The organism is Stenotrophomonas sp. FW305-3-2-15-E-LB1, assembly GCF_058787375.1.
Map to the genome: position 1 here is coordinate 54,916 of NZ_JBYSZR010000013.1, position 56,861 is coordinate 111,776.

Sequence of the window (56,861 nt, forward strand, 5' to 3'; positions counted from 1 at the left end):
CCCACCCGCCCGGCCCAATCACATGACCAAGCTTCAACGAACCACCACCGCAGAGGGGGCTCAGCCCGTTGGCCGGAAACCTCAGTACCCCGCCGCCTGCCCATCCTTGCGGCTCTCCGAAGCACCGTAGTACACCCCGCTCTCCGGATCACGCATGATCGCCTGGTAGCCGCCATACGGGCCGTCGGCAAACACGATGCGATGCCCCTTGCGCATCAGCGCGCGCACCGTCTCGTACGGGAAGCCGGTTTCCAGGTTCACTTCGCCACCGTCACTCATCGCCGTCGCCTGCCCGGTCGGTTCGGTCGAGCCCTCGTGCTGGATGCGTGGCGCATCGCCGGCTTCCTGCAGGTTCATGCCGAAGTCCACCAGGTTCATCACGATCTGCGCGTGGCCCTGCGGCTGCATCGCGCCACCCATCACGCCGAAGCTGGCGTAGGGCTTGCCGTCCTTGGTGATGAAGCCCGGGATGATGGTCTGGAACGGGCGCTTGCCCGGTGCGTAGCCATTGGGGTGGTTCTTCTGCAGCACGAACATCTCGCCGCGGTCCTGCAGGATGAAGCCCAGCCCCGGCGGTGCCATGCCACTGCCCATGCCGCGGTAGTTGGACTGGATCAGCGACACCATCATGCCGTCGGCGTCGGCCACGGTCATGTAGATCGTGTCACCCTCCTCCAGCTGCTTGGGCGTGCCCGGCTGCACTTCCTTCAGCGCCTTGTCCATCGAGATCAGCGCGCGGCGCTGCGCGGCATATTCCTTGGAAATCAGCTTCTGCACCGGTGCCGGCTGGAAGGCCATGTCGGCGTAGAAGCGCGCGCGGTCGGCGAAGGCCAGCTTCTTGGCTTCGACGAACAGGTGCACGTGCTCGGGCGAGCCGAACGGAATCTTCGAGAAATCGTAGCCTTCCAGTACGTTGAGGATCTGCAGCGCGGCGATGCCCTGGCTGTTCGGCGGCAGCTCCCACACGTCATAGCCACGGTAGTTGCTGCTGACCGGTTCGACCCACTCGCCATGGTGGTCGGCCATGTCCTGGTAGCTCAGGTAGCCGCCGTTGGCCTTGAAGTAGTCGCCGATGGTGTGGGCGATGGCGCCCTTGTAGAAGGCATCGCGGCCGCCGTCGGCAATCTGCTGCAGGGTGTTGGCCAGGTTCGGGTTCTTCCACATCTCGCCCTTGCGCGGGGCGTGGCCGTTGATCGTGAACTGCTCCTTGAAGCCGGGGTACTGCGAGAGCTTGGGTACCGAGCGGTCCCAGTAGTAGGCGATGACCTCGGCCACCGGGTGCCCCTCGCGGGCATAGCGGATGGCCGGGGCCAGGTTGTCGGCCATCGGCTTGCGGCCGAAGCGCTCGTGCAGGGCAAACCAGCCATCGACCGCGCCGGGTACCGACACCGGCAGCGGGCCGGTGGCGGGGATGTCCTTCAGGCCGCGACGCTGGAACTCGGCCAGGGTCAGCGACTTCGGCGAGCGGCCCGAGCCGTTGTAGCCGTACAGCTTCTGGGTCTTCGGATCCCAGACGATGGCGAACAGATCACCGCCGACGCCGTTGCCGGTCGGCTCCATCAGGCCCAGGGTGGCATTGGCGGCGATGGCGGCATCGACGGCCGAGCCACCGGCCTTCATCACGTCCAGCGCGACCTGGGTGGCCAGCGGCTGCGAGGTCGCGGCCATGGCGTGCGGGGCGATGACCTCCGAGCGGGTGGCGAAGGTGTGGCCGGTGATGCGATCGGCGGCGGAAGCCAGGGTCGGCAGGGTCGCCAGCAGGGCGGCGGCAAGCAGGGAACGGGCAAGGCGTCGGGACACGGTCGGGTTCCGATGGAAGGGTGGTCCCCCGATCTTCGCCGTTGCGGCCTTCACGCGGTATCGGGCAGAGGTCATGGAAGGCAGCGGCAATCCGCCGGGCATGGCCCGGCGCTACCTGCACGGGATCCGGTAGCGCCGGGCCGTGCCCGGCGAGCGCAGCGGTGAAAGACCCTCATTTCCGCGCAAAAAGACCCCCTGAAAAGAGTGAATTCCGGTTCACCGAAACACTTTCGCTGGAAACCATCCTTGTGCCACAAGCGATTGCGCCGGATGCAGCGGAAACCAAAAAAATATCCGTTGCCAGGGTTGACACTGCCGAATCGCCCATGTTTCTCTCGATCACATGTTGCACCACACCACGCCACCGCGAACCCGCGTTGAAGCCGCCGACACCGGCGCCGCCTCGCTGCGTTCGATTCTCGTGCTCGTACTTATTACCCAACCAACAGGTGCGGGACGAGCCAGCGTGTAAGCAACAGACACACCGGAACTCGACAAAAACCCGCACCCGCCCCGGTGCGGGTTTTTTCATTTCAAGACCTGGTTTCAGACGCAACCACCATGAACACCGCCCACTGCAAAACCCGGACCTGCCACCCCACGACGCCTCGTGGTGGCTGTGCCCGTGCGACGCACGGCGCCTCCCCCACCGTTTTCCCCTGACCGGCCGGTACGTCGCTTCGACTGCCGGCCGTCTTTTTTCTTCCCACGCAAGGAACCTCCCCCATGAGCACCAACGAACTGCCCCAGACCAAGATCGCCGTCATCGGCTACGGCAGCCAGGGCCGCGCCCACGCACTGAACCTGCGCGAATCCGGCTTCGACGTGGTGGTAGGCCTGCGTCCGGGCGGCCCGACCGAAGCCAAGGCCCAGGCCGATGGCTTCAACGTGGTGGCACCGGCCGAAGCGGTGAAAGACGCTGACCTGGTCGCCGTGCTGACCCCGGACATGGTGCAGAAGAAGCTGTACAACGAGGTGCTGGCGCCGAACATGAAGCAGGGTGCCTGCCTGCTGTTCGCCCACGGCCTGAACGTGCATTACGGCATGATCGAACCGCGCGCCGACCTGGACGTGGTGCTGGTGGCGCCGAAGGGCCCGGGCGCGCTGGTCCGCCGCGAATACGAGATCGGCCGCGGCGTGCCGTGCATCTGGGCGATCCACCAGGACGTCAGCGGCAATGCCGAACAGCATGCAAAGGCCTATGCGGCCGGCCTGGGCGGCGCCCGCGCCAACCTGATCCAGACCACCTTCAAGGAAGAAACCGAAACCGATCTGTTCGGCGAACAGGCGGTGCTGTGCGGCGGTGCCTCGGCACTGGTGCAGGCCGGCTTCGAGACCCTGGTGGAAGCCGGCTACCAGCCGGAAATCGCCTACTACGAAGTGCTGCACGAACTGAAGCTGATAGTGGACCTGTTCTACGAAGGCGGCATCTCGCGCATGCTGGAATTCGTCTCCGAGACCGCCCAGTACGGCGACTACGTCAGCGGCCCGCGCGTGATCGACGCCGGCACCAAGGAGCGCATGAAGGAAGTCCTGAAGGACATCCAGGACGGCACCTTCACCAAGAACTGGGTGGCCGAGTACGAAGCGGGCCTGCCGAACTACAACAAGTACAAGCAGGCCGACCTGGAGCACCCGATCGAGAAGGTAGGCAAGGAACTGCGCGCCAAGATGGTCTGGTTGCAAGGACAGGCCGCGTAACCACGCGGCCTCCCCCACCCGCTTTGCAAGGTTCCCCCATGAACTCTCCCACACACCGCAGCGCGCCGCCCAACGGCGCGCGCTGGCTGACCCAGGCGCTGGAGGCCGAGGGCGTCCGTACGCTGTTCGGCTACCCCGGCGGCACCATCATGCCGTTCTACGACGCGCTGGTGGATTCGTCGCTGAAGCACATCCTGGTGCGCCACGAACAGGGTGCGGCGCTGGCGGCCAATGGCTTCGCCCGCGCCAGCGGCCAGGTCGGCGTCTGCGTGGCCACTTCCGGCCCCGGCGCGTCGAACCTGGTCACCGGCATCGCTGATGCGATGCTGGACTCGGTGCCGATGGTCTGCATCACCGGCCAGGTCGGCACCCCGCTGCTGGGTACCGATGCCTTCCAGGAACTGGATGTGTTCGGCCTGACCCTGCCGATCGTCAAGCACAGCTGGCTGGTGCGCAGCGTCGACGACCTGCCGCGCGTGGTTGCCGATGCCTTCCGCATCGCCCGCGAGGGCCGCCCCGGCCCGGTCCTGATCGACCTGCCCAAGGACGTGCAGCTGGCCGATGCCAGCCACCTGCCGGCGCACGTGCCGGCCAGTGTCGAACCGCCTGCGGCGGCGGCCGATGCAGCGATCGCTGAAGCCATCGCCGCACTGGCGGCGGCCGAAAAGCCGGTCGTCTACGCCGGCGGTGGCATTGCCCTGGGCGAAGCCGTGCAGGACCTGCGCGACTTCGTCGAGGCCAGCGCCATCCCCACCGTGATGACCCTGCGTGGCCTGGGCGCGCTGCCCCCGCAGCACCCGCAGTCGCTGGGCATGCTGGGCATGCACGGCACCCGCGCAGCCAACATGGCCGTGCAGGAAAGCGACCTGCTGCTGGTGCTGGGTGCGCGCTTCGATGACCGTGCCACCGGCAAGCTGGCCGAGTTCGCCCCGTTCGCCCGCGTGGTCCACATCGACGCCGACGCTTACGAGATCTCCAAGCTGCGCAGCGCCGATGTCGCGGTGCCGGGCAATGTCAGCCATGCCATCCGCGCCCTGCGTGCGGCCTTCCCCTCCCCCAAGGCCCACCAGGACGCATGGCGCAAGCGCTGTGCCCAGCACCGCGACCGCTTCGCCGCCCGCTACGACGCACCGGGCCAGCACATCTATGCCCCGGCGCTGCTGAAGCGGCTGAGCGAAGTGGCGCCGGCCGATGCGGTCATCGCCTGCGATGTCGGCCAGCACCAGATGTGGGTGGCCCAGCATTGCCGCTTCAACCACCCGCGCAACCACCTGACCAGTGGCGCGCTGGGCACCATGGGCTTCGGCCTGCCGGCGGCGATGGGCGCGCAGTTCGCCTGCCCCGACCGCACCGTGGTGCTGGTGTCCGGCGATGGCAGCTTCATGATGAACGTGCAGGAGCTGGCCACCATCGCCCGCTGCCGCCTGCCGGTGAAGATCGTGCTGCTGGACAACAGTTCGCTGGGCATGGTGCGGCAGTGGCAGGAACTGTTCTTCGCCGAGCGCTACAGCGAGATCGACCTGTCCGACAACCCGGACTTCGTGGCCCTGGCCAAGGTGTTCGGCATTGCGGCCACCCGCATCGACAACCGCGACGACGTGGAAGGCGGCCTGGCTGCACTGCTGGCCGAGCCCGGCCCGGCCCTGCTGCACGTGGCCATCGACGCGCGCGCCAACGTATGGCCGCTGGTGCCGCCCAACACTGCCAACAGCACCATGCTGGAAAGCAACCCCGCCCACGTCCGCCAGGAGACCCCCAATGCAATACCGGCTTGACCTGGTGCTGCACCCGGCCGAAGGCGCGCTGCTGCGCGTGATCGGCATGGCCGAACGCCGCGGTTTCGCCCCGCGCGCGATCAGCGGCGCGCCGGTGGCCGCCGATGACGGACGCTGGCACCTGCAGCTGGTGGTCGATGGCCAGCGGCCGCCGGAAACGCTGTGCCGGCAGATGGAAAAAATCTACGACTGCGTGTCGGTACAGCTGACACCCGTGGAAGGAGCTGCATGATGAACACCCGTACCGTATCGACCACGGTGCCGGCACGGAGGCGTCTTCTTCGTCGCCCGTGCCCGCACGCGGCGGTCTGCTGCACCCCGCTGGTGGCCCATGCCGGCCGCTGATGCCAGCAAGGAAAGCGATGTCGGCGACGTAAGCGTCGCCGACGTCCTGGCTGCGCAGGCCCGCCTGCGCCGCTTCCTGCCGCCCACCCCGCTGCACCATGCCGAGCGCTTCGGCACCTGGCTGAAGCTGGAGAACCTGCAGCGCACCGGTTCCTACAAGGTGCGCGGCGCATTGAACGCCCTGCTGGCGGGCCGTGAACGCGGCGACACCCGGCCGGTGATCTGCGCCTCCGCCGGCAACCACGCCCAGGGCGTGGCCTGGGCCGCCTACCGCCTGGACGTGCCGGCCATCACCGTGATGCCGCACGGCGCACCGGCGACCAAGATCGCCGGCGTTGCCCACTGGGGCGCCACCGTGCGCCAGCATGGCCACAGCTACGACGAGGCCTTCGCCTTCGCCGTCGAGCTGGCGCAGCGCCATGGCTACCGCTTCCTGTCCGCCTTCGACGATGCCGACGTGATCGCCGGCCAGGGCACGGTCGGCATCGAGCTGGCGCCGCACGCACCGGACGTGGTGATCGTGCCGATCGGCGGCGGCGGCCTGGCCTCCGGCGTGGCGCTGGCGCTGAAATCGCAGGGCGTGCGCATCATCGGCGCACAGGTCGAGGGCGTCGATTCGATGGCCCGCGCGATCCACGGTGATGTCAACGAGATCGCACCGGTGCCGTCGCTGGCCGACGGCGTGCGGGTGAAGGTGCCGGGATACCTGACCCGCCGCCTGTGCGCCTCGCTGCTGGACGACGTGGTGATCGTGCGCGAGGCCGAGCTGCGCGAGACCCTGGTCCGCCTGGCGCTGGAAGAACACATCATCGCCGAGGGCGCAGGCGCGCTGGCCCTGGCTGCGGGCCGCCGCGTGGCCGGCCGCCGCAAGTGCGCGGTGGTGTCCGGCGGCAACATCGATGCCGGCGTACTGGCCGGCCTGCTCACCGACATCCGCCCCCGGCCGCCGCGCAAACCGCGCCGGCGCCGCAGTGAAACCCCTCGCTCGCCCAGCAAGGCCAGCGCCCCCGCCTCCCCCACCTCTTCCCCTTCCAACCTGAAAGCCGTCGCGCCCGCTGTCGAGGAGATTTCCCTGTGACCACCATCGAACGAATTACCACCCCGCGCATCCGCATCTTCGACACCACCCTGCGTGACGGCGAGCAGTCCCCCGGCTGCAGCATGAGCCCGCCGCAGAAGCTGGTGATGGCGCGTGCGCTGGACGAACTGGGCGTGGACATCATCGAGACCGGCTTCCCGGCCAGCTCGCAGTCCGACCGCGAAGCGATGGCCCTGATCGGCCGTGAGCTGCGCCGCCCCGGCCTGACCCTGGCCGTGCTGTCGCGCTGCCTGCAGGCCGACATCGAAACCTCCGCACGTGCACTGGAAGCCGCAGCCAACCCGCGCCTGCACCTGTTCCTGTCGACCAGCCCGCTGCACCGCGAGCACAAGCTGCGCATGACCCGCGAGCAAGTACTGGAATCGGTACGCAAGCACGTCACCCTGGCCCGCACCTATGTGGACGATGTCGAGTTCTCGGCCGAGGATGCCACCCGTACCGAGCTGGACTATCTGATCGAGGTTTCGCGCGCGGCGATCGCGGCCGGTGCCACCACCATCAACCTGCCCGACACCGTCGGCTTCACCACGCCGGAAGAAATCCGCGCGATGTTCCAGCAGGTCATCGCCGGCGTGGCCGACGTGCCGAACGCGGCCAACGTGATCTTCAGCGCGCACTGCCACAACGACCTGGGCCTGGCCGTGGCCAACTCGCTGGCGGCCGTCGAGGGTGGCGCGCGCCAGGTCGAGTGCACCATCAACGGCATCGGCGAACGCGCCGGCAACTGCTCGCTGGAAGAAATCGCCATGGTGCTGAAGGTGCGCCAGGCCTTCTACGAGCAGGACACCGCGATCAACACCCCGCGCATCGTCGGCACCTCGCAGCTGCTGCAGCGCCTGGTCGGCATGCCGGTCCAGCGCAACAAGGCCATCGTCGGCGCCAACGCCTTCGCCCATGAATCGGGCATCCACCAGCACGGCATGCTGCGCCACCGCGGCACCTACGAAATCATGCGTCCGGAAGACGTGGGCTGGGAAGATTCGCAGATGGTGCTGGGCCGCCACAGTGGCCGCGCCGCCGTCGAATCGCGCCTGCGTGCGCTGGGCTTCTGGCTGGAAGAAGACGAACTGAAGCTGGTCTTCGAGCAGTTCAAGGCGATGTGCGAGCAGCAGCGCGTGGTCACCGATGCCGACCTGCAGACCTTGATGCAGGGCGGCGCCAACAACCAGGGCTACCGCCTGGCCTCGATGACCATCAGCGACGTCGGCAGCCGCGCCAACGCCCTGGTCGAACTGTCCGACCCGGAAGGCAACCGCGTGGCCGAGACCGCACAGGGCGATGGCCCGGTCGACGCCCTGTTCGGCGCGCTGTCCTCGGCCACCGGCGTGCAGCTGCAGCTGGACAGCTACCAGGTGCACAGCGTCGGCATCGGCGCCGATGCACGCGGCGAAGCCAACCTGAGCGTGCGCCACGAAGGCGTGGAGTACGACGGCACCGGCACCAGCAAGGACATCATCGAAGCCTCCGCCCTGGCCTGGCTGGACGTGGCCAACCGCCTGCTGCGCCAGCGCCAGGCGGCTACCAGCAGCACCGAAACCCCGACCGCCGCCACTGCCTGAGGAACCTGACATGAGCGCCTTCGACACCGCCACCACGGCCGCCGGCCAGCAGTGGAACGCGCAGGACTATGCGATCGATGCCGGTTTCGTGCCGCTGCTCGGCGGTGCGGTGTCGCGCCTGCTCGACCCGCGCACCGGTGAACGCATCCTCGACCTGGGCTGTGGCGATGGCGTGCTCAGCACCGAACTGGCCCTGAGCGGTGCCCGCATCCACGGCGTGGATGCCTCGCCGGAACTGGTCAATGCCGCCCGCGCGCGCGGCGTCGATGCGCAGGTGATGGATGGCCACGCGCTGACCTTCAACGCGGAGTTCGATGCGGTGTTCAGCAATGCCGCGCTGCATTGGATGGGCAACCCGGACCGCGTGCTGGAAGGCGTGCGCCGTGCCCTGCGTCCCGGTGGCCGCTTCGTCGCCGAGTTCGGCGGCCATGGCAACGTAGCCACGATCATCGCTGCGGTGCAGGCAGCACGCGTGGCCCACGGCCACGGCGCCAGCGCGTTCCAGTGGTATTTCCCCACCGCCGATGCCTACGCCGACCGCCTGCGCCAGCATGGCTTCCAGGTGCAGCTGATCGAAACCACGCCGCGCCCGACCGCGCTGCCCACCGGCGTCGCCGGCTGGCTGCGGGTGTTCGCCGCGCCTCTGCTGGACGACCTGCCGGCCGCCGCCCGCGCCACGGTGCGCGAAGCGGCTGCGGCCCTGCTCGACGACCTGCCGCGCAACGCAGCCGGGCAGCCGCTGGCCGACTATGTGCGCCTGCGCGTGCTCGCCCGCCGTCGCTGACTTGACCGTTCCGCTTTCTTTATTGATGTTCGTTCTTTCGTACTTCTGCCAGGCATACGCATGACTTCCGCACCCCGCACCCTGTACGACAAACTGTGGGACGCCCACGTGGTGGTTCCCGAATCCGACAGCGCCCCCGCCGTGCTGTACATCGACCTGCACCTGATCCACGAGGTCACCTCGCCGCAGGCCTTCACCGAGCTGCGTTCGCGCGGCCTGGCGCCGCGCCGCCCGGATCGCACCAAGGCAACGATGGACCATTCCACCCCGACCCTGCCGGCCGGTGCCGACGGCAAGCTGCCCTACGCCAGCGCCGCCTCCGAAGCGCAGGTCGCCACCCTGGCGCGCAACTGCGCCGAGTACGGCATCGAACTGTTCGACATGGCCTCGGACAACCGCGGCATCGTCCACGTCATCGCCCCGGAGCAGGGATTCACCCAGCCCGGCATGACCATCGTCTGCGGTGACAGCCACACCTCCACCCACGGTGCGTTCGGTTCGCTGGCCTTCGGCATCGGCACCAGCGAAGTCGGCCACGTGCTGGCCACCCAGTGCCTGCTGCAGCGCAAAGCGAAAACCTTCGCGATCACCGTTGATGGCCCGCTGGCGCCCGGCGTCGGCGCCAAGGACGTGGTCCTGCACATCATCGGCGTGATCGGCGTCAACGGTGGCACCGGCCACGTCATCGAATTCCGCGGCAGCACCATCGAAGCGATGGACATGGAACAGCGCATGACCCTGTGCAACATGTCGATCGAAGCCGGTGCGCGTGCCGGCATGGTCGCCCCGGACCAGGTCACGTTCGACTTCGTGGCCGCTACCCCGCGCGGCCCCAAGGGCGCCGACTTCGACGCCGCGGTGGCCCGCTGGCAGCAGCTGCGCAGTGATGAAGGCGCACGCTTCGACAGCGAAGTGCGCATCGATGCCGCCGACATCCGCCCGACCCTGACCTGGGGCACGCACCCGGGCACCGCCATCGCCGTGGACACGCCCATTCCCGCAGCCAACGATGCCGCCGCACAGAAGGGCCTGGACTACATGCACTTCCAGGCCGGCAAGGCCCTGGCCGGGACCCCGGTGGACGTGGTGTTCGTCGGCTCGTGCACCAACGGCCGCCTGAGCGACATGCGCGAAGTGGCGCAGGTGCTGCGTGGCCGCCACGTCGCCGAGGGCGTGCGCATGCTGGTGGTGCCGGGCTCGGAAATCGTCAAGCGCCAGGCCGAGGCCGAAGGCATCCATGAGATCGTGCGCGCGGCCGGTGCCGAATGGCGCGAGCCGGGCTGCTCGATGTGCATCGCCATGAACGGTGACCTGGTCGCCCCCGGCCAGCTGGCCGTGAGCACCAGCAACCGCAACTTCGAGGGCCGCCAGGGCCCCGGGTCGCGCACCCTGCTGGCCTCGCCGATGAGTGCGGCGTGGGCGGCGGTGAAGGGCCAGGTGGCCGACACCCGCGAACTGTTCGCACAGGAGGTGGCGTGATGGCCGGTTTCCGTACCCTGACCTCGTCCAGCGTGGTGCTGGCGCAGACCAACATCGACACCGACCAGATCATTCCGGCGCGGTTCCTGTCCACCACCGAACGTGCCGGGCTGGGCCGCAACGCGTTCAATGACTGGCGCTGGCAGGCCGACGGCTCGCCGGTGCCCGGCTTCGCCTTCAACCAGCCGCACAACGCTGGCCGCAGCATCCTGCTGGCCGGCCGCAACTTCGGCTGTGGCTCCTCGCGCGAACACGCGCCGTGGGCGCTGACCGACCTGGGCCTGCGTGCCATCGTCAGCAGCGAGATCGCCGACATCTTCCGCGGCAACGCGCTGAAGAACGGCCTGCTGCCGATCGTGCTGGACGAGGCTGACGTGCAGGCGCTGATGCAGCGCCCGGACGATGAACTGACCATCGACGTCGCCGCGCGCGAGCTGCGCACGCCCGACGGCCGCGTCTATTCCTTCCCGCTGGACGGCTTCTCGCAGACCTGCCTGCTAGAAGGCGTGGACCAGTTGGGGTATCTGTTGGGCCGTGTCCCTGAAATCGAACGTTACGAGAGTGAGCATGCACGCTGAAATTGTTGTCCTGCCCGGTGATGGCATCGGCCCGGAAGTGGCCGCCGCTGCGGTTGCCGTCCTGAAGGCCGTCGCCGAACGCTTCAACCACAGCTTCTCCTTCAGTGAGCACGACATCGGTGGCATCGCCATCGACCGCCATGGCGAACCGCTGCCGGCCACTACCCTGGCCGCCTGCCAGGCCGCCAACGCGGTGCTGCTGGGCGCGGTAGGTGGCCCGAAGTGGTCCGACCCGAACGCCAAGGTGCGTCCGGAACAGGGCCTGCTGGCGATCCGCAAGGCGTTGGGCCTGTACGCCAACCTGCGCCCGGTGCGCACCCATGAAGCCGCGCTGCACGCCTCGCCGATCAAGGCCGAGCTGCTGCAGGGCGTGGACTTCGTGGTGGTGCGCGAGCTGACCGGCGGCATCTACTTCGGCGACAAGACCCGCGACGCCGACAGTGCCAGCGACCTGTGCCGCTATACCGTGGCCGAGATCGAGCGCGTGCTGCGCAGCGCCTTCCGCCTGGCCCAGCAGCGCCGCGGCAAGGTCACTTCTGTGGACAAGGCCAACGTGCTGGAGACCTCGCGCCTGTGGCGTGACATGGCCGCGCGCATCGGCCGCGAGGAGTTCCCGGACGTGGCGCTGGAACACCAGCTGGTCGACTCGATGGCCATGCACCTGCTGGCCAAGCCGCGCGAGTACGATGTGATCGTCACCGAGAACATGTTCGGCGACATCCTCACCGACGAAGCCTCGATGCTGGCCGGTTCGCTGGGCCTGCTGCCGTCGGCTTCGCTGGGCGAGCCGGGCGCGGTGGGCATCTACGAACCCATCCACGGATCGGCACCGGACATCGCCGGCAAGGGCATCGCCAATCCCTACGCGACGATCTTCAGCGCCGCCATGCTGCTGCGCCACTCGCTGGGCCTGGACGCCGAAGCCGCTGCGGTGGAAGCCGCCGTGCATGCGGTGCTGGATGACAGCGTGTTCACCGCCGACCTCGCGGCCAAGGGCCAGGCGGTCAGCACCGCTGCCGCCACCGACGCGGTGCTCGCCAAGCTGAAGTGATGTCTGGAGTAGCCACCCATGGGGTGGCTCTACTGTAGAGCCGAGCCATGCTCGGCTGATGCAACCTTCATGCCGACCGCGCAGCCGCCGCCCCGCACAGGCCTCAATCCAAGGAATGTCTTTGAAGCATCGTTCCCCCGACGAGTTCCTCGCCGACGTTGCCCGCCGTGACCCGCACCAGCCCGAGTTCCTGCAGGCGGTGAAGGAAGTGGTCCACAGCCTGTGGCCGTTCCTGCAGGACAATCCGCGCTACCTGCAGCAGGGCCTGCTGGAACGCCTGGTCGAGCCGGAGCGGCTGATCCAGTTCCGCGTGGCCTGGAGCGATGACGCCGGCCAGGCCCATGTGAACCGCGCCTGGCGCGTGCAGCACAGCTCGGCCATCGGCCCGTTCAAGGGCGGCATGCGTTTCCACCCGTCGGTGAATCTGTCGATCCTGAAGTTCCTGGCCTTCGAACAGACCTTCAAGAACGCGTTGACCACGCTGCCGATGGGCGGCGGCAAGGGCGGCTCGGACTTCGACCCCAAGGGCCGCAGCGATGCCGAAGTGATGCGCTTCTGCCAGGCGCTGATGCTGGAACTGCATCGCCACCTGGGCCCGGACACCGACGTACCCGCCGGCGACATCGGCGTGGGTGCGCGTGAGGTCGGCTACATGGCCGGCATGATGAAGAAGCTGAGCAACGAGGCCGCCTGCGTGTTCACCGGCAAGGGCCTGTCCTATGGCGGCAGCCTGATGCGCCCGGAGGCGACCGGCTACGGCACGGTCTACTTCGTCGAACAGATGCTGCACCACGCCCGCCGCGAAACCCACGGCGCACGCGTGCTGGTATCCGGCTCCGGCAACGTGGCCCAGTACGCCGCCCTGAAGGCGACCGAGCTGGGCGCGAAGGTGCTGACCTTCTCCGATTCGGGCGGCACGCTGTACGCGCGCGACGGCTTCGACGAGCAGGCCCTGCAGGAGCTGATGGCACTGAAGAACGAGCGCCGCGGCCGCCTGCAGGAACTGGCCGCTGATACCCGCTTCGAGTTCCTCGCCGGCAAGCGCCCCTGGCATGTGCCGGCCGACATCGCCCTGCCCTGCGCCACCCAGAACGAGCTGGATGAGGACGACGCCCGCACGCTCGTGCACAACGGCGTGCAGTGCGTGGCCGAGGGCGCCAACATGCCCTCCACGCTGGAAGCGGTGGACGTGTTCCTGAAGGCCGGCACGCTGTACGCACCGGGCAAGGCCAGCAATGCCGGTGGTGTGGCGACGTCGGGCCTGGAGATGAGCCAGAACGCGCAGCGGCTGTCCTGGCACCACGCCGACGTGGACGAGCGCCTGCACGCGATCATGAAGGACATCCACGCCAGCTGCGTGCGCCACGGCAAGCGCGCGGACGGCAGCGTCAACTATGTGGACGGCGCCAACATCGCCGGCTTCGTGAAGGTCGCCGACGCGATGCTCGCGCAGGGGTTGTATTGACCCCTGCCGGTGCAGCCACCCATGGGGTGGCTCTACTGTAGATCCACGCCATGCGTGGATGATGCATGATGCCGGAACTGGATCCATCCTCTGTTGCCAAGGAACCCGGCCGTGCTCACTCCCGATCTGTTGACCGGCATTGCAGGAAGTCTCGGCCTCCTGCTCTGCGCCATTGCCGCCTGGATGCTGCACCGCCGGGTGCGTACGCGCAGCAGCGCAGCATTCGCGTGGCTGAGCACGGCGATGTGTGTGTGGCCGTTCATGGCCTCGCCAGCCTTTGCGGTGGTGGTCTATTACGCCGGCAACCCACTGCCCCAGGCGTGGGCAAATGCACTGGGTCTGGCCATTGATGTGTTCATTCCCATGCTGCTGACCGTTACGACCGCCGTGTTGTTCCTGCTGGCAGTGCGGGGTATCGCGTACCGGAACTCACCCGCGCCTTGAATCATCCACCCCACGGGGTGGCTCTACTGACGAACGACGCCCAGTAGATCCACGCCATGCGTGGATGAGGTCGGATCCTTTCCACAGGAAAGGCTCCGACCCCGCCAACCGCAGTCGAGCATGGCTCGACTCTACAGGGGTCGGGATCCGACCCCGGCATCGTCACTTCCCCGCTTCATCCGGCTTGACCCGGAACCACGCGGCATACAGCGCCGGCAGGAACACCAGGGTCAGCACGGTACCGACAATCAGGCCACCCATGATCGAGATCGCCATCGAGCCATAGAACGCGCTGCGTGACAGCGGGATCATCGCCAGCACCGCTGCCAGTGCGGTCAGCACGATCGGGCGGAAACGCCGCACCGTGGCGTCGATGATCGAATGCCAGCGGTCATGCCCGGCATCGATGTCCTGCTGGATCTGGTCGATCAGGATCACCGAGTTGCGCATGATCATGCCGGCCAGCGCGATCGTGCCCAGCAGCGCCACGAAGCCGAACGGCGCGCGGAACAGCAGCAGGAACAGGGTCGCACCGATGATGCCCAGCGGCGCGGTCACCAGCACCATCGCCGCCCGCGAGAAGCTGCGCAGCTGCAGCATCAGCAGGGTCGCCACCACGATCAGGAACAGCGGCATGCCGGCCTTGATCGAATCCTGGCCACGTGCCGAATCCTCCACCGTGCCGCCGGTTTCCAGCAGGTAGCCACTGGGCAGCTGCGTACGGATGCCATCCAGCGTCGGCAGGATCTGCTGCACCACGTCCAGCGGCTGCATGCCATCGCCAATGTCGGCACGCACGGTCACCGTCGGCAGGCGGTTGCGGTGCCAGATGATGCCGTCCTCGAAGCCATACTCCATCGTGGCCACCTGGGACAGCGTGATGCTGCCACCGTTGGCGGTGGGCATGGCCAGGCTGGACAGCAGCTCCAGCTGGTCACGCTCGTCGGCCGGGCCGCGCAACAGCATCTCGATCTGGCGGTTGCCTTCGCGGTACACGCTCACCGACTGCCCGGCCAGCGAACTGGCCAGGAACTGGCTGACCTGCGCACTGCTCACGCCCAGCGCGCGTGCACGCTCCTGGTCGATCACCAGGCGCACCACCTTGCTCGGCTCGCTCCAGTCCAGGTTGACGTTGATGACGTGCGGGTTCTCGCGCACCTTGGCCTCGACCTGGCGCGCGATGGCCTGCACCTGCTCGATGTGCTCGCCGGACACGCGCATCTGCACCGGGTAGCCCACCGGCGGGCCGTTTTCCAGGCGGGTCACGCGCATCTGCACGTCCGGGAACTGTGGAATGACCTCCTTCATCAGCCAGTCGCGCGCGGTTTCGCGGGCGTGGGTGTCCTTGGCCAGCACCACGAACTGGGCGAAGTTGGTCGCCGGCAGCTGCTGGTCCAGCGGCAGGTAGAAGCGCGGCGAGCCGGTGCCCACATAGGACACGTAGTTGGCGATGTCCTCGCGGCCGTGCAGCAGCTTTTCCAGCTTCTCCGCCTGGGCCTGGGTCGAGCGCAGCGAGGCACCTTCGGCCAGTTCGATGTCGACCATCAGTTCCGGCCGGGTCGAATCGGGGAAGAACTGCTGCGGCACGAAGCGGAACATCATCAGCGAGAACACGAACAGGCCGATGGTCGCGGCAATCACCCACCAGCGATGGCGCAGGCACGCATCGAGGAAGCGGCGGAAGCGCTGGTAGAACGGCCGCTGGTACGGATCGTGGTCATGGCCGTGCTCGGCCGGGCGCAACAGGTTGGCCAGCGCCGGGTAGCGGTCGGCCCACTGCCGGCGCCGGGCCAGCCAGCGCGCGGACAGGCTGCCCGGCTTCGGCGGCTGCGGGTTGAACAGGTCCGGCAGCATCTTGTCGCCCAGGTACGGGATGAACAGCACCGCAGCGATCCACGACACCACCAGCGCGATGGTCACCACCTGGAACAGCGAACGGGTGTACTCGCCCGTGCTCGACGCCGCCGTGGCGATCGGCAGGAAGCCGGCCGCAGTGATCAGGGTACCGGTCAGCATCGGGAACGCGGTCGATTCCCAGGCGAAGCTGGCCGCGCGCAGGCGGTCAAAGCCCTGCTCCATCTTGGTGGCCATCATCTCCACCGCGATGATCGCATCGTCCACCAGCAGGCCCAGGGCCAGCACCAGCGCGCCCAGCGAGATCTTGTGCAGGCCGATGCCGAAGTAGTGCATGACGAAGAAGGTCATCGCCAGCACCAGCGGAATGGTCACGCCCACCACCAGGCCGGTACGCAGGCCCAGCGAGAAGAAGCTGACCAGCAGCACGATCACCACCGCTTCGGTCAGCACCTGCACGAACTCGCCGACGGATTCTTCCACCGCCTGCGGCTGGTCGGACACCTTGCGCAGCTGCATGCCGGTGGGCAGGGTCTTCTGCAGGCGCTCGAACTCCGCATCCAGGTTCGCACCCAGCTTGAGGATGTCACCACCGTCCTTCATCGCCACGGCCAGGCCGATGGCTTCCTCACCCATGAAGCGCATCTTCGGCGAGGCCGGATCGGCGAAGCCACGCTTGACCTCGGCGATGTCGCCCAGGTGCACGGTCCGTTCGCCGGCACGCACCGGGAACTGGCGGATCGCCTCGATGCTGTCGAACTGGCCGGTCACGCGCAGCTGCACGCGGTCGGTCGGCGTTTCAAAGAAGCTGGTGCCGGCAATCGCGTTCTGGTCGGCCAGCGCCTGCTGCACCTGCTGCATCGACAGGCCCAGCGTGGCCAGGCGGGTGTTGGACAGCTCGATCCACACCTTCTCGTCCTGCAGGCCGACCAGGTCGATCTTGCCGACGTCGGGCACGCGCTGCAGCTCCAGCTGGATGCGGTCGGCGTAATCGCGCATCACCGCATAGTCGAAGCCCTTGCCGGTGAGGGCATAGATGTTGCCGTAGGTATCACCGAACTCATCGTTGTAGAACGGGCCGACGATCTCGCGGGGCAGCGTCGCGCGGATGTCGCCCACGCGCTTGCGCACCTGGTACCACAGGTCCGGGATCTGCTTGGAGCGCAGGCTGTCGCGCGCCATGAAGATCACCTGCGATTCGCCCGGACGCGAGTACGAGCGGATGAACTCGTATTCGCCGGTGTTCATCAGCGCCTTCTCGATCGGCTCGGTCACCTGGCGCGACACCTGCTCGGCGGTGGCACCGGGCCACTGCGTGCGGATCACCATCGCCTTGAAGGTGAACGGCGGATCTTCGGACTGGCCCAGGTGCTTGTACGACCATGCGCCGATCACCGCGAAGGCGAGCATGGCAAACAGCACCAGCGGGCGATTGGCCAGCGCCCACTCGGAAAGATTGAAGCGGCGCACCGGCTTACTCCTTGGCCTTCGGCGCAGCGGCCGGCGTGGCCGGCTTCAGCACCGGGCGGTTCTGCCGGTCCACGGCGGTCACCGGCTGGCCGGCGCGCAGCAGGTGGCCACCGGCGGCCACCACCCAGTCACCGGCACCGACGCCGGACAGCACTGGCACGCTGTCGCTGCCATAGGCACCGGTGGTGACGGCCACCTGCTTCAAGGTGCTGTTGGACGGGTCCACCACCCAGACGCTGGAAGCGCCGTTGGCACCGCGCTGCAGGGCGGCCAGTGGCAGCTGCAGCGTGCCCGAGCGGCCGGCGCTGCTGAACACCCGCGCGCTCTGCCCCAGTTCGACATCGGCCAGCGCGTCGGCGGCCAGGCTGACCCGGGTGGCATAGGTGCGGGCCTGCGGATCGGCTGCCGCGGCAATCTCGCGGATCGTGCCCGGCAGGCGCTGGCCCGGGCGGTTCCACAGTTCCACCTGCACCGGCTGGCCCACGGCGTAATCGCGGAAGGTCGCTTCGGGCAGATCGATCAGCACTTCGCGGGCACCATCGGCGGCCAGGTTGAAGATGGTCTGGCCGGCCGATACCACCTGTCCGGCCTCAGCCTCGCGGCTGGCGATCACGCCGTCGGCCGGCGCGCGCAGCTGGGCGTAGCCGGCCTGGTTGCGCAGCACATCGAGGTTGGCACGGGCCGCGTTGGCCTGGCCCTGCGCTGCCTTGAACGCAGCACTCTGCTGGTCCAGCTGCGAGCGGCTCACCAGTTGCTGGTCGGCCAGCACCTGGTAGCGCTTGAGGTCATCGCGGGTACGCGCAAGGTCGGCTTCGGCCGCGGCCAGCTGCGCCTGCGAGGCGCGCGCCTGCAGCGCGAAGTCGGCCACGTCCAGCTCGGCCAGCACGTCGCCCTGCTTCACCCGCTGGCCGGCATCGACGTGGCGCTTGACCAGGTTGCCGCCCACGCGGAAGGACAGCGGGCTTTCCTGGCGTGCACGGATCGTGCCCGGGAATGACGCCGTGCCCTGCCCGGCCTGCTCGCCCGGATGCACCACCAGCACCGGCACCGCCGCCTGCGGCGCCTGCTCCGGCCCCGAACAGGCGGCCAGCGCCACCACCCACACCATACCGCCCAGCCAGCGCACGCTCTTCATCGGTCAACGTCCTGAAAACGCAGGGTTCAAACGCGGGGGAGCCGGCACGAGCGCAGGCCCCAATTTAGTAAACTGGCCGGTATAGTATAAATATCGAACCGGTTGGTCTAGTATTACGCGAATGAGTTCTCCCACTTCCCGCAAAGCGTCGGCCAAGCCTGCTGCCAAGGCCGCCGGACCCGGGCGTCCGAAGGACCTCGGCAAGCGCGCGGCGATCCTTGAAGCAGCCAAGACCCTGTTCGTCGAGCAGGGCTATACCGGCGTGAGCATGGACAGCATCGCCGCCCAGGCGGGTGTGTCGAAGCTGACCGTTTACAGCCATTTTGGCGATAAAGAGACGCTTTTCACCGAAGCTGTGCAGTCCAAGTGCATGGAGATGCTGCCGGACGCGCTGTTCGTGGCCGATGCCGAAGGCCCGCTGCGCGACCAGTTGCTGGGCATCGGTCAGGCCTTCTTCGAAATGATCACCTCCGACGCGGCGATCTCGGTGCAGCGGGTGATGATGGCCCCGGAAACCGACGAACGGCTGCGCGAACTGTTCTGGCAGGCTGGTCCGGAGCGCACCTGCGAGGCGCTGGCCGATTTCCTGCGTTCGCGCACCGCGCGCGGCGAGCTGGAAATCCCCGATTGCCGGCTGGCGGGCCAGCAGTTCCTGACCCTCATCAAGGGCGAAGTGCATATGAACCGGATGTGCGGCATGCCGCTGTCACCGGGGCAGTGCGATGCTTCCAGCCACGTGCCCGACAGCGTCGATTTCTTCCTGCGCGCCTATGCGCCGCGAGGGCCTGGAAGCGCCTGAAGCACCAAACTGAACGAACCGGAGGTCGCGATGACTTCCGGCACTGCGACCCCGGCCGCCCGAAAGCTGATGCTCTGGGCGCGCCGCCGGCCTCCGGCACCGGTAAAATGGCCGGCCCACTGCGCTGGATTTGAACCTCATGACGATTGATTACGCCCACGCCCGCGAACTGATGGTGGAACAGCAGATCCGTCCCTGGGACGTGCTGGACATCAAGGTGCTCGACGTCCTCGCCCGCCTGCCGCGCGAGGCCTTTGTCGCCGACGCGCACCGGGCGCTGGCCTATGCCGACGTTGAACTGCCGATCGGCAATGGCCAGAAGATGATGAAGCCGGTCATCGAGGGCCGTACCCTGCAGGCACTGGATCTGCAGCCGGGTGACGAAGTGCTGGAGATCGGCACCGGCAGCGGCTTCCTGGCTGCCTGCATCGGCGCGCTGGCGCGCGACGTGCTGAGCCTGGAAATCGACCCGGAACTGGCCGCCGCCGCGCGCGCCCGCCTGGACGCTTCCGGCCTGGGCACCAACGTCCGCGTCGAAGTGGCCGATGCGCTGGCCTGGCAGACCGAACGCCGTTTTGACGTGATCTGTGTCACTGGCGCGGTTGACGTCGTACCGTCACAGTTCGCCTCGTGGCTGCGTCCGGGCGGTCGCCTGTTCGTGATCCATGGCCGCTCGCCGGCGATGGAAGCCCTGCTGGTCAAGGCCGATGGCAGCACCGAATCGCTGTTTGAAACCGATATCGATTACCTGCGTGGTGCCGCCCCGGCCCCCCAGTTCCACCTCTGAGTCCAAGGAAGCCGCAATGATCCGCCGATCCCTCGCTGTTGCGCTGGCCACTGCCCTGCTGCCGTTGTCCGCCCATGCCGCCGACCTGCTGCAGGTCTACGAAATGGCACGCAATGGCGATCCGCAACTGTCGGCCGCCGAATCGACCCGGCTGTACGACAAGGAAGGCGCCGTGCAGGCGCGTGCCGCGCTGCTGCCGCAGATCAACGGCACGGCCTCGCTGAACCGTTCGCGTAGCGAAGCCAATGCCGATGCCAACTCCGGTTCGGTCACCAGCAAGCGCCGCAACTACACGATCGATGGCAGCCAGACGCTGTTCAACTGGACGCAGATCAGCAACCTGCGCTCGCAGCGCGAGCTGAGCAAGGCGGCGGATTTCACCCTCGATTCGGCCAACGACAGCCTGATCGTGCGCACCTCGGCGGCCTACTTCAACGTGCTGGTGGCGATCGAATCGCTGAACGCCGCACAGACCAATGAAGCGGCCGCGAAGAAGCAGTTCGACTTCGCCGACAAGCGCCTGGAAGTGGGCCTGGCGCCGATCACCGACGTGCACGAAGCGCGTGCCCAGTACGACCAGGCACGCGCCAACACCATCGTTGCGCAGAACACCCTGGCCGACAACTACCAGGCCCTGACCGAACTGACCGGCCAGCCGGTGATGAACCTGAAGGGCCTGCCGGCCGACTTCCGTCCGGAAGTGCCGGCCAACCGCGGCAACATCAGTGAACTGGTGCAGCAGGCGACCAGCCAGAACCCGGCACTGAAGGCGCAGGAACTGAAGGTCAGCGCGGCTGAAGCCGGCGTGCAGGCGGCCCGTGGCGGCCACTACCCGACCCTGTCGCTGGGCGGCAGCTGGGGCAAGAGCGCGACCTGGGGCGACAGCACCGGTGCCGGCTCCCTGTCCCCGGATGCACGCACCAACAGCATCGGCCTGACCCTGAGCGTGCCGATCTTCTCCGGTGGTGCCACCCAGTCCGGCGTGCGCCAGGCGCTGGCCCAGCGTGACATCGCCCAGGACGGTTACGAGCAGCAGAAGCGTGCGCTGGACCGCAACACCCGCAATGCCTACCAGACCCTGGTGCAGGGCATCAGCGAAGTGGAAGCCCGCCGCCTGGCGGTGGTCTCGGCACAGAGCGCGTATGACGCATCGCAGGTCGGCCTGGAAGTGGGTACCCGCACCGTGCTGGACGTGATCCAGAACCAGCGCATCCTGTTCTCGGCGCAGCTGGACTACGCCAACGCCCGCTACACCTTCCTGCAGAACCGCCTGCTGCTGAGCCAGTCGCTGGGTGCGCTGGATGTGGCGGAACTGCAGGACATCAACCGCCTGCTGACCCAGGATGCCGGCAACCCGGCGACGACCACGAACTGAGCCGTCGCCTTCCGGTAGAACGAAGAAGCCACCCGCAAGGGTGGCTTTTTTGTGGGCGCGGGTCGCGAGATGTGCATCCACGCATGGCGTGGATCTACCGGGTGCGCGTGCATCCACGCATGGCGTGGATCTACCGGCTGCGCGTGCATCCACGCATGGCGTGGATCTACCGGGTGCGCGTGCATCCACGCATGACGTGGATCCACCGGCTGCGCGTGCATCCACGCATGGCTTGGATCTACCGGGTGCGTGCATCCACTGGAGGGAGGCGTTGATTGCAGTAGAGCCACGCCATGCGTGGCTGCCGTGCGCGATCCCGTGCCTACCCCAGCCAAGGCAGGATCTGCCGGGCCAGCGGCGCCAGGCACAACAACGCCGCCAACGGCGCCAGCAGGCGGATCATCGCCACGCGACGCGGTGGCACCTGTGGGTACGGGCGCAGCAGGCCCAGGCACAGCACCGCCAGCACCGGCAGCGCGCCGAAGCCCGGTGGCAGTACCTCGCGCTCAGGCAGCCACGGCACCAGCAGCATGGCCAGCGCCGCCACCCCGAAGGCCAGCGTCACCCGGCCCGGGTCGCGATCATCAGGGCCGCCGCCCGATCGCCGCCACAGCGCCGGCAGCAGGTCCATCATCATCAGCAGCACCACCACCTGCAGCGCCACCAGCCCGGCCCAGCCCGCCAGCGGCAGCAGCGGCAACATCCATTGCAGGTGCGGCACGCCCTGCACGGCCACCGACAGTGGCCGCGTGCTGTCCAGCGCGGCGAACTGCACCAGGCCCGACTGCAGCGCCGCCAGGCCCATCAGCATCAGCATCGCGACCAGGACCGCGCCACCGCCCACCCGGGTCAGCTGCCGATGGGGCTGTTGCACCCGCGGGGCCATGCCCAGCAGCAGCCCGGCGCTGGCAAACACCCCCAGCAGGGGCACGGCCGCGGCCACCACGCCGCCCAGCCCGAACCGCTGCGGCCCGGTCGATGACGGCATCCACGGCACCCAGTTGCCGTAGTGCACGTAGCGTGCGGCCAGCAGGACCAGCAGCAGGCCCACGCCCAACTTCACGCTCAGCAGCACACAGGCCAGCCATACCGCCCGGCGCGGGCGCAGCATGGCCGCCACGCCCACCGGCAACAGCCCCAGCGCCGCTGCCAGCGGCATCGGCAACCAGCGCTGCGGCGGCTGGCCCAGCGCACTGACGGTCGCGTACAGGTGGTGGGCACCCGACTGCGCGGCGCCGGCCAGGGTGGCCAGCAGATCCAGCAGCAGCAGGCCCAGCAGGACGGCTGCAGGCCGTGGCCCGCACACGTCCAGCAGCGCTGCCGGCAGCCCGGCCCCACCAGGCATGCGGCGCATCACTTCGCGCAGGCAGAACAGCAGCGGCGCCGTACCTGCGGCGGCCAGCAGCAGGCTCAGGACGATGGCCGGCCCTGCCCGTGCCGCGGTGTTCTGCCCGACCAGCGCGATCACGCTGCCACCGATCAGCAGGGTCAGCGCCAGCACCAGCAGGTGGTCGCTGCCCAACCGGCCGAATGCCGCGCGCCCGCTGCCTGGATCGGCACCGCTGTCGTCCTTCATCACAAGCTCCCTTGATGCCGCCCAAGCATGGTCGACATCAGGCTGGCAGCCCGGACAACGAGACGGAATCAGAATCGGCCGAACGTGTGCTCCGTTGTGATGGCACGCACGCGAGGCAGCGCCTGACGGCCCGGCTACGACAGTGCGGACGTCATCAAGCAGGCTTGAAATTGTTGAACGCGACAGTGCCTGTGCGGCACCCCGCCCTCGCCTCAGTCGCGCGGTGGCGGCAGGTGCGGGGCGACCAGCGCCAGCGTGCGCTGCAGGGCGCCACGCCCGTTGCTCACCAGGGTGCAGCCGGCCCGCGCCATGTCCTCGCGGGCCTGCGCATCATCAAGCAGGTGCTGCAGCAGGTCGCCCACCGCCTGCACGTCCTCGCCGATCAGCAGCGCCCCGGCCTCGCGCATGCGCCGGGAAATCTCGGCGAAGTTGTGCAGGTGCGGGCCGGTGACCGCCGCCGTGCCCATCGCCGCCGGTTCCAGCAGGTTGTGCCCGCCGATGGCCTGCAGGCTGCCGCCGACGAAGGCGACCTGCGCGCAGCCGTAGAACGGCATCAGTTCGCCCAGCGTGTCGATGACGAACACCTCGGTGCTGGCCCCCGGCCACTGCTGTGCACGGCGCGTGGCCACGCTCCAGCCCTGCTCGCGGGCCAGCGCTTCGACTTTGGGGAAGCGCTCGGGATGGCGCGGCGCCCACAGCAGCAGCAGGTCCGGATGGCGCTCGCGCAGGCGCCGGTGCAGGTCGATCACCGCCTGCTCTTCGCCATCGTGGGTGCTGGCCGCGATCCACACCGGCCGCGTGGCCGGCACCTTCGCGTGGAACTGGGCCACGAACGGCCGCACGTCCGGCGTGGTGATGTCGAACTTCAGGTTGCCCAGCGCCTGCACCTGCTCCGGCGCTGCGCCCAGCTGCACGAAGCGCGCGGCATCGTCATCCGACTGCGCGGCCACGCAGGTGACCGTGCGCAGCGCGCGGCGGATGAGCGCGGCCAGCACCCGGTAGCCACGCAGCGAGCGGGCCGACAGGCGGGCGTTGAGGATGTACACCGGGATGCGGCGGTCACGGCAGCCGAACAGCATGTTCGGCCACAGTTCGGTTTCCAGGATCAGGGCCAGGCTGGGCTGGAAGTGGCCGAGGAAGCGGTTGACGCTGCCCGGCACGTCGTACGGCAGGTAGACGTGGTCCAGCGCGTCGCCCCACAGCGCGCGCACCCGTTCCGAACCGGTCGGGGTGATGGTGGTGATGACCCAGCGGATGTCCGGGCGCTGCTCGCGCAGGGCGTTGACCAGCGGCGCGGCGGCGTTGACCTCGCCCACCGAGACCGCGTGCAGCCAGACCCGCGGCTGGCCGGTTGGCTGCGGGTAGGACGCATAGCGTTCATCCCAGCGCCGGAAGTATTCACGGACCCGGAAGCCGCGCCACACCAGGTGGTACACGGTGATCGGCAGCAGGATGTAGAGCACGGCCGAATACAGGCCGCGCAGGATCCATTCGACAGGGTCTTTACGCATGCAGCAAGGATACGGGAGCCCCCCGGGAAAGACACGCGGCGGGGTTGGTAGAATGGCGGCATGTCCGATGCCTCTACCGCCGTCCGCCCGTCCCTGGCCGATCCCCGCAACTGGCCGATGTTCGCGGCCATGTTCGCCGCGTTCGGCATCGCCCGGCTGCCCTGGATGCTGCAGCGCGCGCTCGGCCGCGGCGTCGGCTGGATCACCTGGCGCACGCTTGGCAGCCGCCGCCGTGCCGCCGAGGTCAACCTCAAGCTGTGCTTCCCCGAGAAGGACGAGGCCTGGCGCAACCGGCTGGTGCGGGACAGCTTCGACGCCCTTGGCGTGGGCATCTTCGAATGCGCGCGTTCGTGGTGGGGCAGCATCGACAGCATCCGCCCGCAGGTGCAGATCGAAGGGCTGGAACACCTCAAGCAGATGCAGGCCGAAGGCCGCGGCGTGCTGCTGGTCTCGGGCCACTTCATGACCTTGGAGATGTGCGGCCGCCTGCTGTGCGACCACGTCGACCTGTCGGGCATGTACCGCAAGCACAAGAACCCGGTGTACGAGTGGGCGGTGAAGTTCGGCCGGCTGCGCTATGCCAAGGCGATGTACGCCAACGAGGATATCCGTGCCACCGTGCGCCACCTGAAGAAGGGCGGTTTCCTGTGGTATGCACCGGACCAGGACATGCGCGGCAAGGACACCGTGTTCGTGCCGTTCTTCGGCCATACCGCTGCCACCATCACCGCCACCCACCAGCTGGCGCGGATGACCGGCTGCGCGGTGATCCCCTACTTCCACCGCCGCGAGGGCGGGAAGTACTTCCTGAAGATCGGCGCGCCGCTGGAGAACTTCCCCAGCGAGGACGTGGAAGCCGATACCACGCGGGTCAACCAGGCCATCGAGCAGATGGTGCGCGAGGCCCCGGACCAGTACCTGTGGATCCACCGGCGCTTCAAGCGCCAGCCGGGCGGCCGCAGCGATTTCTACAAGTAGATCCACGCCATGCGTGGATGATGTCCGGCCGACGCCACCGTTTTACAACGGCCACCGGCACCACGCGTAGGGGTACTCCCCCAACTCGCAGGCCAACCCGGCCCGCACCGGATTGGCCATGATGTACATCGCCTTCTCGTGCAATGACTCGTCGCTGCGCACCGCATGGTCGCGGTACCCGTGCTGCCAGAGTGCGCCGCGCCGGCCCAGCTGCTGGTTCAGCCGACGGCTGCTGCGGGATTTGAGCAGCGACATGCATTCGGCCAGGGTGCCCGTCTGCAGCTCCATCAACCAGTGCAGGTGGTCGGGCATCACCACCCAGGCAAGGCTGTGGCTGATACCGGCGCGCTCGACGAAGCGCAGGGCGTCGACCAGCACCGCGACGCTGGCGGCATCGGCGAAGAACGGTTCACGGCCGTGGGTGGTCGTGGTCAATGAGTACACGATGCCGGTGCTGGAGTGGCGACCGTAGCGGAGTTTTGGGCTGGCCATGGCGCCAGCGTGCAGCAGGTGCGCGAGCACCGGTATTGGAGGCGTGCCCGTATTTGTGTCGGGAAAGCTCCATCCACGCATGGCGTGGATCTACTGCATCGCCCGCGGCAGATCCACGCCACGCGCGGATAAATCCAGTAGATCCACGCCATGCGTGGATGCCCATCCGGCAATCGCAGTAGATCCACGCCATGCGTGGATACGCGATCACACCGCTTTCGGTACGTCGTCCGGTTCGCGGGCCAGCAGGGTGCCGACGAACAGCGCGGCCAGCAGCACCGTCACCCCGCCCCAGAACGCGGAATAGAACGCCAGGTGCGTGTTGAGCGGGAATACGGTGGCGGCCAGCGCCAGCATCGCCGGGCGTGCGCGCTCGCGTGCCGCCGGCGGTGCGAAGCGCCAGGCACGCCAGGCCTGGGCGACGGCAGCCAGCCACAGCAGCAGGCCGAGCACACCGGTTTCGGCGAGGATTTCCAGCACGATCTGATGCGCGTGCAGCGCCGGTTCGGCACCCCATACCGCCGGCCCCTGTTCGTCCACGCACTGCGGGTAGGCATCGCGGAAGCCGCGTGCGCCGACGCCGTTGATGGGGTGCCCGGCAATCATGCAGCCGGCCGCGCTCCAGATGCGGGCGCGCCCGGACAACGCCTGGTCGACGCCATCGGTGCCGCCATCCCAGGCCATCGCGGTACGCGTCACGCGCTCGCGCAGCTGCGGCACGCTGGCGGTCAGCGCTGCCGACGCCAGCAGGCCGGCCAGCGCCAGCAGGCCCAGCCGCTTCCAGCCGAGCTGGCGCACGCCGCTGTAGGCGACGATGACGGCGAAGGTGATCCAGGACGCGCGCGAACCTGCCAGCAGCAGCACGATGGCCAGCGCCGCGCCGGCCAGCAGCCAGCCCGGCGTACCGAAGCGGCGCGCGGCCGGCAGCAGCAGGAACGGCGAGAGACTGGCCAGGACCTGCCCGAACTTGAGGTTGCACGGCCCCAGCGGACCGCTGAGGCGGTCGGCCAGCGCCATCTCCTCGGCCGGGCACAGCGCATGGCCGCTGACCGCCAGCTTGAGCTGCTGCAGCGACCAGAACCATGGGCTGGTGCCCGCCACCGCCTGTACCAGCGCATCCAGCGTCCACAGCGCGGTGATCAGCGCCAGCCCACCGAAGATCAGGCGCCGCCGCTGCGGCGTGGCCACGGCGATCGCCACCAGCCACATGAAAGGCAGGTAGCGCAGGCCGGCGGCGGCCTTGGTCCACGAGGCGGCGGGGTCGATCGCATCGAACGCCGAGAATGCCTGCGGCAGCCAGTAGCCGAGGAACAGGATCGAGGTCAGTGCCCATGCGGCGGGCGTCAGCAGGTGCGGCCGGCGCTGCAGGCGGCGCATGACCATGCGCACCGCGGCGTATACCGCGCCGAGGCCGAGCACGGTCTCGGCGATGCCCGGCAACGGCCACAGGGCCACATAGGCCAGCACCCACCACGGCGCCCAGCGCCCGGCGCGCGCGTCACCCGCGATGGGAGCGGCGTCAGCCTGCAAGGTCGGCATAGAGACGGAGGGTGTCGCGCTGCATGGCCTGCAGGGTAAACGGGATACGGCCCGGCAAGGACGGCGGCTGGGCCAGCAGGGCCAGCGCACGTTCACCCAGCGCCTGGGCATCGCCCAGCGGCACCGCGCCGGCCGGCTGCAGCTGCTGCAGCAGTTCGCCCACGCCGCCATGGTCCCAGCCCAGCACCGGGCGTCCGACCGACAGCGCCTCGACCACGGTACGGCCGAAGGCTTCGGGCTTGTCCGACAGCTGCAGCACCAGATCGCTGGCTGCGTAGGCCTGGGCGATCCGCGCGGTCGGGGGCGTGATCTGCACCGCCTCGGCCACGCCCAGCGCGGCCGCCTGGCGGCGCAGCTCGGCCACGTAGGCTTCACGCCCGGGCTCATCGGTGCCCAGCATCCACAGCTGCGCCGGTACGCCGGCAGCGCGCACGCCGGCCAGCAGCTGCAGGGCATGCGCATGGCCTTTCAGGCGGGTGCCGCGGCCCGGCAGCAGCAGCAGCGGGCCGTCGACCTGGGCCAGCCAGGGGTACTCGGCGGCCAGCGCCAGCCGCGGCCGGCGGTCGGCACGGGCCACGCGCGGGAACTGGCTGGCATCGACGCCGCGCGGAATGACCTGCAGGGCCTGTTCCGGCACCGTCGGATAATGCTGGCGCACGTAGTCGCGCACCGTGCTGGACACGCAGATGACGCGCTCGCCGCTGGTCATGACCGCGCTGTAGCGGCTGGGCGAATTCAACCCATGCACGGTGGTCACCCAGTGCGGGCGCTGCGCGGCGGGCATCGCCCGGATCGCGTACAGGCCCAGCCACGCCGGCAGGCGCGAACGCGCATGCACGATGTCCGCGCCGACCTCGGCGAACAACCGCCGCAGGGTGGGCAGGTGGCGCAGGGTCAGCAGCGATTTGCGGCCGATATCAAGGGTGAGGTGCTCGGCCCCGCTGTCCAGCAGCGGCTGCACCAGGCGGCCACCGGCGGACACCACCAGCGCGCGATGGCCGGCGGCGGCCAGGGCCGCAGCGATTTCAAGGGTCGAGCGCTCGACGCCACCGGAGTGCAGCGCCGGCAGCAACTGCACCACGGTCAGTCGGCGCATCAACGGGCCTGCTTAGTCGGCCAGCACGAAGGTGGAACCGCAGTACGGGCACTGCGCTTCGCCATTGGGCTCGTCTTCGATCGGCAGGTACACGCGCGGATGCGAGTTCCACAGCGCCATTTCCGGGGTCGGGCAGCTCAGCGGCAGGTCGCTGCGGTGCACGGTGTAGCGCTTTTCGGCGTTGGCGGGCGCGGTGGCGGTATGGCTCATGGCGGGTGTCGATGAACGGATTGCGAGGCCTGCGATTCTAGCACCTTGGGGCGGCACCCCGGCCGCCCCCTGCCCTTTGCCCCCGCCGCAGGCGCCTGCCGGGGCCAGCCGCTGGCCGGCCCCGGGGTCCAGGCGCACCGGCTTACTGGAAGTCCAGCGACAGTTCCAGGAAGGCCGAACGGCCGAAGGCGTTGTAGATGCCCTGGTCGTAGTACGGCCAGTTGCCGTTGCTGCGGTCGATCGGCGGCATCTCATCGGTCAGGTTGTTGACCGTCAGCAGCAGGCTGGCCAGATCGTTGATGCGGTAGCCGACGGTGGCGTTCCAGGTGGTCCACGGGCCGATGTTGCGCTGCTCGCCGCGGCTGTCCCAGGAGGGTGCATTGCGTATGCCGAAGGCGCTGGCGGTGAACGGCCCGCGCTTCCAGTTCACCCCCAGCGTGGCGCGGTACTGCAGTTCGTTGGAATTGGCGCAGCACAACTGGTCGTAGACCGGGTCGCCTTCCTTGTCCTGGGTGGTGTGCTTGAGCGGCCGGTAGTAGCCGGCATTGACCGCGAAATCACCCACCGACTGCGTGTTCCAGCGATAGTCCAGCGCCGCCTGCACGCCGTTCTGGCGCTGGCTGGCGATGTTGATCGGATAGGAGAACACCTTGTCCACGCCGTTCGGGTTGAGCGGATCGGTGGCCGGCTTGCGCTGCACCTGGCCCAGCACCTGCTGGCAGGTGGGTGACGTGATGTCGAACTGGGTCTGCCCGTTTTCCGAGACCCCCAGCCGGCAGTTGGCCTCGGTGTCGAGGATGCTGTCGGTACCGAGGATGCGCACTTCGTTCTCGATGACCACCGAGTTGTAATCCACCGACAGCGTCAGGGCGTTGTCCAGCGTCGACCACACCACGCCATAGGTGAAGGTGCGCGCGGTGATGTCCTTCAGGTCGCGGTTGCCGGTGCTGGAGGAGAGCACCGACAGGCCCGACTGGTCGCACTCGTCGAAATTGTCGGAGGTGTAGCCGGCCTGCCGGCATTGGTAGAGATCGGTGTTGGTGGTGTAGCCACTGCTTTCGCGCGAGAACAGGTAGAACATGTCCGGCGAGCGGAACGCGGTGGCGTAGCTGCCGCGCAGCAGCAGCGATTCGATCGGCCGGTACTCCAGGCCCAGCTTCCAGGTGGCCTTGCCGTTGCCACCGCCGCCCTGCAGGGCGTACTTGTCGTAGCGGCCGGACAGGTTGGCGCTGAACGTATCGAAGATCGGCACCTGCAGTTCTGCACCCAGCGCGTACAGGTCACGCTGGCCCTGCGCCGACGTGCCGGCGGTCTGCCCGCGGAACAGCACGCCCGCATTCGGATCGGCCGACTGGTTGAAGAACTTCTCGCGCTGGCCCTGCGCGATCAGCGCGAAGCCGACGTCGCCGGCCGGCAGGGTGAACAGCGAGCGATCGGTCAGCAGCGCCGTCACTGCCGTGCGCGAGGCACTGGAAGCAGCACGGTTGAGGCCGCTGAAGCTGTCGTACTGGTCGCGGTTGATCGGCTGGTACAGGCGCGACAGGTCCGGCGCGTAGACCTCGTAGCCATCCTGCATGCCCAGCATCGGCCCCAGGTAGTAATCGTCCACGCCGTTGCGGGCGAGGAAGTCCGTGGATTTGCGGGTGACATCGGTGCTGGAGCGGTTGACGTAGACGTCGTAGTCGAAGCCACCGAGCACGCCGCGCACGCCGGCGGTGACATTCAGCGAGCGCGTGTAGACACGCTGGTCCTTGGCATCCAGGCCGACTTCCTCCGGCGCATAGATGCGCTGCCACTGTTCGTACTGGCCACTGGTCTGGTTGTAGAAGGTCTTGTTCCAGAACGGGCTGCCACCGCTGTAGGTCGGCCGGCCGAAGCCGAACAGGACGTCCGCGTACAGCTCGGTATCCGGGCTGACGTGGTAGCGCAGGAAGGTGGTGGCGTTGACGTCCTGGCTGGAGTTGTACAGCGAGGCGGTGCCGACGTTGTCGGGGGTGCCGCAGTAGTAGCCACCGCCGGAAATATCACGGTGCGCGTACACGGTGCTGCCACCGAACAGGTCCGACAGGGGCGCGCAGGTGGCTGCGCCCGGATCGATGTAGGCATTGGGCCCCATGCGCATGCGCAGGAAGCTGCGCGACGGATCCTGCGGGCCGGTCGGGTTGTCGTTGACGCTGTCGATGCGGCTGCGGTCGAAGGCGTAGATCGCCTTCTGGTTGGTGTATTCCAGCCCGTAGCTGATATCGAGGTTGCCGAAGGTCTGGCCGCTGCTGGCGCTGAAGCGCTGGCTGGAACCACCGCCCTGGCTGTAGCCGCCGACGCGGTAGCGCAGGTGGGTGCCTTCCACGCGGTCCTTCAGCACGATGTTGACCACGCCGGCAATGGCCGAGGAGCCGTACACCGACGACTGGCCACCGGTGAGCACGTCGATGCGCTCGACCATGCCCAGCGGGATGTTGGCGATGTCGGCGATGCTGGTGTTGCCGTTGTACGCCAGCGGATAGCTGTTGATCGGCCGCCCGTTGATGAGGGTGAGGGTGTAGCTGGGATCCAGGCCGAACAGGCTGATGGTCTTGGCGCCCGGGGTGTAGAACCCGGTGCCCTGCGAGTCCTGCACGGAACCATTCGACACCGGCAGCGAGCGCAGCGCGTCGAACACGGTGGTGAACCCCTGCGCCTGGATCTGCTCGGCGGTGATGGTGGTGACCGGCGAGGGGCCCTCCACCTGTGCGCGGGGGATGAGCGAGCCGGTGACCTTGACCGCATCCAGGTCGCGGGTGCGCGGCGGATCGGCGCCCTCCCCCTGCGGAGCGGACTGGGCCTGTACGGCAAGCGGCGACAACAGCAACGACGACATCAACAACGACAACAACCGGGGTTTCATCAAGCTCTCTCCAGAGGCGGATGACGGTCCAGCCGGTGGGGGGCGGACGGGAAGGTCGTGGATGGACGGCAGTGGCGGGTAACAGCGGGACGGCAACAGCGCCGGCCCGGATCAGGACATGCGGGGCATTCCGGTACAGGGGGTGAGCTGCGCACTTTTAAATCGATCCAAGGTCACCTGTCAATAATTTGAAATGAAACGGTTTTGCCGGATTTGGATCGAACTAATTGCACTTGTCAGGGGGCAACGGGCTGAGGCAGGATCGGGACGATTCCGACCCTGACCCGATCGCACGGCCCGACCCCCACCGGACCGGCATCGCCCCTTTCCACTGCCCCCTGGGCGGCGGGCGCGATGCTGTCCGTGGTGCGTGCCGATGCGGGTTCTGCCTGCCGCCTGCCCTACCGGGAGACCCTGCATGACCCTGTCCGATCCGCGCCGCGCCCTGCTTCCGCTTGCCCTCGCCCTGGCCTGCGCCACCCCCGCCCTGCCCGCACTGGCGCAGGGCCTGCAGACCTCGTTCGAAGCGGGTGAGCCGGCACCGGCCAAGGCTGGCGGCACCCTGCAGGTGCAGATCGGCAACGGCCCGGCCAAGCCCTATGCCGCCAAGCCCAACGTCGGCTACAGCGGCCTGCGCGCCCTGCACTACCAGGCCGCCGGTGGCAGCGCGCGGCGCGAGCTGTTCAGCACCGACCTGGCCATCGATGCCGATACCACTCTGTCCTGGCTGGTGCTGCCGGAGATCGTCGGCAAGGACACCGTGGCCTCCACCCATGTCTCGCTGGACCTGCGCCTGGACGATGGCAGCCGCGTTTCCGCCAGCAGCGCGCGCGACCAGCACGGCATCGCGCTGGGCGCACGCGCGCAGGGCGAATCGAAGACGCTGTACCCGCAGCAGTGGGCACGCAAGGCGGTGCGCCTGGGCGATGTGCCGGCGCTGCGCGGCCGCCGCGTGGTCGCCATCGAACTGGAGGTGGCCAGCGCCGACGGCGCGCCGGTGTCCGGCTGGATCGACGACGTGCGCCTGGATGCACAACCGCGCACCGTGCCGCAGCGGGTTTCGGACTGGGTGTTGACCACCCGCGGCACCCAGGCCAACGGCACTTTCTCGCGCGGCAACAACTTCCCGGCCACCGCGGTACCGCACGGCTTCAACTTCTGGACGCCGGTGACCGATGCCGGTGCACTGAACTGGCTGTACCGCTGGAACGAGCAGAACGACGCGAAGAACCGCCCGCAGCTGCAGGCACTGGCACTGAGCCACCAGCCCAGCCCGTGGATGGGCGACCGCCAGACCTTCCAGGTGATGCCTTCGGCCAGCCGCGGCGTGCCCGAGGCCGACCGTGGCAAGCGCGCGCTGTCCTTCGACCGCGGCCATGAAAGCGCGCGGCCTTACCGCTACGACGTGCGCTTCGACAACGGCATCGCCGCATCCATCGCGCCGACCGACCATGCCGCACTGTTCCACTTCGCCTTCCCCGAGGGCGGTGATGCCAACCTGCTGTTCGACAACGTCGATGCACGTGGCGGCCTGACCCTGGATGCAGCCACGCAGACCCTCAGCGGCTACACCGACACCCGCAGCGGGCTGTCCAACGGTGCGACCCGCATGTACGTGGTCGCCCGCTTCGACAAGCCGTGGCGCAGCAGCGGCCGCATCGACACCGGCCGCCCCACCGGCTACATCAAGTTCGATGCAGGCAGCGACCGCCAGGTGACCATGCGCATCGCCACCTCGCTGATCTCGGTCGAGCAGGCGCGGCACAACCTGGACCTGGAAATCGCCGCCGCCGACACGCTCGACAGCGTGGCCGGCCGCGCGCAGGACGCCTGGGACGCACGCCTGGCCCGCTTCGACATCGGCAATGCCAGCGACGATGCCAAGACCACGCTGTATTCCAGCCTCTACCGCCTGTACCTGTACCCCAATTCCGGCCACGAGAATGCGGGCACCGCCGCCGCGCCCGACTGGCGCTATGCCAGCCAGGCCAGCGCCGAGGACAACAACACCGACGGCAGCGCCACCCGCAGCTTCGCGCCGGTGCGCGACGGCCAGGTGTACGTCAACAATGGCTTCTGGGACACCTTCCGCACCACGTGGCCGGCGTATGCGCTGTTCACCCCGGACGATGCCGGCAAGCTGGTGCAGGGCTTCATCGAGCAGTACCGCGCGGGCGGCTGGATCGCGCGCTGGTCCTCGCCGGGCTATGCGGACCTGATGGTCGGCACCAGCTCGGACGTGGCCTTCGCCGATGCCTGGCTGAAGGGCATCGGTGGCTTCGACCCGGCCGAGGCCTATGCCGCCGCGCTGAAGAACGCCACCGTGGTGCCGCCGGATCGCCATGTCGGCCGCAAGGGCATGGACCGTTCGACGTTCCGCGGCTACGCCAGCGCCGACGTGCATGAAGGCATGTCGTGGACGATGGAAGGCGCGTTGAACGACTTCGGCATCGCCAACATGGCCGAGGCCCTGGCCAAGCGCGCGACCAGCAAGGCCGCCCGCGAGCGCTACACCACCGAGGCCGAGTACTTCCGCTACCGCGCGGCCGGCTATTCGACCCTGTTCGACCCGGCCGCCGGTTTCTTCCAGGGCCGCAAGGCCGATGGCAGCTGGCGCCTGGATGCCAAGGCCTACGACCCGCGCGTGTGGGGCTACGACTACACCGAATCCAATGGCTGGACGTTCGCGTTCACCGCCGCGCACGACGGCGAAGGCCTGGCCGCGCTGTACGGCGGCCGCGACAAGCTGGCGGCCAAGCTGGACACCTTCTTCTCGACCCCGGAAACCGCCGACCCGGCGCTGGCCGGCTCCTACGGCGGCACCATCCACGAAATGACCGAGGCGCGTGATGTGCGCATGGGCATGTACGCGCACAGCAACCAGCCGGCGCACCACATCCCGTGGATGTACCTGTACGCCGGGCAGCCGTGGAAGACCCAGCAGCACGTGCGCGAGATCCTGTCGCGCCTCTATGTCGGCAGCGAGATCGGCCAGGGCTACCCGGGCGATGAAGACAACGGCGAGACCTCGGCCTGGTACGTGCTGGCCTCGCTGGGCCTGTACCCGCTGCGCATGGGCGCGCCGGAGTACGTGATCGGCTCGCCGGCGTTCGAGCACGCCCGGGTGGAACTGCAGGGCGGCGCGGTGCTGACCGTCAACGCGGCCAACAACTCGGCGCAGAACGTCTACGTGCAGTCGCTGAAGATCAACGGCAAGCCGTGGACGAAGACCTGGGTGCCGCACGAGGTGATCGCCAAGGGCGCGACGCTGGACTTCGTGATGGGCCCGCAGCCATCGCGCTGGGGCAGCGGTGCCGACGATGTGCCGCGTTCGTTGACCGCGCCCGGCCAGCGCCCGCAGATGCTGCATGACCTGCTCGGCAACGGTGCCCGTGCGGCGCTGGCCGATGGCCGTGCCGTGCCGGCGCTGCTGGACGACGATGCGACCACGGCCGTGCCGCTGGGCGCCGGTGCCACCATTGCACTGAGCGCGGTGGGCGATGGCGCGCCGACGATGTACACGCTGACCAGCGGCGACGGTGCGATCCGTGGCGGCAGCTGGACCCTGGAAGCGCGCAGCAATGGCGGCGCGTGGGTCGTGCTGGACGAACGCAGTGGCGAGACCTTCGACTCGCCCCGACAGACCCGTCCGTTCCGCATCGCCACGCCTGCCCGGCATGCCGAGTACCGCCTGCGCCTCGGCGCGCCGGGACGCCTGGCCCTGGCCGAGATCGAACTGCTCGCCCCCGCTTCCACCCTGGCCCGTTGAGGAAACCGATGACTGCGTTCCGACTGCTGCTGTCCGCCACCGCCCTGTCTGCCGCCCTCGCCAGCATGCCTGCGCATGCCCTGGAGACCACCGAGATGCGCCAGGGCGTGACCCTGCACTACACCGACGCCACCGATGCGCTGGATGCACCGATGCGCGCGCGCATCATCGAGACCTTCTTCTCGGCCTACCTGCGCGAGCGGGCGGATTTCCATCCGGCCGCGCCCAGCCGGGTCGGCATCGTCATCGACCCCGGCTACGACGGCGTGGCCTATGTGGGGGACAAGGAGAAAGCGGCCACCATCACCATCAACCCCGGCTGGCTGGCCAAGCATCCAGCTGACCTGGACCTGGTGACGCACGAAGCGATGCACATCGTGCAGGGCTATCCCAGCTACGGCGACCAGCAGGTGCCGGGCTGGCTGGTGGAAGGCATCGCTGATTACGCGCGCGACCACTACGGCATGGGCAATGCCGCCGCCGGCTGGGCGTTGCCGCAGAAGGTCGGCGCCGGCCAGACCGTGGAAAGCGGCTACCGGGTGACCGGCGCGTTCCTGAAGTGGGCCGAGGGTGGACACCCCGGCCTGGTGCTGGCGCTGGACAAGGCGCTGCGTGCCGGCCAGTACACCCCGGCGCTGTGGCAGACGCACACCGGCAAGGCACTGCCTGCGCTGTGGAGCGCGTACGCCGGGCCGCGAATGGATGCGCCGACGGCCCGGTAGAGCCGGCCGCTGGCCGGCTGCTGCGGATCATTTGAACGGCGCGGAATGCCGGCCAGCGGCCGGCTCTACCCTTTCCGCCAGGCGGAAACAGAAACGCGCCCCGTAGGGCGCGTTTCTGCTGCGGTCGCGGGAACGAGGGCTTACGCCTTCTTTTCCGCTTCCAGCTGCTTGCGGATCTGCGCATCCACCGCGGCGATCGCGGTCATGTTCAGTACGCGGCGCGAGGTCGCGCTGGTGGTGAGGATATGCACCGGCTTGTTCACGCCCATCAGGATCGGACCAATCGCCACGCCGTCGGTGAACACGCGCACCAGGTTGTAGGCGATGTTGGCCGCTTCCAGGTTCGGCAGCACGAACAGGTTGGCACGGCCCTGCAGGGTCGAGCCCGGCAGCAGCTTCTGGCGCAGGGCTTCATCCCATGCGGTGTCGCCCTGCATTTCGCCGTCCACGTTCAGGCGCGGGTTGCGCTTGAGCAACATCTCGCGCACCTGGCGCATCTTCAGCGCGTCCTTCGAATCGTGGCTGCCGAAGTTGGAGTGCGACAGCAGCGCCACCTTCGGCTCGATGCCGAACAGCTTCATGCGGTAGGCGGCCTGCAGGGTCGCCTCGCACAGCTGCTCGGCGGTCGGGTCTTCCTGCACGTGGGTGTCCACGAAGAAGAACACGCCCTGCTGGTTGATCACGCCGGTCATGGCCGAAGTCGAGGTGACCTTCGATTCCAGCGGCAGCACGCTGCGCACGTAGCCCAGCTTCTTGTGGAAGCGGCCGACGATGCCGGTCAGCATCGCATCGGCTTCGCCACGGGCCACCATCACGGCGGCGATCAGGGTCGGGCGCGAACGCATCAGGTTCTTCGCGGCGGCCACGGTCACGCCGCGGCGGCCGGTCAGGCCGTGGTAGTACTGCCAGTATTCGTTGAAGCGCGGGTCGTCATTGATGTTGGTGACTTCAATGTTCTCGCCCACCTTCAGTCGCAGGCCGAGACGCTCGATGCGCGATTCGATGACGTCCGGGCGGCCGATCAGGATCGGGTGCGCCAGGCCTTCGTCGACCACGTTCTGCACTGCCTGCAGCACCACTTCTTCTTCGCCCTCGGCGTAGACCACGCGCTGCTTGTCGCTGCGCGCGCGGTCGTAGACCGGCTTCATCATCAGGCTGGTGCGGTAGACGAACTGGGCCAGCTTGTCGCGGTAGGCGCCCATGTCGGCGATCGGACGGGCGGCCACGCCCGAATCCATCGCGGCCTGGGCCACGGCGGCCGACAGCTCCACCAGCAGGCGGCGGTCGAACGGACGCGGGATCAGGTATTCACGACCGAAGCTCGGGGTATCACCGCCATAGGCCGAGCCCATGTCGGTGGCCGCACGGCGGGCCAGCGCGGCGATGGCGCGCACGCAGGCGATCTTCATTTCCTCGTTGATCGCGGTGGCGCCGACGTCCAGCGCGCCGCGGAACAGGTACGGGAAGCACAGCACGTTGTTGACCTGGTTCGGGTAATCCGAACGGCCGGTGCCGATGATCGCGTCCGGACGGGCGGCGCGCGCCAGTTCCGGCATGATTTCCGGGGTCGGGTTGGCCAGGGCGAAGATCACCGGATCCGGTGCCATCGTCTTGACCATCTCGGCGGTCAGGATGCCCGGGGCCGACAGGCCCAGGAAGATGTCCGCGCCGTCGACGATCTCGGACAGGGTGCGCTTGTCGGTGTCGCGCGCATAGCGCTGCTTTTCCGGGTCAAGGTCGGTACGGCCGGTGTGGATGACACCCTCGCGGTCGAAGGCCAGGATGTTCTCCGGCTTCAGGCCCAGCTGCACCAGCATGTTCACGCAGGAAATGCCGGCGGCGCCCATGCCCGTGGTCGCCAGCTTCACTTCCTCGATCTTCTTGCCGGTGATGGCCATGGCGTTGAGCACCGCTGCGCCGACGATGATCGCCGTGCCGTGCTGGTCGTCATGGAACACCGGGATCTTCATGCGCTCGCGCAGCTTGCGCTCGACCACGAAGCATTCCGGGGCCTTGATGTCTTCCAGGTTGATGCCGCCGAAGGTCGGCTCCAGCGAGGCGATGATGTCGACCAGCTTGTCCGGGTCGGTCTCGTCCACTTCGATGTCGAACACATCGATGCCGGCGAACTTCTGGAACAGCACGCCCTTGCCTTCCATGACCGGCTTGCCGGCGAGCGCGCCGATGTTGCCCAGGCCCAGCACCGCGGTGCCGTTGGAAATGACCGCCACCAGGTTGCCGCGCGCGGTCAGCTCGCTGGCCTGCTGCGGGTCCGCCTTGATCGCTTCACAGGCGTACGCAACGCCCGGCGAATACGCCAGCGACAGGTCGCGCTGGGTCAGCATGGGCTTGGTTGCAGAGACCTTGATCTTGCCCGGCGGGGACATCCGGTGGTAATCGAGGGCGGCCTGTTTGAAATCTTCGTTGGACATCGACTTGGATTAATGAATGGGCAAGGGGGACAGGGGATGATACCCCCGTTGGAGGGCCTGGACCTGTCGCTATCCTGTCGCAACCATGCTGCGATCGCACAATTCCGTGCCGTATGCGACGGGTCCGGGGACCAGCTTCGGCGTTGCCCATGACAGCCATGGGTCGCCTTGAAACGTTGCGGGGCCGCGCCACTCACGTGACCGGCCCCGCGGTGCCACACACCTGTGTCAGCCCTTGGCGGGCAGTGCCTCCGGCACGGCATCGACCGGCGGCGGCAGCTCGCTCTCGCGGCCGTCCAGCGCCAGCTTCAGGCGGTCACGGTCCAGCGCGCCTTCCCAGCGCGAGACCACCACCGTGGCCACCGCATTGCCGATGAAGTTGGTCAGCGAGCGGCATTCGCTCATGAAGCGGTCCACGCCGAGGATCAGCGCCATGCCGGCCACCGGCACTTCCGGCACCACGGCCAGGGTGGCGGCCAGGGTGATGAAGCCGGCACCGGTGACACCGGCCGCGCCCTTGGAGCTGAGCATGGCGACCAGCAGCAGGGCGATCTGGTGGCCCAGGGTCAGTTCGGTGTTGGTGGCCTGGGCGATGAACAGCGCCGCCAGGGTCATGTAGATGTTGGTGCCGTCCAGGTTGAACGAGTAGCCGGTGGGGACCACCAGGCCGACCACCGACTTGCTGCAGCCGGCGCGTTCCATCTTCTCCATCAGCGACGGCAGCGCCGATTCGGAGGACGAGGTACCCAGCACCAGCAGCAGTTCGGCCTTCAGGTAGCGGGCCAGCTTGAACACCGAGAACCCGCACAGGCGGCAGACCACGCCCAGGATGACGGCCACGAACAGGAAGGCGGTGAGGTAGAACGAACCCACCAGCCAGGCCAGGTTGATCAGCGAGCCCACGCCATACTTGCCGATGGTGAAGGCGATGGCACCGAAGGCACCGATCGGGGCGGCCTTCATCAGGATGTGCACCAGCTTGAACACCGGGGCAACCAGCGCCTCCAGGAAGTTCACGATCGGCTTGCCCTTCTCACCCACCGAAGCCAGCGCGATGCCGAACAGCACGGCCACGAACAGCACCTGGAGGATGTTGCCATCGACGAAGGCGCTGATCAGCGTCTTCGGGATGACGTCCATCAGGAAGCCGACCAGGGTCAGGTCATGCGACTTCTCGACGTAGCTGTGGACCGCGGTCTGGTCCAGCTCGGCCGGGTTGATGTTCATGCCTGCGCCGGGCTGCACGACGTGCGCCACGATCATGCCCACGATCAGGGCCAGGGTGGAGAAGAACAGGAAGTACGCCATCGCCTTGGCGAAGACGCGGCCCACCGTGCGCAGGTGGGTCATGCCGGAGATGCCGGTGACGATGGTCAGGAAGATCACCGGCGCGATGATCATCTTCACCAGGTTGATGAAGGCATCGCCCAGCGGCTTCATCTTCTCGCCGATCAACGGCTCGTAGTGGCCGAGGACGGCGCCCAGGATGATCGCCACGATCACCTGGAAGTACAGCTGGCGGTAGAGCGGCAACGGCTTGCTGGGCACCGGTGCAGTGGTCGGGATGTGCATGACGGACTCCGGAAGGGGAGAGTTCTGGCGCGAACGGCCCCTGATGGCACAGGGACCGCCTCCGTGGATCTGGCCGCAGGCCCGGCACGGCGTGTGCGGAGGTGCGACCAATGGACGCCTTTGTACGCGCCGGGCACGCCAGCGCAGATAACCTATTGGTACTAGCCCCCCGGTTCAGGTGGCGCGGGTGCCTACACTGGCGCCATACCGCCTGTCCCGGGCACGGCCGCCGGCCCGACCTGAACGATCGGGCGCCCCCCTGCGAAAGTTCCGGCCATTGCGGCCGTTGTTGTCCTGTCCACACGCATTCCGAGAGAGAGAGCCGCACCACCATGCGCCCGATTCCGACCCTGCTGGCCCTGTCGCTGGCCACCCTGCCCGCCTTCGCTTCCGCCGCCGATTTCGACAACTGGCCGACCAAGTACGCCTTCAGCGACGGTACCGAGCTGGCTGCCACCGCCAACATCGCCTACGACTACAACGACTTTTCCTCGGCCAGCGGCATCGAAGACGATGACGCGGTGCGTCGCAAGGAATTCGGCGCGACCCTGAAGAAGAAGGGCGTGTACGACGCGATGGTCTACTACGATTTCCAGGCCGACACCTGGCTGGACGTGTTCGTGCGTTTCGAGAGCAAGGCCTTCTTCGGCCGTGACGTCGGCCGCTTCCGCTTCGGCTACATGAAGACCCCGGTCGGCCTGGACGCCAACACCTCCTCGCGCGCCGGCAGCTTCCTGGAAACCGCGCTGCCCGTGCAGGCCTTCTACGCAGGCCGCCGCACCGGCGTGGAATGGGTGCTGGAACGCCCGCAGTACCTGCTGCAGGCCGGCGCTTACGGCGGCAAGGACCTGCAGGGTGACAACCCGGGCACCACCCAGGCCGTGCGCGCGGTCTGGACCCCGGTGAAGGCACCGGGCGATGTGGTCCACCTGGGCCTGGCCTATTCGCAGGAAAACCCGCGCGGCTACAGCGACGGCCGCGACGTGCACCACGAAGCCAGCGCCCGCCTGCGCGCGCGCCCGGAAGCCGGCCTGACCGACATCCGCCTGGTCGACTCCGGCGCCTTGGTCACCGCCGACCAGATCCGCCGCACCGGCCTGGAAGGCATCTGGATCCGCGGCCCGTTCTCGCTGCAGGCCGAAGCCCTGCAGGCGACGGTGACCCGCAAGGGCCTGCCCGACTACACCGGCAATGGCGAGTACGCCATGGCCAGCTGGGTGCTGACCGGCGAATCGCGCCCGTACAACGCCGGCGCGGTGGCCAACATCAAGCCGGCCCACAGCTACGGCGCGGTCGAGCTGCTGGCCCGCTACAGCCGCCTGGACCTGGACGATGGCAGCATCCTCGGCGGCCGCCAGCACGACCTGACCGTGGGCGCCAACTGGTACCTGACCAGCCACTTCAAGTTCCAGGCGAACTACGTGAAGGTCGATGCCAGCCGCCGTGGCGTGCACAGCACCCCGGAAATCTTCGAACTGCGCGCGCAGATGCACTTCTGATCCCTTCCACGGACCAGAAACCGGCGGGCGTGCATGCCACGCCCGCCGGCCCTGCGTAGACTGCCGCCATGTACTGGCTCAGCCGCCACCGGATGCTGTTGCTGACCATCGCGGTGATGGTCGGTGGCACCGTGCTGTGCGCGATCGCCGCTGGCCACTTCGCCTGGCGGCGGGCACTGGCCGCTGAAAGCAACCAGGTGCAGCGCCAGCTGCAGCTGTACGGCCAGGGCCTGCAACAGCGCATTGACCGCTTCGGCACCCTGCCGCAGGTGATGGCGCTGGACCCGGACCTGCTGCAGGCGCTGCGCGCGCCGTTGACACCGGCCGCAACGCAGCGCCTGAACCTCAAGCTGCAGCGCGCCAACCAGGTCACCCGCACCTCGACCCTCACCCTGGTCGGCCGCAATGGCGTGGCCGTGGCGGCCAGCAATTTCGACCAGCCCTCGACCAACGTCGGCGAGGACTACGCCTACCGCCCCTACTACCAGCAGGCACTGGCGCACGGCCGCGGCCGCTTCTACGGCATCGGCATGACCACCGGCGTGCCGGGCTACTTCATGTCCGAGGCGATCGTCGATGGCGATGGCCAGCGCATCGGCGTGATCGTCATCAAGATCGAGCTGTCCGCGTTGGAACAGGAATGGCTGGGCAGCCCCGACGTGGTACTGGCCAGCGACAACCATGATGTGGTGTTCCTGGCCAACCGCGATGAATGGCGCTACCGCCTGCTGCGCCCGCTGGGCGCAGACGAGCGCCGCGAGATGCTCGACGCCCGCCAGTACGCCGACCGTTCGCTGCAGCCGCTGCGCGTGCGCACCGAGGACGTGCTGGCCGATGGCGGGCGCATGGTGCGCCTGCTCGACCCGGCCCTGCCGCAGGCGATGCTGTGGCAGACACTGCCGCTGCCCGACGAGGACTGGAGCCTGCACCTGCTGCACGATGCCAGCGGTGCGGCCAGCGCGGGCCGCGCCGCCGCGATGGCCGGTGCCGCCGTCTGGCTGGCGCTGGGCTTCCTGGTGTTGTTCGTGCAGCAGCGCCGGCGCCTGTCGCGGCACCGCCAGCGCAGCCGCAGCGAGCTGGAAACCCTGCTCAAGCAGCACGCGCAGGAACTGCGCACCGCCCAGGATGGCCTGCTGCAGGCCGCCACCGATGCCGACAGTGGCCTCAGCCGCAGCCTGGAACACCTGCCGCAGGGCGTGGTCATCATCGACCGCGAACTGCGCCTGGTAGCATGGAATTCGCGCTACATCGAGCTGTTCCGCTTCCCGCAGGGGCTGGTCCGCGTGGGCCGGCCGATTGAAGAGCTGTTCCGCTTCAACGCCCGCCGCGGCCTGCTCGGCCCCGGTCCCATCGACGATGCCATCGAGCGCCGCCTGAACCACCTGCGCAGCGGCCGCCCGCACATGCGCGAAAGCGAGAAGGACGACGGCACGGTGCTGGAAATCCGCGGCAACCCCCTGCCCGACGGCGGCTTCGTCACCAGCTACGCGGACATCACCAGCTACAAGAACGCTGCGCGCGAACTGCGCTCGCTGGCCGATGCGCTGGAACACCGCGTGGCCGAGCGCACCCATGACCTGGACGAAGCACGCCGCGAAGCCGTGCAGGCCAACCGCTACAAGACCCGCTTCGTCGCCTCGGCGGTACACGACCTGCTGCAGCCGCTCAACGCCGCCCGCATGTTCGTCTCCGTGCTGCGCGCCCGCCTGAGCGGTGAGGCACGCGAACTGAGCGAGCACGTCGATGCCGCCCTGGCCGCGCAGGACGCCATCCTCAACAGCCTGCTGGACATCTCGCGGCTGGAATCAGGCTCGCTGCAGACCCGCGTGCGCACGTTCGCGCTGTCACCGCTGCTGGAAACCCTGGCCCGCGAGTTCGGCATCGCCGCACAGAGCCGCGGCCTGCAGCTGCACTGGGTCGACACGCGCGCGGTGGTGGTCAGCGACGAAGCCCTGCTGCGCCGCATCCTGCAGAACTTCCTGTCCAATGCGCTGCGCTACACGCCGCGCGGGCGCGTGCTGATCGGCTGCCGACGCGTGGGCGACCAGCTGCGCATCGAAGTGCACGACCAGGGGCCGGGCATTCCGGAAAGCCTGCAGGGCGAGATCTTCGAGGAATTCCGCCGCCTGAACGATGGCGTCGAACAGGAACGTGGCGCCGGCCTGGGCCTGGCCATCGTCGAACGCATCGGCCGCCTGCTCGGCCACCGCATCAGCCTGCGTTCCACCCTGGGCAAGGGCAGCGTGTTTGCAGTGAGCGTGGCGCTGGGCCATGCCGACGATGTGGCCGCGCCGGCACCGCCCCCCATGCTGGCGGCCGAACCGTCCGACGACAGCCCGCTGCGCCAGTGCCGGGTGTGGAGCATCGACGATGACCCGCGCGTGTGTGCGGCCACGCGTGCCCTGCTGGAGCGCTGGGGCTGCAACGTGGAGCTGGCCGATGGCCCGCAGGGCGCGCTGGAGATTGCCAGCGCACTGAACGTGCCGCAGTTGCTGCTGCTGGACGTGCGCATGGGCCAGTGGCACGGCCCGGATCTCTACGAAGCGTTGTGCACGCTGTGGCAGGCACGGCCGCCGGTGATCTTGGTGACTGCCGAGCGCGATGACGCGCTGAAAGCCCATGCGACCGAGCAGGGCTGGGGCTTCCTGCCCAAGCCGGTGCGACCGCCGGCGCTGCGCGCGTTGATGACGCAGATGCTGTTGCGGCATCGCGGGTAACGGAAATTGACGTTGCTCGTTGTAGCGCCGAGCCCACGCTCGGCTGCGTTGGCTACAATCGGCAGCCCTCCCTGAGCCAGGACGGCCGACCATGCCGAAATCCCCGAAGGCGGACGTTCCCGTTGATCTGTTTGCCGCTGCGTGCGCTGCCAACGCACGGGCAACGGCTGCTTTTCTTGCTGCAGGCGCGGATGTACACGCAGTGGATGCCTTTGGCTTCACCGCGCTGGAAAGGGCTGCATCCAGCCAGGACTGTGCGCCGATGGAAGACACCCTCGCGACCCTGCGCCTGCTGATCGATGCCGGCAGCCCGCTGGAGCACGTCGGCGCTGGCGGTCGCACCGCGTTGTATCTGGCGGCAGAGTTCTCGCCTGACAGTCCCGAAGCAGTGCAGCTGCTGATTGATGCCGGCGCTCGGCCGGATGTCTGCGATGGACACGGCAACCACATCGTGGAGAACGCCTGGTCTGCGCAGGTGAAGGCCTTGCTGTCCGCGCTGACCGGCCACGCCCTTCCCGAGGTCATCGTGCGCAAGCCGGACCGGAAGATGTCTGCCGCTGCATGGAAACTGGCACGGGCAAAGATCGATGCGGCGTTCGCTGTTCTGGAATCGGCTGGGATCGTCACCACCGGCGGCCGCGGCGATACCCGCGACGACGCTGCCGACGACACCAACGAGCTGTTCTGGCAACGCGGCGGCACGGACGCGGGCCTGCAAGGGTTCTGCTTCTATTCCGGCGATGACATGAAGCGCGCCAAGCGCACCAGCGATCTTTCCATTGGCTTCTGGGGCCCGCCCGACAGCGCTGCCATGGAGCGGATCGGCCAGGCCATCGTCGATGCCTTCGCCAGCGTGGGCCTGCCTGCCGAGTGGGACGGCACGGAGCGCATGCGCCCCTGTATCGACCTGCGTTCGATCAGCGCCTGACAGGAATCAGCCGAGCGTGGGCTCGGCGCTACACGGCTCAGCGTCAGCCGAGCGTGGGCTCGGCGCTGCAGGGAGCGGGTCAGATCCCGCCTGCGTCGCCTTCCGGCTCCAGTGCCTTCACCAGCACTGCGGCCTGGGTGCGGCTGTGGCACTCGAGCTTCTTCAGGATGGCGGTCACGTGTACCTTCACCGTGTTTTCGGCCAGGCCCAGTTCGTAGGCGATCTGCTTGTTGAGCAGGCCATCGGCCAGGCACAGCAGCACGCGGAACTGCTGCGGGGTGAGCTGGGCCAGCCGCGCGGCCAGCAGCGCATCGGACTCGCTGCGCTCCGGTGCCATCGCCGGGAACCACAGGCTGCCGTCGAGCACGGCCTGTACCGCCTGGCCGATGGTTTCGGCCGGGGCGGACTTGGGGATGAAGCCGGCCGCGCCGAACTGCTGGGCACGGCGGATCACCCGCGGGTGGTCGTTGGAGGAAAGGATCACCACCGGGATGTCCGGATGCGAGCCACGCACGTGCAGCAGCGCGGAGAAACCGTGCGCGCCGGGCATGGTCAGGTCCAGCAGCACCAGGTCCACCTCGGGCTGGGCGTCGAGGGCTTCGGCCAGGGCATCGGCGCTGGCCACCTCGCGCACCTGTGCCAGCGGCAGGCTCTGCCGCAGCGACTGCACCACCGCCGAACGCAGCAGCGGGTGGTCATCGGCGATCAGGATGGTGTATTCGCTCATGGCGCCATTGTACGTGCAGGCCGGCGGGTCAGCGCCCGGCCGGCTCCACGCTGCTGCGCCAGGCATCGAGGAACTGCCGGCGCTTCAGCGCGTCCAGGTACACCAGCAGCCCCGGGCCGAGCTGGATCGGGCGGCGGCTGCGGCCCGGTGCGTCGTCGCTGCGCGCATTGCCGGTGACGATCGGCATCAACCGCGCCTCGCGTGAAAGCACCTGCTGGCCACGCGGCGACAGCAGGTAATCGAGGAAACGCCGCGCTTCCTCCGGGTGCGGCCCGGTACGCGGAATCACCGCCGTGCGCAGCACCACCAGGGTGTAGTCCTCCGGCTCGACGATGGCCAGCGGCGCACCGCCATCGATGCGCGCCTGTGCGTACGAACCCAGCACGTTGTACACCAGCGACAGTTCGCCACTGGCGACCTTGTCCAGCAGCACGCCGGTGCGCTCCTCGCGCAGCACCGCGTTGTCGCCCAGCGCGCCCAGCAGCGCACCGGCGATGCTGCCGCGCTGCGCGTCCTGGGTGGCCAGCAGGTAGCCCACGCTGCTGCGCTCGATATCGTAGGTGCCGACCCTGCCGCGCAGCGGCGTACCCTCGGCGCGCAGCAGGTCCAGCAGCTGGCGGCGCGTATGCGGGGCCTTCGCGGCGGGCAGCCGCCGGGTGTTGTAGACCATCACCACCGGCTCGTAGCTGATGCCGAACGCCTCGCTGCGCCACTGCGCCCAGGCCGGCAGTGCGGCGGTCTGCGCCGAGCGGTGCGGCTGCGCGTGGCCGTCGTTCACCAGCTTGGTCTGCAGGTCCATGCCGCTGGAAATCAGCAAGTCCGGCGAGTCCGGCCCGGCACGGTCGTGCAGGTAACGCGCGTACAGATCCTGGGTGATGATGTCCTCGTACACCACTTCGGTGCCGGGGTGCAGGCGCTGGTAATCGGCGATGACCACGGCGAACACCTCGATATCGGTGCTGCCGTGGATGCGCAGCTGCGCGGTGGCCGGGCCCTGCGCGGCGAAGCGGCGTACATCGCCCGGTGCGGCCACGGCCGGCACGGCCAGCAGCAGGGCGAAGGCGGCGACGATCAGGCGGATCATGGGCTGCTCCGGGGCAGGCGGATGGTGGCGACCAGGCCGCCCTGTGGACGGTTGCTCAGGTCGATGTGGCCGCCATGGCTGTCGACCACGCGCTTGACGATGGCCAGGCCCAGACCGGCACCACCGGCGGGCGCGCCCTCGCCACGGGCGAAGCGCTCGAACACGCGCCCGGCATCGGCCGCGGCAATGCCGGCGCCATGGTCGGCAATGGTCAGCACGGCCTGCCCGCCTTCCACGGTCAGCGCAATCTGCAGCGCGCCGTCGCCGCCGTACTTCAATGCGTTGTCGACCAGGTTCTTGATCGCCTCGCGCAGCAGCAGCGCATCACCATGCACCTGCACCGGCTCGGCGGTCATCGCCAGCTGCACGCGCGGCGCAGGCCCCGCCTGTGGCAATGCTTCATGCAGGGCCTGGTGCACGGTCTCGGCCAGGTCCACCGCAGCAAACCGCTGCAGGTTGGAACGGTGGATCACGCTGGCATCGCTGAGCAGCTGGTTGAGCAGGCGGCTCATGTGGGTGGCATTGCGCTCGATGGCCTGCAGGCTGCGCCGCATGTCATCCGGGTCGTCATCGTCCAGTGCCAGCTGCGCCTGCGCACGCAGCGCGGCCAGCGGCGTGCGCATCTGGTGGGCGGCCTCGGCCATGAACGCACGCAGCGTCTCGTTGCTGCTGGACAGGCGTTCCATGAAGCGGTTCAGTGCGGCCACCATCTGGTCCATCTCGCGCGGCACGCGCGCATCCAGCGGCTTCAGGTCGGACGGCTCGCGGCGCGACAGCTCGCGTTCCACCCGCACCAGCGGCCGGAAGGCACGGTGCACGCCGAAGGCGACCAGGGCCAGCAGCAACAGCGACAGCACGCCGATGGCCAGCAGCGCGCGGTTGACCATGTCCTGCGCCAGCGCCTCGCGCGCACGGCGGGTCTGCCCGACCTGCACCTGCACCTCGCCCTGTGCGGAGGCTGCGGCGAAGCTGCGGCTGACCATCACGAAGCGCACGGTCTCGCCGCTGTAGCCTGCGTCGAACAGCTGCGGCTGCGTGCCGGGCCGGCGCGGTGGCGCGGGCAGATCGCCGTAGCCGGTGATGAGGTTGCCGCGGCTGTCGGCCACCCGGTAGAACACGCGGTCTTCCGGTGCCATCGCCAGCAGGTCCAGCGCGGCGTACGGCAGGTCCACCTGCCACTGGCCATCGACCAGCGCCACCGAATCGGCGATGGACAGGGCCGAGGACACCAGCAGGTGGTCGTAGGAACGGTTGGCGGCGCGCTGGCCGTAGTCGCGCGCAGCAAACAGCAGGGCCACCGCGAATACCGCCAGCAGCGTGCCGAGGTACAGCAGCAGGGTGCGCCGCAGCGATCCTGGCGCGGCCGCTGCGCTGCGCGCCTCAGCCATCGCCGTCACTGCTGCCGTCGCCGGCTTCTTCCAGCAGGTAGCCGACGCCCCGCACGGTGGTGATGCGCAGCGGTGCACCGGCCAGTTTTTTTCTCAGCCGCCCCACATACAGCTCGATGGCGTTCGGCCCCGCCTCGTCATCGAAGCCGAACAGGCCATTGCCGATCTCGTCCTTGCCCACCACCTGGCCCAGGCGGCCGACCAGGATTTCCAGCAGGCGGTATTCGCGGTTGGGCAGCTCGATCGGTTCGCCGTCGACGCTGACGCGGTGCGCAGCGTTGTCGAACTGGAAGCCGCCCACCTGCACCACTTCGCTGGCCTGGCCGCGCGCACGGCGCAGCAGCACGCGGCAGCGCGCTTCGAATTCGCGGAAGTCGAAGGGTTTCCCCAGGTAATCGTCTGCACCGACATCCAGTGCCTGCACGCGGTCCTCGATGCCATCACGCGCGGTCAGCATCAGCACCGGCGTGCTGTCGCCGCGCTCGCGCATGCCGGCCAGCACGCGCAGGCCATCCAGCTTGGGCAGGCCGATATCCAGCACCACCAGGTCGAAGCTCTGGTAGCGCAGCACGCTGGCGGCGGCCAGGCCGTCGGCCTGCCAGTCCACTGCGTGCCCGCTGCGGCGCATGCGGCGGATGATGGCATCGGCCAGATCCGGATTGTCTTCGACCAGCAGCAGGCGCATCGGCAGGCAATGGAGGAGATCGGGGGAAGCGAATGCTACCGCGTGCGGCGCGGTGGCGTGTGGCGGGCAAACCGCCAGGCATGGCCCGGCGCTACCGGGGCAGCGTCGCGGCGGTAGCGCCGGGCCGTGCCCGGCGAGCGCAGCGGCCCGTTTTACGCTGCACCGCACAAACCGCTGACAGGACGATGACAGCTACGGCAACCCAGACTGCGGCCGCGCACCATCCGGTGCCCACGATTGCCGCGCGCCCGGCGCGCACCTGGGAGGGTTTGTGGAACTGAAGTTTGCCTGGCAGCGCCCCGCCGCCATGATGGCCCTGGCTGCGCTGGCCGCGCCGGCCTTTGCGGAAGACGACCGGCCGGTCACCGCCACCGTCGGCGGCCGCCTGCACCTGGATTTCGCCACGTTCGACAACGACGACCGCGGCACCCCGAACAAGGACGACACCGAGATCCGCCGCGCCTGGCTGGACGTGTCGGGCAAGTTCTTCGTGGTCGATTACAAGGCCGAGGCGGACTTTTCCGGTGACCGCGTCGAGGCCAAGGATGTCTACCTCAGCCGCAGCTTCGGCAAGGCCGGCAAGCTGACGGTGGGCCAGTTCAAGCAGTACTTCTCGCTGGACGACCGCACCAGTTCCAACTACGGCAGCTTCCTGGAGCGCGGCAACGCCGGCACCACGCTGGCGCCGCTGTACCGCCTGGGCGCGTCCTGGCAGGCCAATCCGGGTGATTTCACCTGGGCCGCCAGCCTCTACAGCCTGGAGAGCATCGATGCCTGGCAGGTGAAGGGCCGCGCCGCCGGTGGCCGCGTCACCTGGGCCCCCTCGCCCAGCGATGGCGACGTGCTGCACCTGGGCCTGTCGCTGGCCCATGAGGCCTACGACAACCCCGGCAGCAACGGCACCCCGGGCCTGAAGATCCGCCCGCGCCCGGCCGGCCACCTGTCCGACGAAAGCCGCCTGACCCTGGTCGACTTCTCTGCCGGCCGCGATACCGACGTCAACAAGTGGTCGCTGGAATACGCGCAGGTGCGCGGCCCGCTGTCCTGGCAGGGTGAATTCAGCGGTGCCACCTTCGACGACGGCGCCCAGCGCGGCGATGTGATGGCCGCCTACGGCATGCTCAGCTGGTTCGTCACCGGCGAAAGCAAGGCCTACGACCGCAAGACCGGCCGCTTCGCCCGGGTGAAGGACATCCGCCACAAGGCCGGTGCCTTCGAAGTGGCGCTGCGCTACGACCAGATGTGGGGCGCCCAGCACCTCGACGGCGCGCCCGACCTGCGCCGCGGCAGCACCGCCGCCTGGACGCTGGGCGGCAACTGGTACCTGCGCGACAACCTGCGCTTCATGCTCGACCTGATCGAAAGCCGCAACCGTGACCGCCTGGCCGGGGTAACGCTGGACCGCACCCGCGCGGTCACCGGCCGCCTGCAGTTCGACTTCTGAGCCGCGCACTCCCTCCCCCCCTCTTCAACCGCAGTACGCAAGGAGTCCGCAGATGATGCTGAGCATCCTCGGCTTTGGCATGGTCATTACGTTCATGTACTTGATCATGAGCAAACGGCTGTCGCCGCTGGTCGCCCTGATCACCATCCCGATCATCTTCGCCCTGCTGGGCGGGTTTGGCGCCGACATCGACGAAATGATGCTGGAAGGCATCAAGAAGATCGCGCCGACCGGCGTGATGCTGATGTTCGCCATCCTCTACTTCGGCGTGATGATCGACGCGGGCCTGTTCGACCCGCTGGTGCGCATCATCCTGCGCTTCGTCAAGGGCGATCCGATGAAGATCGTGCTCGGCACCGCCGTGCTGGCGATGCTGATCTCGCTCGACGGCGATGGCTCCACCACCTACATGATCACCGTCTCGGCGATGCTGCCGCTGTACCAGCGCCTGGGCATGAACGCGCTGAACATGACCTGCGTGACCATCCTCGCCGGCGGCGTGATGAACCTGACCCCGTGGGGCGGCCCGACCGCACGCGCGGCCACCGCGCTGCACGTGGACCCGGCCGATGTGTTCGTGCCGTTGATCCCGTCGATGGTGATCGCCTGTGCCGGCGTGCTGCTGCTGGCCTGGTACCTGGGCATGAAGGAACGCCGCCGCCTGGGCGTGGTGACCCTGCCGCAGGGTGGCAGCTGGATGGACAACAGCGTGTCTGATGACAACAACGCGCTGCCGTCGGTGGAAGACGCCGAGGACATCAAGCGCCCGAAGCTGCTGTGGGTGAACCTGGCACTGACCCTGGCCCTGATGGGCGCGCTGATCGCCGGCGTGCTGCCGATGCCGGTGCTGTTCATGGTCGGCTTTGCCATCGCCCTGGTCATCAACTACCCGAACCTGGCCGAACAGCGCCGCCGCGTGGTCAACCACGCCGGCAACGTGCTGTCGGTGGTGGCGCTGATCTTCGCCGCGGGCATCTTCACCGGCATCCTCAACAACACCGGCATGGTCGAGGCGATGTCGCACAGCTTCCTGGCGATCATCCCCGAGTCGTGGGGCCCGTACCTGGCCGTCATCACCGCCATCGCGTCGATGCCGTTCACCTTCTTCATGTCCAACGACGCCTTCTACTTCGGCGTGCTGCCGATCCTGTCCGAGGCCGCCGGCAACTACGGCATCACCCCGGTGGAAATGGCCCGTGCCTCGCTGGCCGGGCAGCCGGTGCACCTGCTCAGTCCGCTGGTGCCGTCCACCTACCTATTGGTGGGCCTGGCCAAGGTCGAGTTCGCCGACCACCAGAAATTCACCCTGAAGTGGGCGATCGCCATCTCGCTGCTGTTGATGGTCGGCGGCCTGCTGTTCGGCCTGTATCCCTTCGCATCCTGATCCGGACACCAAGGAGCCTTCTGCAATGACGCTTCGAATCGCTTACGTCACCAGCGGCATGGGCAGTGTCGGCACTGCCATCTGCCAGAGCCTGGCCCGTTCGGGCCATACCGTGGTCGCCGGCTGCGCCCCCAACTCGCCGCGCAAGGCCAACTGGCTGCGCGAGCAGCGCGAACAGGGTTTCGACTTCATCGCCTCCGAAGGCAACGCCACCGACTGGGCATCCACCTCGGCGGCCTTCGCCAAGGTGCGCGCCGAAGTGGGCGAAGTGGACGTGCTGGTCAACAACTCCGGCGGCAGCCGCGACCTGCTGTTCCGGCAGATGACGGTGGAGGACTGGAATGCGGTGATCGCCTCCAACCTCAACGCGCTGTTCAACCTGACCAAGCAGGTGGTCGATGGCATGGCCACGCGCGGCTGGGGCCGCATCGTCAACATCGGTTCGGTCAGCGCCCACAAGGGCCAGATCGGCCAGGTGAACTACGCGACGGCCAAGGCGGCAATGCACGGTTTCAGCCGTGCCCTCGCTGCTGAAGTCGCTTCGCGCGGGGTCACCGTGAACACCTTGTCGCCCGGCTACATCGCCAGCCAGGCCATCAGCAGCTTCCCGCCGGACGTGCTGGACCGGCTGGCCGCCTCGGTGCCGGTACGCCGCCTGGGCCGGCCGGAGGAAGTGGCCGGCCTGGTGGCCTGGCTGGCCTCGGATGAAGCCTCGTATGTGACCGGTGCGGATTACCCGGTCAATGGTGGGTTGTACATGGGGTGAGGCGCCCATCCAAGGACGGCGTGGATCTACTGCTTCTACCCGCGGGCGTTCGCCAGCGCATCGGCGATGTCTTCGGGCAGGCCGCTGATGAAATCCACGTCGTCCGATTCCTGCACGATCTGGCCCGGGCGCGGCAGCCACATCAGGGCGGGAATCGCGCGCAGCACTTCCCGGCCCGGCCAGCGTGTAGGGAACCGTGGCCGGTTCCACTCCAGGTCGAAACCCAGCCCGTGATCCGCGTAGGCGCCTTCAGCCAGGCGCTGCTCGATCTGTCGCAACACCGCAGCGGTGTAGCGGTGCGACTCCGGCACATCCTCGATCGTGACGAACGGGACGTACCACGACGCGCCCAGGTTCCAGTAGAGCGCCAGTGCACTGGATGCCGCCAATGTCGGCTGGTCCAGCAGCCACTGCAGCGTATCTGACAGTGAGCTGGCCTCGGCGAACAGCATCACCTGGTGGCGTTGCTGCGGCGATGCCTGGCGCAGGAAGGACTCAAGTACCGGCCAGCCCGCATCCGATGCCGTCGCCAGCGGCGACAGCGTCGGTGGCACCGTTTCAGCATAGATGTCGACGTCGCCGGCCACTTCGTCGCCCAGGGCCGGGCCGCGATCAGGCTGCATCGCAGCGGCCAGGTCCTGCAGTTGTGCAGCCACGTCCAATGGCAGGCCGTCATCGAAGGTTTGGTCAATCACCTCCGCGAAAGGATCGACCGCCCGCGCGCCCACGACGGCGGCCAGCATGGCGTCCGGCACGGCACGGCACGGCGCATCGTCAGCCCGGGATGATGGCCCGCCGATGGGCCAGGCCAGTTGCACGGATCGAAGGCGAGCCCATGATCGGCATAGAAGCCAGCCAGATAGCGCTGCTCGATGCCCTGGACGATCGCGTAGGCATCGCGCTCATGCTCGGGCACGTCGCCATCGCTGGCGTACTGGGCAAACCAGGCTGCGCCCAGCGACCAGTACATCAGCAGGGCCGTCGCGCGATCAAGCTCGCTGCGCCCTGCCAGCCAGGCCAGCACCTCGGGGCTGTCGTCATGGTTGCGGCGCGCAACATAGATGTGACGCTGCGCTGGTGATGCCTGCAGCAGGTACTCCTGCAGCAGCGTGCGCGAGGCGCGTTCGTATTCGTCGGGGGGCAAGGGGAGGCTTCTCATGACTCAAGGGGCCTCTGCAGTCTAGCCGCCCCTGCCATCGGCGGACTGAGGCGCATCCACGCATGGCGTGGATCTACCGGGCAAACAACATCCACGCGCGGCGTGGATCTACCGGTCCGGCACCATCGGCGCGCGACGTGGAGGCACCAAGACCCGGTAGATCCACGCCACGCGTGGATGCGTTATCCCTGCCCGATTCAGAACTCCGCAGCCACCGTCATGAACACCTGGCGCGGTGCACTGGCATGGATGGCATAACGCGTGCCGGTCGGATCGGTCGGTGCGAACGAACTCAATTGGCCGGCGTAGCGCTTGTTGGTCAGGTTGGTCGCGTTCAACGACACGCGGATGTTACGCAGGCCCATGCCCGGGCCGAAGTCATAGCCGGCACCGGCATCGAAGGTGGTCACGCCCGGCACCGACTGGTCGTTGGTGTAGGTGTAGTAGCGCTTGCCGGTGTACTTGGCGCGCAGGCTGGCGAAGAAGCCATCGCGGTTCCAGCTGATCTCGCTGGACGCCATGCGCTGCGGCGTGTCCACGGTGATCTTGCCGGCCACCGGCACGATCGCACCGCCGGAGGTGTAGTCATCCTCGTAGGTGGTCTTGTTCCAGGACAGCGCGTTGTACCACTGCAGGCCGTCGACCGGCTTGAGAATGAATGTCAGCTCGGCGCCATGGCTCTTCACCGAACCCACGTTGATGAAGCGGGTGACGCACTCCGGGCGCGTACCGACTTCGATGCTCGAGCACGGGTTGAGCGACAGCAGGCGGTTGTCGAATTTCACGTTGTACGCGGCAATGGAGGCCTGGTACTTTTCGCCGAAGGTACGGAAGCCGGCTTCCAGACTCTTCGACTTTTCCGGTTCCAGCCCGGCGCTGGCCGCGAACGATTCCGGCGAGACCTGCAGCGGGCCGCCGCTGCCGCCGCCAACGAAGGCCGCGATGTTCTCGGCATACGAAGCAAACAGCTCATTGTTGGCGTTGAGCTTGAAGCCCAGGCCGACCTGCGGCAGCACCGATTCCTTGGCGGTCAGCGTGCCCGAGGCGATGCTGGTTTCCACGCCGGACTTTGCGGTGGCGCGCATGCGCGTGTTCGGGCTCTTGATGCCCACGTCCACGGTCAGGCGCTGGTCGAGGAAGCGCATGCGGTCCTGCACGTAGAACTGCTGCGTGCGGATGTCGAAGTCCTGGTTGAACAGCAGGCGGTCCGGGTTCTTCAGGTACAGATCATCCAGGAACGGGCCACTGATGTAGTAGAAATTACGCGACACGTTGTGGTCGTTCTGCTCGTACCACAGGCCGGCTTCCAGCTCGTGGATGCCCACCTGCCACGACAGCGCAGCGGTCAGGCCATCGCGGTTGATGGTGTAGTTGGTGCTGCGGATGGAGATCGGCAGCATCTGGTCGGTGCCCGGATAGGACGGCTGGCCCGGCGCCCACCAGTGGCCCTGGCCACGATTGTCATGGTGGTAGGCCACCAGTTTCAGGCGGCCCTGCTCACCCAGGCGCAGGTCGGCATCGACCGAGTACAGATTGTCATCGCGCAGCGCTCGGCTCTGGTAGTAGGCATCGTCGATGCTGTTGACGCCGCCACTGAACTGGCACTTGGCCGGATCGCGCGTACCGGGGGCGCACCAGGCGGCCGCGACGGCACGGTCCCAGTCCGGTGCGTAGATGTTCCAGTCCCAGCCCAAGCCGCGGTCCAGCATGTCCTTGGACAGGTAGGCGTAGTTGGCCTGGCTGGCGCGCGAGGTGGCGACGAACGCGCCGAAGCGGTGGTCGCCCACATTCCACACGGCCTTGGCGTTGAACTGGCGGGTGGTCTGGTTCTGGTACGGCGCGGCCCACATGTCCTGGTCCTGGTGCACGCCGGAGACATAGGCCGAGAAGCCGTTGATGTCGCCGGTATCCACGCGCAGGTAGCCGCGGCGCTGGTTGTCATCGCCCACGGTGACGCTGGCACGGCCGCCGAATTCGGTGGACGGGTCCATCGAGAAATACTGGATGGTGCCGCCGAGGTTGCTGGTGGAGGCGACGCCCAGTGAACCGATGCCCTGCGACAGTTCAGCACCGGCGAGGTTTTCGGCGATCAGTGCGCGGGCGATGCTCAGGCCGTTGTAGTTGCCGTAGCTGTTGTCGCCCAGCGGGATGCCATCGAGCGTGTAGCCGAGGCGGCTCTTGTCGAAGCCGCGCAGGCTGATGGTCTGCGATTCTTCGTTCGCACCGAAGGCATCGTTGGACTGCACCGAAACGCCCGGCAGGCGGTCGAGGATCTTCTGGCCGCTGGTGCCCGGCGGCAGCACCTGCTTGTCCACGGCGGTGATGCGCTGCACCTGGCGGGTTTCGCCCTGGCCGATGACGGACACGGTGTCGAGCGTCTGTGCGCTCAGCGCGGCGTCGGCGGTGGCATCGGTGGTTTCAGCGGCATGCGCGCTGGCGGCGGAAAGCGCGATCGCCACGGCGATCGTGAGGTGTCGGGTCTGCATGTGGATCCATTGCATGGGGGGAGTCCGCCGCGACTCGGCACGGCGCGCCGCCACTATGCGAATGGAAGATGAAATGTTTTTTACGAAGTGGCGCGGGTGTTGCGGGCAGTGACGCGCGTCTCGTTCGTGGGGTTTTTCGGCAGGGCTGCGCCCTGCACCCGCAGAAGCGGTAGTGCCGGCCGCTGGCCGGCAACTTCAGAAGCAAAAGCCTGCACTCCGTGGGATGGCGGGGTGGGTCCGGTTGCGGGGGACGCTGCAAGTACGTCCATGTAAGCTCGGTCGCCGCATCCATGCGGCTCACGCCCCCGCAACC

The 56,861-nt window shown here is 68.1% G+C and carries 43 protein-coding genes; 24 read left to right on the top strand and 19 right to left on the bottom strand.

Going from position 1 to position 56,861, the window contains the following annotated elements; translation table 11 throughout:
- Positions 1 to 81: 81 nt before the first annotated feature.
- Positions 82 to 1,800 (bottom strand): gamma-glutamyltransferase, encoded by a 1,719-nt coding sequence (gene ggt, locus AC3WL7_RS11530; protein ID WP_108747320.1) that lies wholly within the window; start codon positions 1,798 to 1,800, stop codon positions 82 to 84.
- Positions 1,801 to 2,526: 726 nt separating this feature from the next.
- Here ggt and ilvC point away from each other — a divergent pair.
- The 11 genes from ilvC (at position 2,527) to AC3WL7_RS11585 (ending at position 14,080) form a co-directional block, all read left to right on the top strand.
- Positions 2,527 to 3,501 (top strand): ketol-acid reductoisomerase, encoded by a 975-nt coding sequence (ilvC, locus tag AC3WL7_RS11535; RefSeq protein WP_079223148.1) that lies wholly within the window; start codon positions 2,527 to 2,529, stop codon positions 3,499 to 3,501.
- A 38-nt stretch (positions 3,502 to 3,539) separates the two neighbouring features.
- The gene (gene ilvG / locus AC3WL7_RS11540; RefSeq protein ID WP_079223150.1) at positions 3,540 to 5,276 is read left to right on the top strand and encodes an acetolactate synthase 2 catalytic subunit; all 1,737 of its coding nucleotides are present in this window, start codon (positions 3,540 to 3,542) and stop codon (positions 5,274 to 5,276) included.
- Positions 5,260 to 5,508, top strand: coding sequence for an ACT domain-containing protein (locus AC3WL7_RS11545; protein ID WP_079223152.1), 249 nt, complete (start codon positions 5,260 to 5,262; stop codon positions 5,506 to 5,508). Before ilvG ends, AC3WL7_RS11545 begins: the two co-directional genes overlap by 17 nt.
- Positions 5,509 to 5,607: 99 nt before the next feature.
- Entirely contained in the window at positions 5,608 to 6,699 is a 1,092-nt protein-coding gene (locus tag AC3WL7_RS11550) for a threonine dehydratase (RefSeq protein WP_492750340.1), read from the top strand.
- Positions 6,696 to 8,279 (top strand): 2-isopropylmalate synthase, encoded by a 1,584-nt coding sequence (locus AC3WL7_RS11555; protein ID WP_079223156.1) that lies wholly within the window; start codon positions 6,696 to 6,698, stop codon positions 8,277 to 8,279. Before AC3WL7_RS11550 ends, AC3WL7_RS11555 begins: the two co-directional genes overlap by 4 nt.
- 10 nt (positions 8,280 to 8,289) lie before the next feature.
- Positions 8,290 to 9,063, top strand: a complete 774-nt coding sequence (locus AC3WL7_RS11560) for a class I SAM-dependent methyltransferase (RefSeq protein WP_492750341.1) — start codon at positions 8,290 to 8,292, stop codon at positions 9,061 to 9,063.
- Between the two features lie 60 nt (positions 9,064 to 9,123).
- The gene (gene leuC, locus AC3WL7_RS11565; RefSeq protein WP_079223158.1) at positions 9,124 to 10,542 is read left to right on the top strand and encodes a 3-isopropylmalate dehydratase large subunit; all 1,419 of its coding nucleotides are present in this window, start codon (positions 9,124 to 9,126) and stop codon (positions 10,540 to 10,542) included.
- Positions 10,542 to 11,120 carry a 3-isopropylmalate dehydratase small subunit gene (gene leuD / locus AC3WL7_RS11570; protein ID WP_492750342.1) on the top strand — a complete coding sequence of 193 codons (579 nt, stop codon included), beginning with the start codon at positions 10,542 to 10,544 and terminating at the stop codon, positions 11,118 to 11,120. Before leuC ends, leuD begins: the two co-directional genes overlap by 1 nt.
- The gene (gene leuB / locus AC3WL7_RS11575) at positions 11,110 to 12,171 is read left to right on the top strand and encodes a 3-isopropylmalate dehydrogenase (RefSeq protein ID WP_492750343.1); all 1,062 of its coding nucleotides are present in this window, start codon (positions 11,110 to 11,112) and stop codon (positions 12,169 to 12,171) included. Before leuD ends, leuB begins: the two co-directional genes overlap by 11 nt.
- A 115-nt stretch (positions 12,172 to 12,286) precedes the next feature.
- Positions 12,287 to 13,636, top strand: coding sequence for an NADP-specific glutamate dehydrogenase (gene gdhA / locus AC3WL7_RS11580; RefSeq protein ID WP_492750344.1), 1,350 nt, complete (start codon positions 12,287 to 12,289; stop codon positions 13,634 to 13,636).
- A gap of 111 nt (positions 13,637 to 13,747) precedes the next feature.
- Positions 13,748 to 14,080 carry a hypothetical protein gene (locus AC3WL7_RS11585; RefSeq protein WP_492750345.1) on the top strand — a complete coding sequence of 111 codons (333 nt, stop codon included), beginning with the start codon at positions 13,748 to 13,750 and terminating at the stop codon, positions 14,078 to 14,080.
- 162 nt (positions 14,081 to 14,242) lie between these two features.
- Here AC3WL7_RS11585 and AC3WL7_RS11590 read toward each other — a convergent pair whose 3' ends face one another.
- Both AC3WL7_RS11590 and AC3WL7_RS11595 read right to left on the bottom strand, forming a co-directional pair.
- The gene (locus tag AC3WL7_RS11590; protein ID WP_492750346.1) at positions 14,243 to 17,404 is read right to left on the bottom strand and encodes an efflux RND transporter permease subunit; all 3,162 of its coding nucleotides are present in this window, start codon (positions 17,402 to 17,404) and stop codon (positions 14,243 to 14,245) included.
- A gap of 4 nt (positions 17,405 to 17,408) precedes the next feature.
- Entirely contained in the window at positions 17,409 to 18,539 is a 1,131-nt protein-coding gene (locus tag AC3WL7_RS11595; protein WP_492750347.1) for an efflux RND transporter periplasmic adaptor subunit, read from the bottom strand.
- A 121-nt stretch (positions 18,540 to 18,660) separates the two neighbouring features.
- Between AC3WL7_RS11595 and AC3WL7_RS11600 the strand changes: the two genes are divergently transcribed.
- The 4 genes from AC3WL7_RS11600 to AC3WL7_RS11615 all read left to right on the top strand — a co-directional run bounded on the left by AC3WL7_RS11600 (position 18,661) and on the right by AC3WL7_RS11615 (position 21,775).
- Positions 18,661 to 19,338 (top strand): TetR/AcrR family transcriptional regulator, encoded by a 678-nt coding sequence (locus AC3WL7_RS11600; protein ID WP_079223188.1) that lies wholly within the window; start codon positions 18,661 to 18,663, stop codon positions 19,336 to 19,338.
- Between the two features lie 139 nt (positions 19,339 to 19,477).
- Positions 19,478 to 20,125 carry a protein-L-isoaspartate O-methyltransferase family protein gene (locus tag AC3WL7_RS11605; RefSeq protein WP_079223190.1) on the top strand — a complete coding sequence of 216 codons (648 nt, stop codon included), beginning with the start codon at positions 19,478 to 19,480 and terminating at the stop codon, positions 20,123 to 20,125.
- Positions 20,126 to 20,141: 16 nt separating this feature from the next.
- A complete protein-coding gene (locus tag AC3WL7_RS11610; RefSeq protein WP_283221607.1) occupies positions 20,142 to 21,500 on the top strand; it encodes a TolC family outer membrane protein in 1,359 nt (452 codons plus the stop codon).
- A gap of 83 nt (positions 21,501 to 21,583) precedes the next feature.
- Positions 21,584 to 21,775 carry a hypothetical protein gene (locus AC3WL7_RS11615; protein ID WP_492750348.1) on the top strand — a complete coding sequence of 64 codons (192 nt, stop codon included), beginning with the start codon at positions 21,584 to 21,586 and terminating at the stop codon, positions 21,773 to 21,775.
- Positions 21,776 to 21,822: 47 nt separating this feature from the next.
- On the opposite strand, the gene AC3WL7_RS11620 is transcribed toward AC3WL7_RS11615, so the two are convergent.
- Both AC3WL7_RS11620 and waaA read right to left on the bottom strand, forming a co-directional pair.
- The gene (locus AC3WL7_RS11620; RefSeq protein WP_492750349.1) at positions 21,823 to 23,076 is read right to left on the bottom strand and encodes an APC family permease; all 1,254 of its coding nucleotides are present in this window, start codon (positions 23,074 to 23,076) and stop codon (positions 21,823 to 21,825) included.
- A gap of 212 nt (positions 23,077 to 23,288) precedes the next feature.
- On the bottom strand, positions 23,289 to 24,587 hold the full coding sequence (gene waaA / locus AC3WL7_RS11625) for a lipid IV(A) 3-deoxy-D-manno-octulosonic acid transferase (protein ID WP_079223196.1): 1,299 nt from the start codon (positions 24,585 to 24,587) through the stop codon (positions 23,289 to 23,291).
- Between the two features lie 60 nt (positions 24,588 to 24,647).
- On the opposite strand from waaA, the gene AC3WL7_RS11630 reads away from it, so the two are divergent.
- On the top strand, positions 24,648 to 25,565 hold the full coding sequence (locus AC3WL7_RS11630; protein WP_079223198.1) for an LpxL/LpxP family Kdo(2)-lipid IV(A) lauroyl/palmitoleoyl acyltransferase: 918 nt from the start codon (positions 24,648 to 24,650) through the stop codon (positions 25,563 to 25,565).
- Positions 25,566 to 25,607: 42 nt separating this feature from the next.
- On the opposite strand, the gene AC3WL7_RS11635 is transcribed toward AC3WL7_RS11630, so the two are convergent.
- The 5 genes from AC3WL7_RS11635 to AC3WL7_RS11655 form a co-directional block, all read right to left on the bottom strand.
- A complete protein-coding gene (locus AC3WL7_RS11635; RefSeq protein ID WP_492750361.1) occupies positions 25,608 to 26,057 on the bottom strand; it encodes an REP-associated tyrosine transposase in 450 nt (149 codons plus the stop codon).
- A gap of 207 nt (positions 26,058 to 26,264) precedes the next feature.
- Positions 26,265 to 27,596, bottom strand: a complete 1,332-nt coding sequence (locus AC3WL7_RS11640) for an O-antigen ligase family protein (protein WP_108760384.1) — start codon at positions 27,594 to 27,596, stop codon at positions 26,265 to 26,267.
- Positions 27,577 to 28,692, bottom strand: coding sequence for a glycosyltransferase (locus tag AC3WL7_RS11645; RefSeq protein ID WP_079223203.1), 1,116 nt, complete (start codon positions 28,690 to 28,692; stop codon positions 27,577 to 27,579). Before AC3WL7_RS11645 ends, AC3WL7_RS11640 begins: the two co-directional genes overlap by 20 nt.
- A 12-nt stretch (positions 28,693 to 28,704) precedes the next feature.
- On the bottom strand, positions 28,705 to 28,902 hold the full coding sequence (locus AC3WL7_RS11650; protein ID WP_079223205.1) for a zinc-finger domain-containing protein: 198 nt from the start codon (positions 28,900 to 28,902) through the stop codon (positions 28,705 to 28,707).
- A gap of 142 nt (positions 28,903 to 29,044) precedes the next feature.
- Positions 29,045 to 31,786: a TonB-dependent receptor plug domain-containing protein gene (locus tag AC3WL7_RS11655; RefSeq protein WP_492750350.1), complete on the bottom strand. Its 2,742-nt coding sequence runs from the start codon at positions 31,784 to 31,786 to the stop codon at positions 29,045 to 29,047.
- 418 nt (positions 31,787 to 32,204) lie between these two features.
- On the opposite strand from AC3WL7_RS11655, the gene AC3WL7_RS11660 reads away from it, so the two are divergent.
- Positions 32,205 to 35,555 (top strand): GH92 family glycosyl hydrolase, encoded by a 3,351-nt coding sequence (locus tag AC3WL7_RS11660; protein WP_492750351.1) that lies wholly within the window; start codon positions 32,205 to 32,207, stop codon positions 35,553 to 35,555.
- An 8-nt stretch (positions 35,556 to 35,563) separates the two neighbouring features.
- Entirely contained in the window at positions 35,564 to 36,277 is a 714-nt protein-coding gene (locus AC3WL7_RS11665; RefSeq protein ID WP_492750352.1) for a basic secretory protein-like protein, read from the top strand.
- A 140-nt stretch (positions 36,278 to 36,417) separates the two neighbouring features.
- Here AC3WL7_RS11665 and AC3WL7_RS11670 read toward each other — a convergent pair whose 3' ends face one another.
- A complete protein-coding gene (locus tag AC3WL7_RS11670) occupies positions 36,418 to 38,709 on the bottom strand; it encodes an NADP-dependent malic enzyme (protein WP_492750353.1) in 2,292 nt (763 codons plus the stop codon).
- A gap of 228 nt (positions 38,710 to 38,937) precedes the next feature.
- Positions 38,938 to 40,281, bottom strand: a complete 1,344-nt coding sequence (locus AC3WL7_RS11675) for a dicarboxylate/amino acid:cation symporter (protein ID WP_108769952.1) — start codon at positions 40,279 to 40,281, stop codon at positions 38,938 to 38,940.
- Positions 40,282 to 40,613: 332 nt separating this feature from the next.
- Here AC3WL7_RS11675 and AC3WL7_RS11680 point away from each other — a divergent pair, with 332 nt between their 5' ends.
- From AC3WL7_RS11680 to AC3WL7_RS11690, 3 genes are all read left to right on the top strand, one after another.
- Positions 40,614 to 41,780, top strand: coding sequence for an OprO/OprP family phosphate-selective porin (locus AC3WL7_RS11680; protein ID WP_079223216.1), 1,167 nt, complete (start codon positions 40,614 to 40,616; stop codon positions 41,778 to 41,780).
- Between the two features lie 68 nt (positions 41,781 to 41,848).
- Positions 41,849 to 44,497, top strand: coding sequence for a hybrid sensor histidine kinase/response regulator (locus tag AC3WL7_RS11685; protein ID WP_492750354.1), 2,649 nt, complete (start codon positions 41,849 to 41,851; stop codon positions 44,495 to 44,497).
- A gap of 91 nt (positions 44,498 to 44,588) precedes the next feature.
- Positions 44,589 to 45,425 (top strand): ankyrin repeat domain-containing protein, encoded by an 837-nt coding sequence (locus AC3WL7_RS11690; protein WP_492750355.1) that lies wholly within the window; start codon positions 44,589 to 44,591, stop codon positions 45,423 to 45,425.
- A 79-nt stretch (positions 45,426 to 45,504) separates the two neighbouring features.
- Here AC3WL7_RS11690 and AC3WL7_RS11695 read toward each other — a convergent pair whose 3' ends face one another.
- From AC3WL7_RS11695 to AC3WL7_RS11710, 4 genes are read right to left on the bottom strand one after another with little or no spacing between them, the layout of a single operon-like run.
- Positions 45,505 to 46,152, bottom strand: a complete 648-nt coding sequence (locus tag AC3WL7_RS11695; protein WP_079223223.1) for a response regulator — start codon at positions 46,150 to 46,152, stop codon at positions 45,505 to 45,507.
- A 28-nt stretch (positions 46,153 to 46,180) separates the two neighbouring features.
- Positions 46,181 to 47,236 (bottom strand): ABC transporter substrate-binding protein, encoded by a 1,056-nt coding sequence (locus AC3WL7_RS11700; protein ID WP_492750356.1) that lies wholly within the window; start codon positions 47,234 to 47,236, stop codon positions 46,181 to 46,183.
- Positions 47,233 to 48,624, bottom strand: a complete 1,392-nt coding sequence (locus AC3WL7_RS11705) for a sensor histidine kinase N-terminal domain-containing protein (protein WP_492750357.1) — start codon at positions 48,622 to 48,624, stop codon at positions 47,233 to 47,235. The genes AC3WL7_RS11700 and AC3WL7_RS11705 overlap by 4 nt, the downstream gene beginning before the upstream one ends.
- Complete coding sequence (locus AC3WL7_RS11710) at positions 48,617 to 49,309, bottom strand: response regulator transcription factor (protein WP_079223228.1); 693 nt, start codon at positions 49,307 to 49,309, stop codon at positions 48,617 to 48,619. The genes AC3WL7_RS11705 and AC3WL7_RS11710 overlap by 8 nt, the downstream gene beginning before the upstream one ends.
- A 307-nt stretch (positions 49,310 to 49,616) precedes the next feature.
- Here AC3WL7_RS11710 and AC3WL7_RS11715 point away from each other — a divergent pair, with 307 nt between their 5' ends.
- Genes AC3WL7_RS11715 through phbB form a run of 3 tightly spaced genes read left to right on the top strand, consistent with a single transcriptional unit; the run spans position 49,617 to position 52,903 of the window.
- Positions 49,617 to 50,753, top strand: coding sequence for an OprO/OprP family phosphate-selective porin (locus AC3WL7_RS11715; RefSeq protein ID WP_079225366.1), 1,137 nt, complete (start codon positions 49,617 to 49,619; stop codon positions 50,751 to 50,753).
- Positions 50,754 to 50,808: 55 nt separating this feature from the next.
- Positions 50,809 to 52,137, top strand: coding sequence for a CitMHS family transporter (locus AC3WL7_RS11720; RefSeq protein WP_492750362.1), 1,329 nt, complete (start codon positions 50,809 to 50,811; stop codon positions 52,135 to 52,137).
- A gap of 25 nt (positions 52,138 to 52,162) precedes the next feature.
- A complete protein-coding gene (phbB, locus tag AC3WL7_RS11725; protein WP_079223230.1) occupies positions 52,163 to 52,903 on the top strand; it encodes an acetoacetyl-CoA reductase in 741 nt (246 codons plus the stop codon).
- 35 nt (positions 52,904 to 52,938) lie between these two features.
- Here the strand turns inward: phbB and AC3WL7_RS11730 are convergent, their stop codons facing one another.
- The 3 genes from AC3WL7_RS11730 to AC3WL7_RS11740 all read right to left on the bottom strand — a co-directional run bounded on the left by AC3WL7_RS11730 (position 52,939) and on the right by AC3WL7_RS11740 (position 56,548).
- Positions 52,939 to 53,598 (bottom strand): DUF4274 domain-containing protein, encoded by a 660-nt coding sequence (locus AC3WL7_RS11730; protein ID WP_492750358.1) that lies wholly within the window; start codon positions 53,596 to 53,598, stop codon positions 52,939 to 52,941.
- Positions 53,595 to 54,047 carry a DUF4274 domain-containing protein gene (locus AC3WL7_RS11735; RefSeq protein WP_492750359.1) on the bottom strand — a complete coding sequence of 151 codons (453 nt, stop codon included), beginning with the start codon at positions 54,045 to 54,047 and terminating at the stop codon, positions 53,595 to 53,597. The genes AC3WL7_RS11730 and AC3WL7_RS11735 overlap by 4 nt, the downstream gene beginning before the upstream one ends.
- 212 nt (positions 54,048 to 54,259) lie before the next feature.
- A complete protein-coding gene (locus AC3WL7_RS11740) occupies positions 54,260 to 56,548 on the bottom strand; it encodes a TonB-dependent receptor (RefSeq protein ID WP_108747334.1) in 2,289 nt (762 codons plus the stop codon).
- Positions 56,549 to 56,861: the final 313 nt, after the last annotated feature.

Excerpts from the sequence above, each read along its gene's own strand:
- AC3WL7_RS11710 (WP_079223228.1), bottom strand. The coding sequence starts at position 49,309 with ATGCGCCTGCTGCTGGTCGAAGACAATCCGGATCTGGCCGATGCCATC.
- AC3WL7_RS11700 (WP_492750356.1), bottom strand. The coding sequence starts at position 47,236 with ATGATCCGCCTGATCGTCGCCGCCTTCGCCCTGCTGCTGGCCGTGCCG.
- AC3WL7_RS11600 (WP_079223188.1), top strand. The coding sequence starts at position 18,661 with ATGAGTTCTCCCACTTCCCGCAAAGCGTCGGCCAAGCCTGCTGCCAAG.
- AC3WL7_RS11705 (WP_492750357.1), bottom strand. The coding sequence starts at position 48,624 with ATGGCTGAGGCGCGCAGCGCAGCGGCCGCGCCAGGATCGCTGCGGCGC.
- AC3WL7_RS11605 (WP_079223190.1), top strand. The coding sequence starts at position 19,478 with ATGACGATTGATTACGCCCACGCCCGCGAACTGATGGTGGAACAGCAG.
- AC3WL7_RS11740 (WP_108747334.1), bottom strand. The coding sequence starts at position 56,548 with ATGCAGACCCGACACCTCACGATCGCCGTGGCGATCGCGCTTTCCGCC.
- AC3WL7_RS11680 (WP_079223216.1), top strand. The coding sequence starts at position 40,614 with ATGCGCCCGATTCCGACCCTGCTGGCCCTGTCGCTGGCCACCCTGCCC.
- waaA (WP_079223196.1), bottom strand. The coding sequence starts at position 24,587 with ATGCGTAAAGACCCTGTCGAATGGATCCTGCGCGGCCTGTATTCGGCC.
- AC3WL7_RS11660 (WP_492750351.1), top strand. The coding sequence starts at position 32,205 with ATGACCCTGTCCGATCCGCGCCGCGCCCTGCTTCCGCTTGCCCTCGCC.
- phbB (WP_079223230.1), top strand. The coding sequence starts at position 52,163 with ATGACGCTTCGAATCGCTTACGTCACCAGCGGCATGGGCAGTGTCGGC.
- AC3WL7_RS11630 (WP_079223198.1), top strand. The coding sequence starts at position 24,648 with ATGTCCGATGCCTCTACCGCCGTCCGCCCGTCCCTGGCCGATCCCCGC.
- leuB (WP_492750343.1), top strand. The coding sequence starts at position 11,110 with ATGCACGCTGAAATTGTTGTCCTGCCCGGTGATGGCATCGGCCCGGAA.
- AC3WL7_RS11675 (WP_108769952.1), bottom strand. The coding sequence starts at position 40,281 with ATGCACATCCCGACCACTGCACCGGTGCCCAGCAAGCCGTTGCCGCTC.
- AC3WL7_RS11650 (WP_079223205.1), bottom strand. The coding sequence starts at position 28,902 with ATGAGCCATACCGCCACCGCGCCCGCCAACGCCGAAAAGCGCTACACC.
- AC3WL7_RS11615 (WP_492750348.1), top strand. The coding sequence starts at position 21,584 with ATGGCGTGGATCTACCGGGTGCGCGTGCATCCACGCATGGCGTGGATC.
- AC3WL7_RS11610 (WP_283221607.1), top strand. The coding sequence starts at position 20,142 with ATGATCCGCCGATCCCTCGCTGTTGCGCTGGCCACTGCCCTGCTGCCG.
- AC3WL7_RS11655 (WP_492750350.1), bottom strand. The coding sequence starts at position 31,786 with ATGAAACCCCGGTTGTTGTCGTTGTTGATGTCGTCGTTGCTGTTGTCG.
- AC3WL7_RS11620 (WP_492750349.1), bottom strand. The coding sequence starts at position 23,076 with ATGAAGGACGACAGCGGTGCCGATCCAGGCAGCGGGCGCGCGGCATTC.
- AC3WL7_RS11545 (WP_079223152.1), top strand. The coding sequence starts at position 5,260 with ATGCAATACCGGCTTGACCTGGTGCTGCACCCGGCCGAAGGCGCGCTG.
- AC3WL7_RS11645 (WP_079223203.1), bottom strand. The coding sequence starts at position 28,692 with ATGCGCCGACTGACCGTGGTGCAGTTGCTGCCGGCGCTGCACTCCGGT.
- AC3WL7_RS11690 (WP_492750355.1), top strand. The coding sequence starts at position 44,589 with ATGCCGAAATCCCCGAAGGCGGACGTTCCCGTTGATCTGTTTGCCGCT.
- leuC (WP_079223158.1), top strand. The coding sequence starts at position 9,124 with ATGACTTCCGCACCCCGCACCCTGTACGACAAACTGTGGGACGCCCAC.
- AC3WL7_RS11640 (WP_108760384.1), bottom strand. The coding sequence starts at position 27,596 with ATGCCGACCTTGCAGGCTGACGCCGCTCCCATCGCGGGTGACGCGCGC.
- AC3WL7_RS11635 (WP_492750361.1), bottom strand. The coding sequence starts at position 26,057 with ATGGCCAGCCCAAAACTCCGCTACGGTCGCCACTCCAGCACCGGCATC.
- AC3WL7_RS11550 (WP_492750340.1), top strand. The coding sequence starts at position 5,608 with ATGCCGGCCGCTGATGCCAGCAAGGAAAGCGATGTCGGCGACGTAAGC.
- gdhA (WP_492750344.1), top strand. The coding sequence starts at position 12,287 with ATGTCTTTGAAGCATCGTTCCCCCGACGAGTTCCTCGCCGACGTTGCC.
- AC3WL7_RS11670 (WP_492750353.1), bottom strand. The coding sequence starts at position 38,709 with ATGTCCAACGAAGATTTCAAACAGGCCGCCCTCGATTACCACCGGATG.
- AC3WL7_RS11695 (WP_079223223.1), bottom strand. The coding sequence starts at position 46,152 with ATGAGCGAATACACCATCCTGATCGCCGATGACCACCCGCTGCTGCGT.
- AC3WL7_RS11715 (WP_079225366.1), top strand. The coding sequence starts at position 49,617 with ATGATGGCCCTGGCTGCGCTGGCCGCGCCGGCCTTTGCGGAAGACGAC.
- AC3WL7_RS11595 (WP_492750347.1), bottom strand. The coding sequence starts at position 18,539 with ATGAAGAGCGTGCGCTGGCTGGGCGGTATGGTGTGGGTGGTGGCGCTG.
- AC3WL7_RS11720 (WP_492750362.1), top strand. The coding sequence starts at position 50,809 with ATGCTGAGCATCCTCGGCTTTGGCATGGTCATTACGTTCATGTACTTG.
- AC3WL7_RS11685 (WP_492750354.1), top strand. The coding sequence starts at position 41,849 with ATGTACTGGCTCAGCCGCCACCGGATGCTGTTGCTGACCATCGCGGTG.
- leuD (WP_492750342.1), top strand. The coding sequence starts at position 10,542 with ATGGCCGGTTTCCGTACCCTGACCTCGTCCAGCGTGGTGCTGGCGCAG.
- ilvG (WP_079223150.1), top strand. The coding sequence starts at position 3,540 with ATGAACTCTCCCACACACCGCAGCGCGCCGCCCAACGGCGCGCGCTGG.
- AC3WL7_RS11560 (WP_492750341.1), top strand. The coding sequence starts at position 8,290 with ATGAGCGCCTTCGACACCGCCACCACGGCCGCCGGCCAGCAGTGGAAC.
- AC3WL7_RS11665 (WP_492750352.1), top strand. The coding sequence starts at position 35,564 with ATGACTGCGTTCCGACTGCTGCTGTCCGCCACCGCCCTGTCTGCCGCC.
- ilvC (WP_079223148.1), top strand. The coding sequence starts at position 2,527 with ATGAGCACCAACGAACTGCCCCAGACCAAGATCGCCGTCATCGGCTAC.